This window comes from Proteus sp. G2673 (assembly GCF_009915125.1).
In the GTDB taxonomy this organism is placed as follows: Bacteria; Pseudomonadota; Gammaproteobacteria; order Enterobacterales; family Enterobacteriaceae; genus Proteus; species Proteus penneri.
On the sequence record NZ_JAABLT010000017.1, the window covers coordinates 57,672 to 115,342 of the forward strand.

The following is a 57,671-nucleotide window of genomic DNA, read 5'->3' on the forward strand; positions in this document are numbered from 1 at the left end:
CCTACTCTATGGCGATATGGCTATGGGTGCAGTAATGACAATGGCGATGGTATTAAACCTCTTAATGGCTGCCATGATGGGGGTATTGATCCCAATGACAATGATTAAATTAGGTAAAGATCCCGCCATTGGCTCAAGCGTTATGATAACCGCGATTACCGATACAGGTGGTTTCTTTATCTTCTTAGGTTTAGCAACCATCTTCTTAGTCTAAATAAAACAAGCCTTATAACGCTAACGCCACTGATAATAAAATACAGTGGCGTTTTTTATGTCAATCAAATAGATATTAGACCGTTGTTGAGAGGTAATAATAGATAAGCAACAAAGCGATAACCAATGAAGTAACAAAAGTCTTTTTAACAGAAGTACTTAATAAATAACTGTCATTTGGGTCGGTGTCATTAAGCATAATTTTTAATGCTAAACCACCACCTAATGCGACGATAGAGAGTGATACGAACAGAACAATTGCGGCTAAGAGAACAGCACTCATTGAGATAGAGACCATAAATCCTCCGATATATCAATTGACGTCCTGATGTAATTATAACCAAAAATAGTTTTTTTGATGCCTCTTTTTGTTTTTATTTTCAATTTAGAGAAGAAATTCATGAAAACCACATTATGCATAAAAAAACAAAAATAAAATCACCATCATAATCTTTGTTGAATTTAAATTTTAATAAAAACAAATATAGTAAAATTAAATTTCAATAAATCAAAATTTAACATACAGCAGAATATTCTAATAATTCATTTTCTATCAGATCATATCTTTCATTATTGATACTGTTAGCTTTCTTAATTATCTAATAATAACTTTATTTATGGAAAATAATAAATTAACTTATTCCCTAATTTATTATTCTTATATATAACTAGGGTTGAATAAATATATTCAACATTAAACTTTTTTATTTAAAAATACTGAGTTCTTACTTATTTTTAATCAATATAATAAATTTATTATCTATTGATAAATTTTAATTTAATGATATTTAACTTCAGTAAAATGCAAAATCACAAGTAAATAAAACCACAAGAAATTAAAATGATAGTCAATAATGTTGTTTTAATTTCATCTATTTACATTATAAAGAGCTTCCTGTTATAACTTAAACCATCATCACAATATTATTCTTTCTCGCATAAGTAGCCTTTAAATAACTTTTTTGTTATTTATTTTCACTCTAATTTATTCGCTTATTTAAAAAGAATCTCATTGTGATCTTATTACTTATTATTCTTATCACGATAATTATTATAGGTTGTTATTATGACATCACAATCACACTCCACTCAGCCGTTGAGTCAACCTACGGCAAGACCATTGAACCGCAACGACTATAAAACGTTGGGTTTATCCTCACTAGGAGGAACGTTGGAGTTCTATGATTTCGTGATCTTCGTGTTCTTTACGAAAACATTGAGCCACTTGTTCTTTCCTGGTGATAACGCCTTTATCGCACAAATGCAGACTTTAGGTATTTTTGCAGCTGGCTATCTTGCTCGGCCTTTGGGTGGCATTATTATGGCACACTACGGCGATATTATTGGCCGTAAACGCATGTTTACCTTAAGTATCTTCTTAATGGCGGTACCAACATTAGTTATTGGTTTATTACCCACTTATGCCAGCATTGGTGTTGCAGCGCCATTATTGTTGTTATTAATGCGCATTATGCAAGGTGCTGCTATTGGTGGTGAAATGCCTGGTGCTTGGGTGTTTATCGCAGAGCATACGCCAAAACAACGTTATGGCTTAGGTGTAGGCACATTAACCTCAGGCATTACAGGCGGTATTTTATTAGGTTCAATCGTGGCGATTATCGTTCAGCGTAGCTATAGTGCTCAAGAAGTGAATGATTTTGCATGGCGAATTCCCTTTATCTTAGGGGGGATTTTTGGCTTAATCTCTGTTTACTTACGTCGCTTTTTACAAGAAACGCCTATCTTTAAAGAGATGGCAGAGAAAAAAGCGTTAGCACAAGAAATGCCCGTGGTTTCAGTTATTAAAAATCATAAACAGGCGTGCTTAATTACTGCTGCATTAACATGGTCTTTATCAACAGCCATTGTTGTCACCATATTGATGACACCTAGTGTTATTGTTGAAGGGATTTACAAAATTGATAGAACCACCTCATTGGAAGCGAACTGTGTTGCAACATTAACCTTAACTTTAGGTTGTATCTTCTGGGGCTGGATTGGCGACAAATTGGGAACACGAGTTTCAATGACATTATCATGGGGTGGTTTGATTGTTACAGCATTCCATTTCTATGGCAGTTTAGATGCAACAATGTCTGGTTTTCAGTTAGCATTGAATTATGGATTAATGGGCTTTTTTGTTGGTGCGATTGCAACAACACCAATTGTTAGTACAAGAGCATTTCCACCATCAATTCGTTTTTCAGGCTTGTCTTTTGCTTACAATATGGCTTATGCCGTGTTTGGTGGATTAACCCCAATGTTAACTGGTGCATGGTTAGAAAAGACAGCAATGGCAGGTGCCTATTATGTCGCTGGAGTCTCATTCTTAGCAATTGCTGTCGCATTTTTACCTTTAGCCTATAGAGGTTGGACTGCGGTAAAGCCAACTACCCGTGAAAAAGACGTTGCATTACAAATTGATAAAGTTGTTAGTTAAAACGACTTATTATCAACGTTCTCTGCTCAATACAGCTCCTTGATAGGGGCTGTATTTTTCTATATACAACAAAAAAGGACGCCTTATGGCATCCTTTATTTTTCTTAAATTTTTTGTCTTTTTAATGGCACAACTTATTGTGTCATTTTACTTAGCATAGGTGCCGTGATCAGCATTAGAATTGCGATAACACCTGTTACAATACCGATTTGTAAGAATACACTGCTGTAAATTTCTAATGAAGCGTGAGCACTTTGTACATCTTCTGGTACTGCCATTAAACTCGCAACTTTACCTGCAATAATTGCAGCAGCGGCAGAAGTTAAGAACCAAGCCCCCATAATAAAGCCCATTAAACGCTGTGGTACAAGTTGTGCAACCATGGCAAGTCCAAGCCCTGAAATCATTAACTCGCCAATACTTTGGAAACCATAGCTTGCTACTAACCACCATGAAGACACAATCCCTGCTTCATTTGCCATGCTTGCACCCAGTGGTAGCACTAAGAATGCGGTCGCACTTAAGAACATTCCAACAGTGAACTTATAAGGCATAGGTAATTTATCGCCCATAAAGTTATACACTGCGGCTAGTAATGGACTCGCTAACATGATCCAGAATGGATTAAGTGATTGGAATTGTTCTGGTTGAACACTGAAACCTAACAGAGAATGTTCTACGTTATGAATTGCGAAGAAGTTTAAAGATGTTGGCATTTGATCGTAAAGAACAAAGAATACCACAGCCTCAACCATCAGTAAGAATGCAACAATCATCTTGCGACGCGCCACACCTTTCATCATGAAGGTTTCACGCGCAAAAATGAGGATGATACCTAATGAGATCACAGCTAAAGACCAACTTGCCACTTCATTATTATGTAACAACCAAGTCGATACTGCCGTTAAAGCAACGATACCCACCAGCGTTAATAACAATTTTGAATAATTAAGCGGTTCAAAATCAGGTCTAGAGCCTTTATCTTTGATCCATCCCCGACAAACCATAAAGTTTGCTAAAGTGATCAGCATACCTACAACACTTAATGCAAATGCTACATCCCAACCATAATTAGCTGCTAACCATGGTGTTGCTAACATAGATAAGAACGAACCTACGTTGATAGACATATAGTACATCGTAAATGCACCGTCTAATTGCGGATCGTTTTTCTCATAACAGGTCGCGAGTAATGAAGATGGATTTGCTTTAAATAAACCATTACCTACAGCAATGGTTGCAAGTCCCCAATAAATCACATCTTTATTGTGATCTGAGAAGGCCACCATCGCATAACCAATTGCCAGAACGATAGCACCGAGGATTATAACCCTTTTTGTACCAAGGATTTTATCACCCAGCCATCCACCGATAGCAACAAAACCATAAACTAATGCGGTAAATGCAGCAAAAACAGTGATGGCTTCTGCCTCACCCATGCCCAGCATTTTAACCAGATAAACGGCCATGATCCCTTGCAGACCGTAATAGCCGAAACGTTCCCATAATTCGATTGAGAAGATGAGATAAAACGCACGAGGCTGTTTAAATGCATTCAGGCTCGGTTTTTGTCCATCGTCAGGTGTGTTTGCAGTTGACACTAAAAACCTCTAATTATTCTATACGCCTTTATAGTTAGGCTGATTTTTACAAAATTTTCGTTATTCAAGACAGAGTTAAAGCTCGGTGAATTTCATACTGGATTGTTATTCTTTGAAAAGAGTTCAACGCAGAGAAAAACAAGGTTGGCATTCTATCACTGGAAAGAATAATTATCTAAGAATTATAACTAACTATTGCGTTTTATCATAGTTACAGGCATTTGTACAAAATAGTTATGCGATTAAAAAACCACCAATCAAAATAACGTACTGATTATTAATAAATTATATTCCACTTAATTATCCCTATATAAAGAATTAAGCTACGCTAGTGATTATCGCTAATTTGCTAAATTATCTCTTATTGAATAACAACGATAAAATAATGCCAGTAGCAATTTGTTTTAATTGATTAAAATAACGCCAATAAAACACATTCCTTGACTTAATTTCCATATTTCCTCCATTTTTAACTGTGTAGAAACAGGTAGAATGTCACTATTCCAAAATTTTATTTCAGTATTTCTGATTAGCTAGTTGCCAGTGGGATCACAAAAGTAATGAATAAAAACAAAAATGCTAAAAAAAGAGTTTCTCTCATTATCGCTTTAATCGTCGTAATCGCAGGGGGTTACGCCTATTGGCAATTTAATGCAGCAAAAACAGCGTCACCTGAAAATAAAGTGGCTCAAGCAACTAACTCACAAAGTCGAAGTACATCTGGATCTCGACGCCCTCCTTTACCGCCTGTTCAAGTTGCAACATCAACACAAGAGGATGTACCTCAATTTTTATCGGCCTTAGGTACAGTGAAAGCAACCAATAGCGTCACAGTGACAAGTCGAGTTGAAGGTCAATTAATGGCTTTACATTTCACGGAAGGGCAACACGTTCAACAAGGTGATTTATTAGCAGAAATTGACTCCCGTCCATTTGAAGTACAATTAGCCCAAGCCAAAGGACAACTTGCAAAAGATCAAGCCACATTAGCTAACGCACGTCTTGATTTAGCGCGTTATCAGAAGTTGGCAAAAACTAATTTAGTCTCACAACAAGAGCTAGATAATCAGCAAGCTTTAGTGAAGCAGTCAGAAGCAAGTATCCGTATTGATGAGGCTACGATCAGTAATGCGCAACTGCAATTAACTTACAGTAAAATTACAGCACCTATTTCAGGCCAAGTGGGATTAAAACAAGTTGATGTGGGTAACTATATTTCAGGTGGTTCATCAACACCGATTGTAGTTATTAATCAAATGGATCCTGTTGATGTGCTTTTTACATTGCCAGAACAAGATTTAGCTAAAGTCATTCAAGCACGTAAAAACAGTGCTGATTTGCCTGTCACCGCATTAGACAGAAATAACCAATTTGAATTAGCTCAAGGTAAATTATTTAGCGTTGATAACCAAATTGATGCTACAACTGGCACCATTAAGTTAAAAGCACGTTTTCCACAACAAGAGACAACATTATTTCCTAACCAGTTTGTAAACGTGCGTCTTTATGTCGCTACATTAGAAAAAGCGGTTGTTATTCCGAATGCTGCACTACAAATGGGTAATGAAGGTCACTTTGTTTGGGTTGTAGATAGTGAAAATAAAGTGAGTAAATTACGCGTAGAGATCGCCTTACAAAATGCGGAAAAAGTCGTAATAGCATCTGGTCTATCAGCAGATCAGCGCGTTGTAACCGATGGAGTGGATAGATTAACACAAGGTGCAAAAGTCGAAATCGTGACGCCTACAGCACCAAAGACTAAAGAAAATAACCGTGTTGTTGCGGAGAAAGCATAATGACCGAAAAAACACACGGTACAGGTGGCGGCCCCTCTCGCTTATTTATTCTGCGCCCTGTTGCAACAACCCTTTTTATGGTCGCTATACTCTTAGCTGGAATTGTCGGCTATCGAATGCTACCCGTCTCTGCGTTACCTGAAGTTGATTATCCAACTATTCAGGTCGTTACACTCTATCCTGGAGCAAGCCCTGATGTCATGACATCAGCTGTCACTGCGCCACTTGAGCGTCAATTTGGGCAGATGTCCGGGTTAAAGCAAATGTCATCTCAAAGCTCTGGTGGTGCATCGGTGATCACACTGATGTTCCAATTAACATTACCATTAGATGTTGCAGAGCAAGAAGTACAAGCAGCGATTAATGCAGCCACTAATCTGCTACCATCCGATTTACCTTACCCACCAATTTACAGCAAAGTTAATCCAGCTGATCCGCCTATTTTAACCTTAGCGGTGACTAGCTCGACATTACCGATGACACAATTGCAAGATATGGTTGAAACCCGTATTTCGCAAAAGATTTCACAAGTTAATGGCGTAGGTTTAGTGGCTTTAGCGGGGGGGCAGCGTCCTGCCGTTAGGGTCAAACTCAATGCACAAGCCGCAGCATCTTACGGTTTAGATAGTGAAAAAATTCGTGTGGCAATCAATAATGCGAACGTTAACTCAGCGAAAGGAAGCCTTGATGGCCCTACTCGCTCTGTAACGTTATCGGCTAATGACCAAATGAAATCATTAGAAGATTATCGCCAACTCATCGTTGCCTATAAAAATGATGCGCCTATTCGTTTATCTGATATCGCAACTATCGAACAAGCGCCTGAAAACAACCAATTAGGTGCATGGGCAAATAATGAACAGGCGATTATTATAAATGTGCAACGTCAACCCGGCGTTAACGTTATTGATACCACTGATAATATTCGTAATTTATTACCCGATTTAGTCTCTAATTTACCAAAATCCGTGAATGTTGAGATCTTAACCGATAGAACCACAACGATCCGCGCGTCAGTTAAAGATGTACAGTTTGAGCTTGGTTTAGCTATCGCCCTTGTGGTGATGGTGATTTATCTCTTTTTACGTAATGGTGTCGCAACCTTAATTCCAAGCATTGCTGTACCACTTTCATTAGTCGGTACATTCGCAGTGATGTATTTCTGCGGCTTTTCTGTCAATAATCTCACCTTAATGGCATTAACGATTGCGACAGGCTTTGTTGTCGATGACGCCATTGTTGTGATTGAAAATATCTCTCGCTACCTTGAGCGTGGTGATAAACCATTAACTGCAGCGCTAAAAGGGGCTGGTGAAATTGGTTTTACCATTATTTCGCTTACCTTCTCTCTTATTGCTGTCCTGATCCCTCTGTTATTTATGGGGGATATTGTCGGTCGCTTATTTAGAGAGTTTGCCATCACCCTTGCTGTCGCGATCCTAATCTCTGCGGTGGTTTCGCTCACATTAACGCCAATGATGTGTGCTCGATTGCTAAAACCTGAAAATGAAATCAAACACAATCGTTTTGAAATAGCGTGCGAGCGTTTCTTTGAAAAAATGATTGCCGTGTATGCAGTTTGGCTCAAACGTGTTTTAAACCATCAATGGATAACGCTTGGCGTAGCACTTAGCACATTGGTATTAACTGTTTTGCTGTATATGTTTATTCCTAAAGGTTTTTTCCCATTACAAGATAACGGGCTATTGCAAGGAACCATTGAAACCTCACAATCCATTTCTTATCAAGCAATGGTAGAAAAACAACAACAAGTGGTTGATAAACTCATTGATGATCCCGCTGTTGATAATATTGCCAGTTTTGTCGGCATTGATGGCAGTAACGCAACACTCAATACGGGGCGATTGCAGATCACGCTAAAACCCCTTGATCAGCGTGACGATAGGATAGATGTGATTATTCCTCGTTTACAAGCGCGTATTGCGTCTATTGCAGGAATGACTCTTTATCTGCAACCGACTCAAGATTTAACCATTGATACGCAAGTTTCTCGTACTCAGTATCAATTTACGTTACAAGCAACATCATTAGAGGAGTTGGCTTATTGGGTGCCTAAGCTCTCTCAGGCACTAAAAGAGAGTCCTGAATTAACGGATATCAGCAGTGATTGGCAAGACAACGGCATGATGGCATATATCAAAGTAGATAGAGACTCAGCAAGCCGTTTAGGTATTTCGATGAGTGAAATAGATAACGCACTTTATAATGCTTTTGGTCAGCGTTTAATTTCAACTATCTACACTCAAGCCAATCAGTACCGCGTTGTATTGGAACAAGATATTCGCAATGATGACGGTTTACAGGCGCTCTCAGCCGTACATTTAACTGGCAAAGATGGTGCTATGGTGCCTTTGTTATCTATTGCATCTGTTGAACAACGTCTAGCACCTCTTTCGATTAATCATCAAGAGCAATTTCCTTCAGCAACATTCTCATTTAATGTCGCAGAACAATCCTCTCTTGAAGACGCAGTGAAAGCAGTAAAATTGGCTGAAGAGCAGATTTCTATGCCGAAAGATATTACCACCCAATTCCAAGGTGCAACGTTGGCATTTGAAAGTGCGCTTTCTAGCACTTTATGGCTGATTATCGCGGCTATTGTGGCAATGTATATTGTACTCGGTGTGTTATATGAGAGCTTCATTCACCCTATTACTATTTTATCTACGCTACCTACCGCAGGTGTCGGTGCGTTACTTGCATTAATGGCCGCCGGTAATGAGCTTGATATTATTGCGATTATTGGGATCATCTTACTTATCGGGATCGTAAAGAAAAATGCGATCATGATGATAGACTTTGCCCTTGCCGCCGAACGAGAGCAAGGTTTAACCCCTTACGAGGCTATTTATCAAGCGTGTTTATTACGTTTTCGTCCAATATTAATGACCACAATGGCGGCTCTTTTAGGTGCTTTGCCTTTAATGTTAAGTACCGGTGTGGGTGCAGAATTACGCCAACCATTAGGGGTTTGTATGGTCGGTGGCTTAATTATGAGCCAAATATTAACTCTGTTTACTACGCCTGTAATTTATCTGCTGTTTGATAAATTATCACTCTATGTAAACCGTAATAAACAGGTTGAGAATAATAACGGGGCTGTATCATGAAGTTTTTCGCCCTCTTTATTCAACGACCTGTAGCAACTACGTTGCTTAGCTTGGCGATTTCGCTATGTGGTGCATTAGGTTTTATGTTGCTCCCTGTCGCCCCATTACCCCAAGTTGACTATCCGGTTATTAATATTTACGCCTCCTTACCAGGGGCTTCACCAGAAACCATGGCATCTTCAGTGGCAACACCGCTTGAGCGCTCTTTAGGGCGAATTGCGGGTATTGATGAAATGACATCAAGCAGTTCACTTGGAAGTACCAGCATTACGTTGGTGTTCGATTTAAATAAAGATATCAATACCGCAGCTCGTGATGTGCAAGCGGCATTAAATGCTTCACAAAGCTTATTACCTTCAGGAATGCCAAGCCGCCCGCGTTATTATAAATCGAATCCTTCTGATGCACCGATTATGATCTTAACGCTCACCTCTGACACACAAAATACTGGGGAACTTTACGATCTCGCTTCAACACGGCTAGCACAAAAAATCTCACAGATTGAAGGTGTGAGTGAAGTTTCGGTTGGTGGCGGCTCATTGCCTGCAATACGTGTTGCTCTCAATCCTGATGCGCTATTTAACCAAAATGTCAGCCTTGATGATGTTAGAAAAGCAATTAACCAAGCGAATGTGCGACGACCTCAAGGCTTTGTCAATAATGATGAAAATCGTTGGCAAATTCAAACCAATGACGAGCTAAGCAAAGCGGCTGAATATCGCCCAATCATCGTGCATTACAATCAAGAGGCTGTTGTGCGTTTAGGCGACGTTGCGCAAGTCACTGATTCGGTACAAAACTCACGCGCAGCAGGGATGAGTGGCGGTGAACCGGCTATTTTACTGGTTATTCGCCGTGAAGCGGGTGCCAATATTATTGAAACGGTTAACCGTATTCGTGATGAACTTCCTGAATTACGTGAACTTATTCCTGCCAGTGTTGATTTAAAAGTTGCCCAAGATAGAACGCCCACTATCCGCGCATCCTTAGCAGAAGTTGAACGTGCTTTAGCTATTGCTGTGGCGCTAGTGATCTTAGTCGTATTTTTATTTTTACGTTCAGGTCGTGCCACACTGATCCCTGCGGTTGCGGTACCCGTTTCATTAATTGGTACTTTTTCAGCCATGTATCTTTGTGGCTTTAGTTTAAATAACCTTTCATTAATGGCATTAACCGTAGCCACCGGCTTTGTGGTTGATGATGCCATTGTGGTGCTTGAAAATATCTCTCGTCATATTGAGAATGGTTTAAAACCTAAAGATGCCGCCTTGAAAGGGGTCGGTGAAGTTGGTTTTACAGTTCTTTCGATGAGTATTTCTCTTGTTGCCGTTTTTATTCCATTACTGTTGATGGATGGCCTTGTTGGACGATTATTTAAAGAATTTGCTATAACCTTAACAACCGCTATTGCGATTTCGCTGTTTGTTTCTCTAACGCTCACCCCCATGATGTGCGCGCATTTACTCAAAGGGATGAAACCTAAAGCACAATCGCATTTACGGGGTTTTGGTAAGTTACTTTTCCGTCTCCAACAAGGTTACAGTGTCACATTACAAGCAGCGTTACGCCATCGGCGCTGGGTTATGGCTATTTTTCTCGCCACATTGGGCTTAAATGCTTATTTATACATCAGCGCACCTAAGACGTTTTTCCCTGATCAAGATACAGGTCGTTTAATGGGGTTTGTCCGTGCTGACCAAAGCATTTCATTCCAATCAATGAAAGAAAAAATGACCCGTTTTATGCAAGAAATTAATGCAGATAAAGACGTTGATAGCGTAACGGGTTTTACTGGTGGGGGGCGTATTAACAGTGGATTTATGTTTATTTCCCTCAATCCCCTGTCAGAACGCACTGATAGTGCCAACCAAGTGATCAATCGTTTACGTGCCAAACTTGCTGATGAACCTGGCGCTAACCTCTTTTTAATGCCTGTGCAAGATGTTAGAGCGGGTGGACGTCAAGCGAATGCCAGTTATCAATTCACATTATTAGCTGATGATTTAAGCGAGTTGCGTAAATGGGAGCCCATTGTTCGTAAAGCGTTAGGCGAACTGCCTCAGCTGGTGGACGTTAACTCAGATAAAGAAGATAAAGGCGCCGAAATGGCACTGACGTACGATCGTGATACTATGTCGCAATTAGGTATTAATGTTAGTGATGCCAATAATCTACTGAACAATGCTTTTGGTCAGCGTCAAATCTCCACCATTTATGCGCCATTAAATCAGTATAAAGTGGTTATGGAAGTCTCTGAACAGTATACACAGGATGTTTCTGCGTTAGATAAAATGTATGTGGTCAATAATCAAGGTGAACGTATTCCATTATCGGCATTTGCAAGTTGGTATCCTGCTAATGCACCGTTAAGTGTAAATCACCAAGGGCTATCTGCGGCCTCAACTATTGCTTTTAATATTCCTGAAGGCTATACATTAGCCGATGCCATTAATTCTATTGAACGCACAATGACCGAGTTGGGCGTACCCAATACCGTAAGGGGCACCTTTGCAGGTACTGCACAGATTTTTCAAGAAACCATCAAATCACAGCTTATTCTTATCTTAGCGGCGATTGTAACGGTCTATTTAGTATTAGGTGTGTTATATGAAAGTTATATTCATCCGCTGACCATTTTATCTACTCTTCCTTCTGCGGGTGTTGGTGCGTTATTAGCGTTGCAGCTTTTTGATACACCTTTTAGCTTAATTGCGCTTATTGGCATTATGTTGCTGATTGGTATTGTGAAGAAAAACGCCATTATTATGGTGGATTTTGCGATTACAGCACAGCGTGAAGGCAAGTTGTCAGCTAAAGAGGCGATTATTCAAGCCAGCCTATTACGTTTTCGCCCTATTCTTATGACAACACTCGCCGCATTATTTGGTGCATTACCACTAATGTTAGGTAGTGGAGATGGCGCAGAGTTAAGACAACCTTTAGGGATAACAATTGTCGGCGGTTTATTAATGAGCCAGCTACTGACCCTCTATACAACTCCGGTTATTTATCTATTTTTTGATGGATTGCGTGAACGTTGGCAACAACGGCGTTTCAGCAAGAAAGAGGCTAAAGCATGAAACTGAGAAGCAAGCTGTTCTTGGTAATTTTCGCTACCTGTATGGTTGTGGTTCTTGCCATGCATATTGGTATTCGAGGTAGCTTTCAACAAGGATTTATTGGCTATATCAAGAAAAACAGTGAACAGCGTGCAACTCTTTTAGCTGAAGCCTTAACAGATCAATATGCTTTAACCGGCGACTGGCGTTTTCTTAATAGAGATGATCGTTCTCTTTATCAAATATTACGCAGTATCGACCAAATAAGCCAAAGCAGTGAAGGCCCTCCACCCAAAGGCTGGCGCACACAGTTTTGGATCGTTGATAAAAATATGAAGCGCTTATTTGGTCATGACAATCAGTTTCCTGAAGAAACGTTCAAAAAACCAATTACGGCTCATGATGAAATTGTGGGTTGGGTGATTGTCAGTGCCGCTGATAAGATCAGTAGTGAAGCGGATATCAGTTTTGATAAACAACAACTGCGTACCAGTTGGATCATTGCCGGTTTAGCGGTTCTTTTAGCTTTACTTATTACACTGATCCTTTCTCGCAATATGATACGCCCCGTTAAACGACTGGTCGAAGCAACACATAAATTAGCAGCAGGTGACTTCTCTGTTCGAGTTACGCCCACAAGTAAAGATGAAATCAGCCAACTCGCCACAGACTTTAACCAACTCGCCAGCACACTAGAGAAAAATGAGCAAATTCGTCGCGATTATATGGCAGATATCTCACATGAATTGCGAACCCCTCTTGCCATATTAAAAGGCGAACTCGAAGCGTTACAAGATGGCGTAAGAAAGCCCACGGCAGAGACATTAAACTCACTTTTATTCGAAGTAACAAACCTGACAAAACTGGTGAATGATCTCCATCAACTCTCATTATCAGATAGAGGCTCTTTAACTTATCGTAAAGATTTTATTGATATTAATGAGGTGATTTTGTTGGCTGTGGCTTCTTATCGTCACACCTATCAAACTAAAGATATTGCTTTATACACTGAATTAGATGATGTCTCTCCATTAATTGTACAAGCCGATCCTGACCGACTTATTCAGCTTTTTCATAATCTATTAGAAAATAGTGTGCGCTATACCTATGCTGGTGGGCAATTACATATCAAGACAAGAAAAGAGAACAACTGCGTATTGATAACTTTGGAAGATAGCGCACCTGGATTAGATAGATCACAGTATCAAGCCGTTTTCCAACGCTTTTATCGAGCAGAAAGCTCACGAAATCGTGCCAGTGGAGGCTCCGGATTAGGTCTTGCGATTTGCGAAAATATCGTTGAAGCTCATAATGGTAAAATAAGTGCTATGCCTTCATCTTTAGGTGGCATGAAAATTCTTATAGAATTACCCGCATATTCTGATGATCTTTAAGCCTAATAACCATTGAGCCAATAAATGACCCTATCTGAATCCCCCTATTCAATCCTGATTGTTGAAGATGAGCCTAAACTTGCCCAATTGCTTATTGATTATCTTCAATCATCAGGTTATCAAACTTATTGGTTAGCAGATGGTGCTGAAGTTTGCCATTGTGTAAAACAGCAACATTACGATTTAATACTATTAGATCTGATGTTGCCCGTTAAAGATGGCATCACTGTCTGTAAAGAGTTACGTCAGTTTTCCGATATTCCCATCATTATGGTCACAGCGAAAACAGAGGAAGTAGATAGATTACTCGGGCTTGAGATTGGTGCTGATGACTATATTTGCAAACCCTATAGCCCAAGAGAAGTGGTCGCCAGAGTCAAAACTTTATTACGCCGTTTTTATCGACCACAAGATATTGTTCAAAACGATAAATTAGTTGTCATTGATGAGCAGGCTTATCAAATCCAATACAACAATAAAATTCTTGATTTAACGACTGCTGAATTTCGTTTACTTAAAGCGTTAGCCACTCAACCCGGAAAAATATTGACGCGTGACCAACTTATGGATCACCTTTATGATGACTACCGTATTGTGACGGACAGAACCATTGATAGTCACATTAAAAACTTACGACGTAAACTAGAGCAACTTAACGATCAAATTGAATTTATTCGTTCAATTTATGGTCAAGGCTATCGTTGGGAAACCCAAGCTTACCGTTTTCGATGATATTTTTTCAGGAATACATTGAACCTCGCTACACTTAAGCGCTAGAATCCCCTCCTTTATGATATACCCCTACCCAATGTGTGGGGGACTGACTTGAAATCAGAACCAGGAAATTAACCATGTTTACACCCGAATTGCTCTCTCCTGCTGGCTCATTAAAAAATATGCGCTATGCCTTTGCTTATGGCGCAGACGCCGTTTATGCAGGTCAGCCACGTTATAGCTTACGTGTGCGTAATAATGAGTTTAACCACGAAAACCTAGCCAAAGGTATTCAAGAAGCCCATGAATTAGGTAAACGCTTCTATGTTGTGGTTAATATCGCACCTCATAATGCTAAATTAAAAACCTTTATCCGTGACTTAAAACCTGTCATTGATATGGGCCCTGATGCGCTGATTATGTCTGATCCGGGTTTGATCATGATGGTACGTGAGGCCTTCCCTGAAATGGATATCCACCTTTCAGTACAAGCCAATGCCGTAAACTGGGCAACCGTAAAATTCTGGCGCCAAATGGGATTAACTCGCGTGATCCTTTCACGTGAACTTTCTATTGATGAAATTGCTGAAATTCGTAAGCAAGTTCCTGATATGGAATTAGAAGTTTTTGTTCACGGTGCATTATGTATGGCTTACTCAGGCCGTTGCCTGCTATCTGGTTATATCAATAAGCGTGACCCAAACCAAGGTACATGTACTAACGCTTGCCGTTGGGAATATAAAGTCGAAGAAGGCAAAGAAGACGATGTGGGCAATATCGTTGAAAAATACACGCCAATCCCAGTTAAAAACATTGAGCCTACTTTAGGCGTTGGCGCGCCAACAGATAAAGTCTACTTAATTGAAGAAGCAAAACGCCCTGGTGAATATATGACTGCGTTCGAAGATGAACACGGTACTTATATCATGAACTCTAAAGACTTACGTGCGATTGAACACGTTGAGCAATTAACACAAATGGGTGTGCACTCTCTGAAAATTGAAGGTCGTACTAAATCCTTCTATTACTGTGCCCGTACAGCGCAAATGTATCGTCGTGCAATTGATGATGCTGTTGCAGGCAAACCCTTTGATCCAACGTTGCTAACGACATTAGAAGGCTTAGCACACCGCGGTTATACCGAAGGTTTCTTACGTCGTCATACCCATGATGCGTACCAAACTTATGAATATGGTTACTCTGTCTCTGACACCCAACAATTTGTCGGTGAATTCACTGGTAAACGCGTAAACGGTTTAGCGGAAGTTGATGTTAAAAATAAATTTGTTTTAGGTGATAGCCTAGAATTAATGACACCAACTGGAAATATTCAGTTCACGTTAGAATCACTGTTTAACAAAAAACAGCAACCAACTGATGTTGCTCCGGGTAATGGTCACATGGTTTATTTGTCTGTTCCTGAAGATGTTGATTTAGATTTCGCACTGCTGATCCGCAATCTACAAGGTACAACAACACGTCAACCGCATAAAATTGATGCGGTAGAAGTGAAGTAAAGCGTCATAATCTGATTTAAAGTGGTCAATTTCAAATACAGATCACATCAATAATGATTTGTTTGCCGTATCATCAGTTCCGAAAAATAAAGAACTAGAATGAATACAGTAAGACTAGGAACCACCTCCTTGGCAAATCCAATCTCCCTTGGATTTGCCTTTTCTTTTTTCACTTCCCGTTATCAATTATCTTTTCGTAAAACACATTCCTTTTTCGTTATCCTTTGTAAAAAAAATAGTAATTTTCTCGATATCCATTACCTTTAAAAGAGTGATTCAATTAAAGGAACTCATCAATGAGTAAAATTAGTTTACTAATCATTAATGGAAAAAGCGCGAACAACGGTGCATTGAGAAAAGCAGTCTACCAATTACGTAACGAAGGTTTTAACCTCCAAGTAAGAGTAACTTGGGAATCCAGTGATATACGTCGTTTTGTACAAGAAGCGATAGATATACAGGCAGAAACGGTGATTGCAGCAGGAGGCGATGGAACAATTAATAGCGTTGTATCTGAACTAATTCATCTCTCCCCCTCATCGTTACCAACACTTGGCATTATTCCATTAGGTACAGCAAATGATTTTGCCACCAGCGCACAAATCCCTCGTGATATGGAGAATGCCCTTAACTTAGCCGTTAAAGGACGAGCAGTGCCCATTGATGTTATCAATGTAAATAAGACCCATTATTTTATTAATATGGCTTCTGGTGGTTTTGGTACCAAAATTACCACTGAAACGCCAGAAGCCTTAAAATCGGCATTAGGAGGGGCAGCTTATTTTATTAATGGTCTTTTAAGTATTGATTCTTTGAAAGCAGATTACTGTACTATTGAAGCAGAAAACTTTCACTGGAAAGGTGAATCCCTCATTCTCGGTATTGGTAATGGTCGCCAAGCCGGTGGCGGGCAACAACTCTGCCCTGATGCATTAATTAATGACAATAAGCTTAATATCACTATTGTTGAAGCGCACGAATTACTCCCTTCTCTTTTCAATAGCCTGTTTGATCGGAAAAAAAATGACAAGATAATCGAACGTGAAAGTCGCTGGGTAAACATTAGTGCTTCTCATGAAATGATATTTAATTTAGATGGAGAACCCCTTTTAGGAAATAAATTTGAATTTATTGTGTTACCTGAAGCGATCCACTGCCGGTTACCGCCTCAATGTGACTTGTTATCTTAATGTAGATAAATGACAATCACTCTCATCTCATCATGAACTGGAGTATGTAATGACTGATATAGTAAGTTTGTTAGGTGCTGATGCGAAATCATTATTGGAACATCGTTGCCAAACCATCCCGAGCGAAAATCTCTACCTGCCAGGTTCTGACTTTGTTGATCGCGTTATGATTGATAACAATCGCCCTAATAGCGTGTTACGTTCAATGCAAACCCTGTTTAATCACGGGCGTTTAGCGGGAACGGGTTATCTGTCCATTCTACCTGTTGACCAAGGGGTTGAACATTCTGCTGCAGCCTCTTTTGCCGCAAACCCACTCTATTTTGATCCGAAAAATATTGTTGAGTTAGCTATTGAAGCGGGTTGTAACTGTGTTGCCTCTACTTATGGTGTTCTTGCTTCTGTTTCTCGTCGCTATGCACACAAAATCCCTTTTCTTGTGAAATTAAACCACAATGAAACCCTAAGCTACCCAGCGCAATATGACCAAACACTGTACGCCAGTGTAGAACAAGCCTTTGAAATGGGTGCTGTTGCAGTGGGTGCAACCATCTACTTTGGTTCACAAGAAAGCCGTCGCCAAATAGAAGAAATTTCAATGGCCTTTGAGCGTGCACATGAATTGGGGATGGTCACTGTATTATGGGCTTATTTACGCAACCCAGCCTTTAAAAAAGATGGCGTAGATTACCATGCAAGTGCAGATTTAACCGGTCAAGCAAACCATTTAGCCGCAACAATTGGTGCTGATATTGTTAAACAAAAAATGGCTGAAAATAACGGTGGCTTTAAAGCAATTGGTTTTGGTCATACTGATGAGCGTGTTTACACCAAACTCACTACTGAAAACCCAATTGATTTAGTTCGTTACCAATTAGCAAACTGCTATATGGGACGTGCGGGATTAATTAACTCTGGTGGTGCTTCAGGTAATAATGATCTTGAAGATGCTGTTCGTACCGCCGTTATTAATAAACGAGCGGGTGGTATGGGCTTGATCTTAGGGCGTAAAGCGTTCAAAAAATCAATGAAAGATGGCGTGGCTCTAATTAATGCCGTACAAGATGTTTATCTAAATAAATCTGTCACTATTGCTTAATTATCTGATTTTACGATCAGTTAAAGCCCCTTTTATAGGGGCTTTTTAGTATTACCACCAGCGATGAAAATGGTGTACAGGACCGAAACCTTGTCCAACCTCTAAACTATCTGCATGTTCTAACGCTTGTTGTAGATAGGCTTTTGCTTGCTCAACACAAATCTGCCAATTAACAACTTGGGGACGAATAGCGGCTAAAGCGGCTGAAAGTGTGCATCCTGTACCATGAGTATTTTTCGTATTCACACGTTTTGAGGTAAATCGCCACTCGCCATCTTGAGTAAATAACCAATCGGGACTTTCATCTTCAGTTAAATGTCCTCCTTTCATTAACACGGCTTTGCATCCTTGCTTTAGTAATGCATAACCTTGTTGCTTCATTGTTATTTCATCTTGAGCAACTTCACAACCTAGCAAGGCAGCTGCTTCAGGTAAATTAGGTGTGATCAAATCAACCAACGGTAAAAGCTGACTGACCATTTTATTAACCGCATCAGGCTGTAATAGAGGATCACCACTTTTTGCAATCATAACCGTGTCAAGAACAACAAAAGGAATAGCATATTGCTGAATTTTGTCGCAAACCACATCAATAATTGAAGCATTAGAGAGCATACCTATTTTGGCGCTATCAATTCGAACATCAGACAAGACAGCATCTAATTGAGCTGCAACAAAATCAGGGGATAAATCATAGACACTACGGACACCACAGGTATTTTGAGCAACAAGTGCTGTCATTACTGTTGTGCCATAAACACCCAGTGCGGAAAATGTTTTCAGATCAGCCTGAATACCTGCACCACCACTAGGATCGGTGCCTGCGATAGACAATGCATTGAATCTCACTGATTAACTCCTCCTTTCACCAGTTACAGAAAAGTCGGGCTCTGTTAATCAGCAGAGTTACCTTGACTTCCCTACGCTGGCATTATCCAGATCAGGTTATACGGGTTCATCTCAGCCATAAGGCGCCCCGAGCCAAAGCCTGTAAATTCAGGCGATAAGAAGTATCGCATGCTCAAGATAAAGATGCTAGCTTGATAACAGACCTCTATTGACTAACTTTCTATTTTTGAGATTTGTTATTCAGTAAGATAAATCAGTGAAGGTTGTATATAATAAATACTAAGCCGATGGCTTATATTGCGCGAAACATCAATTTAAGGAATATATTTTAGCTATCTTTAAATAAGAAGAATAAAATAAATTATTTTGCTCGTTTTAACGACAATAGATATATTATCTGCTAAATGAGGTATTTATAATGCATTTCTGGACAATCACACAATGCGGAGGGGCTAAATGAAAAATGAACCATCGCAACAGAATAATGGACAATCAATGCCTTATCTTATTCCTGATGCAGACTTTAATGTAAAATTGAAAATTCACTCTAGAAATATTGATCATACAAAAGAATTCCTTGAAAAAGGTGTTGAAGACTTTGTATTACCAGAATATAGCATCCCCAATGGGTATCGTTTTGTTAAGTCTTTAAAACGAAATCAATATCGTTTAATTTCAACTACCAATGCACCTGAAACAGTTTATCTTGTAGAGCTTATTTTTCGCAAAGATATTATATTTAGCAAAACAACATGTACTCAAGTTAAAGTGTGGCGAACTGTTTCTGAAGAACATGATATTGCGACAAGATATCTCCCTAGATACTTCTTCAGCTATTTACTTAAAACATACAGTATTGTTGTTTCTGATGAAGAACAAACAGGTGCAGGTAAGCGTTTTTGGGAAACAATGATTGATTGGGCTTTTACTGTTCACCTTAATGTTTATATTTCAGATGGAACAGAAGAAAACCGCCCTCTAACCGTTGTGAAAGATACGGATGATCTTTATGAAAACTGGGATGCTTTCTGCTGGGGGAAAGATCGAGATACTCATACTCATCGGCTCCTTGTAATTAGCAAAGAAAAATTATCTCAATAATAAGTAATCTATTTCCTGAAAACGTGTGAATAAACATTATTCACACGTTTTTAATTTAGGATAATCTGCACAAAAAACCGACACTTCACTAAATAAAACCCACGTAACTTAAACAATTTATAAACCAACACAGAACTTTTCTTTTTTTTATTTAACTCTTCTTATTTGTTACTTTATTATTCAGCTGGAAATTAATCTCTTTTTCTAAGCTAATGTTGTTAATATTAATTTTATTTCAATATGTTAATTGAGTCATAAGAATAAATATTTAGTGTTTTTTTTCTGTTGAAAGTAACCAAACCTAAATTAAATCTTACAAGGCTTATTTATCAGCTATTTATTTAAAATCTAATAAAATTTAATTTTCATTAGAAACAATATTTTATCATAAAAAAATAACATTATTTAATATCAGACAAAATTACGTTCATAAGTACAATAAGCCTATTGTTTTATTCTTAACCGATTCTACCCCCTTAAGATTTTATTTAAGAAGTAAAGTTTCAGATACCTCTTATCTTAAATACTTGTCGATTAAATAACACTATTAGTAATGTTTATTTGTCATCACCAGAATCACTGTTTATGCCGTACTCGGAGTTATATTATGTCATCGTCCTATTTTCACCCTAGCGTATTAGCTACAACGCTGTTTTCACTTGCGTTAACAACTTCCGCTTTCGCTTCTGAAAATAATACAGATACCAATCAGACTATTATGACAGAAAACCAACAAGTCACCAGCAACCCTCCTCAATCTAATAATGAAGAGAACTACTGGGAAAAATTCAAACGTAATGTTAATCAAACTTGGGATAATGACCAATATAATTACTATTTACCTGTATGGACTTGGCATAACCGATTTACTTACGATAAAGAAAAAACTGATCGCTATAACGAAACACCTTGGGGCTTTGGCATGGGTAAATATCGTTATGACAATGATGGTGATTGGCACTCCCTTTATGCGATGGCATTTATGGACTCAAATAACCGCGTACAACCTATTATAGGCTATGGTTTTGAGAAAATGTGGTATCCCGGTGATAAAGACGGTTTCCGTATGGGCGCAGGATTTACACTGAGTATTACAGCACGCCATGAATATAACTATATTCCTATGCCACTTCCTTTGCCGTTAGTGTCTGTCGGTTATGGGCACCTTTCACTACAAGCGACCTATGTACCTGGTACTTATAACAATGGTAACGTGTTATTTGCTTGGTTACGTTGGCAGTGATCTATAAAAATACCAAAAGATATACTTAATAATATTTTGATAATATCCTGAGTATATCTTTATGTTAATACTGGTAGTTATAGCGCCATGCGTGAGTCAACGCGGTACTAAATTCTAATTGACTCACTCTTTCTAATGCTGTTGTGAGTAGTTCTTCCCACTCACTCTCAGAAAACTCATCAAATAAGCTATACATCATATCTATTTCATTTTGTTCACTTTCAATACTTCTTCTACGACTATTAAACAAAACCGAGTCATCATTTAAATTAAAGACGCGAATAGATTCTTCTGCTTTAACTAAATCTTTATCTTTTAGGTTATCTTTAGGTCGAACTTTGCCTGTTGTTAAAAATAGAAAAAAATCATTTGGATTATCTTCATCTGGCTTGATTAAGCTTTCAACATCATAGCTGCCAGCGCCATTATCTTTATATATTCCACACCTATTCCAACCACCTTTTTGGCTTGAGTCACCGCAAGAACCGAAAAGATTACTCCATACAAAAGTAAGATTTGTATGCAAGTCACGTGTTCTAAAATGTTCAATATGCTTTCGCTTTAAAGAACATTCACAATAAGCACAAAAGCCTTTTTGCATTACATCAAGTGATGCCCAGATGGTCTCTTTATTCACTTCATTCCAATTATCTCGGCCTCCAACAAAGTTTTCAAGACATTCAAGTGTCGTTTCATTCCGTCGTAAAAACTTCATCCTTAATTCCCCTTGCCAAGGTTTTTATTTAATACTCTTTGTTTCATTTTTCTAATACGAATTAAACTATCGCATTTTTTTAATTCAACACTATTTTCACCAAAATGATCCTTGATTTTCTCATATAAATCTTTGGCAAATTTATTATCCTCAAAACCATTTTTCTCAATTAACTCATCAAATTCACTGACCCAATGAGATTGGGGTATTTGAGGTGGCGTAGCAAATACGCCCATAATTTGTTCAAGAATATCGGAATTAATAACACCTTGAGTTTGAAACTCAGGCTTAATTAACGTTTTATTTCCCGAAAACATTCGAATACATCGTTTATCAACAGTAGAGAGAACGACTGGGCTATGAGTCGTAATAATAAATTGTATGTTAGGAAATGTGCTTCTTAGATTTTGTATAACACTTTGCTGCCATTTAGGATGTAAATGCAGTTCGATTTCATCGATAAGAATAATGCCTTGACCCTCTAGCGGATTTGCTAGCAAAGGATTTAGCATTACCATTCGTCTTGCGATATCAGCAACCAATACAAGAAAAATACGTTGTCCATCAGAAAGTTGTTCGATGGTAACATCTTCATTATCATTGGTAATCTTTATTAAATCACTCCCAGAAAGAGTTTCAACCCAGAGATTACTGATACTAGGTACGGTATTGCAAATGGCTTTCACCACCATTTCTTTTTGCGTAATATTTAACTTTTTGATTTCATCCCGTGATTGTAATAATAGGTATTGAAGCTGCTCTTCTGCTTTTTCTAAAAGAGGTCGAAGTGAACTAAGCCCACTTTCAATTGAAAGGCGTAAATCCGTAACATGTTGGGTCAGCTCATCAATCGATGACGCTGAATGGTCAGCTGTCTTTTTATGTAATGTAATAAACCATTCTATAAAATGATCAATACGCCCACCACCCGCTAAAGCATGATTATAAGCATCAAATCGCGCTTCTCTTTGTCCTGAACTATCCTTTGGTAATCGACCTAGCGGCTGAGAGCGTTCAACGGAGAAAAATTGAAAGTTAGGCAAATTTACTGTTTTTTTATCATTAATTACACGCCAAATATCAGCAACTGCTTTTATCGCTTTGACTTCTCCCTCACGTCTTTCTGCCTTCCCCAAAGCTGAGCGAGAAAGTCGTGCAGAAATATTTTTCAAGCCCTGACCAAAATAGAATTGAGTAATAACATCAGTATATTTCTTATTCGAATCATTCTTAATATCTGTTATTTCACTAAAACGCTGACCAGGACTATCCTCTTTTAAAATATTTGCACTAAACCAACTTAATGTTTTAGCGATGGCTAGTAATATACTACTTTTACCTTGGCCATTATTACCAATAATCACTGTTAAATCCGATTCAAATTGAATATCTAAATATGAAAAACAGCGAAAATCATCAAGTGTTATAGATCGAAGATAAAATTTATTTTTAGGTGTAAATCCTACTGATTTATTTTCATTACTGTCCTGTAAGTAATGCCAACAATCATTAAACCATCGTTCTGCTTGTTCTCTTTTTTCATCAGAAGGACTTTGAACACATTCTAAATAAAGGGCAAAAGATGCAAGCAAATTTCCGCTTTTTGCATTTCTCTTTCTATCTCTCATCTTAAAGTGTTTTCCCTGTTAGTTTCTTAATCAACTCTGATGTATATTTTTTTTCTAATCTAACAATAAATTCAGGCTCAATATGCAATGAAAAAGCCAATAATCCACACAAATAGTTTTTATCTTCATCATCAAGTACATTATATTTGTATTGATTAATCATATGCTTTATAAATCTTTTCTTTTCTCTACCTAATGAAAGTTGTCCTTCATTATTAAGCGTGATACCCGTTACATGTCGATTATGAGCTTTCGATGAATACACGGTTTTAGCATGGTTAATTTTTAGTATACCATTGAATAACTCTTGAAGTAGGGAATGAATAATTGAAGGAAATTTGGGCAATAAATTTTTAATATTTGTTGAAAATGTCAGATCATCTGCATACCGAGTATATATTACACCATATTCTTCACATATTTGGCTCAACCTTCTATCAAATTCATATAAACAAAAATTTGAAATAACAGGTGATGAAGGTGCTCCAACACTGAGCATTAATGTATTTTTACTACGTTTAATAGGTTGCCAGAACAATATTTTTTCAACATAACTTTTCTCTACATCAGTAAACTGGGGGATAGATGAAGTACAAGAAGTTAAGCTGTGCCAGAAAAATGCGGGAGTGATTGAATTAAAGAAATTCTCAAAATCCATTTTTAATAAATATGATTGATTCACATGAGCAAGCGCATTGTCACGGATACTTTTTCCTTTTCTATAAGCAAGAGCGGCCTTATGAGTGGGTAAAGGATAAAATTCTATAAAATAACGCTGATATTCTTTAAGTTTTTTTGATGGTTGAGCGATAATTCTAAATCCCGTAGTACGCTTGGGAATGCGATAAACCTTATATTTACGGGGTCCATTTTGCAAAAATTTTTTTATATCTGACTCATCTTGTTGTAACGAATCAGCTAATTGTTTAATCATCTGCATAATTTCACCTGTAAGAAAACGGGAGTACGGATGTACTCCCGAATTTTACTCTTTACTAGAAGAAGCGAAAGTATCGCAACCTGAAGGAGCTCGCGAGATCAGGTTGCGATACTTTCGCAACCCTAAATGTGAGCAATAAATTAGTGTCTGGCTAATCACCCGACAAGACATAATATGTCCTACGCTAAAGAGTTTATTAAGCTTATCGCACTATATAAATTTCCACAACACACCAACTTACCATCAACTCAGTTTTTAAATATCTTGACTGGCTTGAGCATTATCCGGTGTTTTCTTCATACGGGAAATCTTAAAACCAACCCATAAGAATGCGATCCAGAATGGCATTAAAATTACCGAAATATTCACTTGTGGCATAAATAAGATAATCACTAAAATCATGCATAAGAAAGCAAGACAAATGTAGTTACCATAAGGATACCAAAGTGCTTTAAAGAAAGGCTCTATACCCTCTTTCGTTTTTGCTGCTCTAAATTTTAAATTCGCTAAACAGATCATAATCCAATTAAGTACTAATGTGGTTACAACCAATGCCATTAATAATTCTAACGCTTGATCAGGTAATAAGTAATTAACTAAAATACCTAATGAGGTCGCAATAGCTGACAATAGTAACGACACTACTGGTACACCACGTTTATTAATGCGAGAAAGTGCATGTGGGGCATTTCCTTGTTTTGCCAAGCCATAAAGCATACGACTATTAGAGTAAACACCACTGTTATAAACTGACAGTGCAGCCGTTAATACCACAGCATTTAAAATATTTGCGATTAAGAAATTATCCAAGTTATGGAAAATCAGGACGAATGGGCTTTCACCTTTCACAACTTGCGTCCAAGGATAGAGTGAAAGTAACACTAACAACGAACCGATATAGAAAATTAAAATACGATAAACAACTTGGTTAGTTGCTTTTGGGATGCTGACTTTTGGATTTTCAGCTTCAGCCGCAGTGATCCCCACCAGCTCAAGTCCCCCAAAAGAGAACATCACAATGGCTAATGCAGACATAAAGCCCGTAAAACCATGAGGGAAAAAACCTAGCTCCCATAAATTGCTAACTGAAGCTTGGGGACCACCATTACCACTTACCAGTAAATAGCTCCCAAATAAAATCATACCAACGATCGCCAACACTTTAATAATGGCAAACCAGAATTCTGTTTCACCATACATTTTAACGTTAATCAAATTGATTAAGTTAATTGCCACGAAGAAGATAGCAACGGAAACCCAAACAGGGATATCTGGTAACCAGTAGTTAATATATTTACCTGCAGCGGTTAATTCTGCCATACCGACAAGAATAAACATCACCCAATAGTTCCAGCCAGATAAAAAGCCAGCAAATGGGCTCCAATATTTATTAGCAAAGTGACTAAACGAGCCCGCAACTGGCTCTTCGGCAACCATTTCGCCTAATTGGCGCATGATCATAAACGCAATAAAACCACCAATAGCATATCCTAATATTACTGATGGGCCTGTCATATTAATAGTTTGCGCTATACCAAGAAACAGACCAGCGCCGACAGCACCACCCAGCGCAATTAGCTGGATATGTCGATTTTTCAGACCGCGCTTAAGTTCTGTCTGTTGCGACTCTCTCGCCATACATCCTCTTCTCTTTATTATTTTATCAACTTAACATGTAAACTAATATTTACGATTTTATTCATTTCGAGCCACCATTAAAACACTATTCTGACTTGAATAACAAATACATTTTATGCTAGGCGAAAAATAATAAGAAAAGCTATCTTTTAGTTAGTGATGTTTTGAGGGAAATAATGAGGTAAAGCGACAAAGGCCTTGTTGGAAATCCTCTCCTCGATCGCAAAAATTATCTAAAGCCACCAGATAGAGGCCAAAGGTAATGACCAATGCAATAATTAAGCTAATAATTATTTTCTTTGCGTTCAATTTAAAATCCTTTAAATACATTTTGTTAGTATGACTTATCACATTATAAGTATTCGCTTAAATACGATAACAAGAAAAGGAGTTGTTGTTATAAAATTCGCAATCAATTATCTCTATAAGTAAATTTAGCATAACTTTCATTATGAAAGGTAAATGCTTCCTCGACAGACTTCAGATAATGTGCATTATTTCGCTCTAAACTGTATGTAAAATGACCTTATATTATTAAGTACACATTTTGCCAACGATTAGAGATAGCTATCCATTAATATGGATTTCTCTGTCTGCCATTTTTTGTATAAGATTAGGGAGTTAATTTTGATTTTTACCTTAACTTCATTGATAGAATGGAACTGTAATGCCACAAGATAATCATCTCGCATTAGTGTGCGCGCTAAGTAAATGGATTGAGGAGCATTTAGGCCGTGTTATCCATCTTGAAGAGTTGGCGGCTTATTCTGGATATTCTCTTTGGCACATGCAGAAAATCTTTAAAGAAGTCACAGGCACCTCTTTAGGAAAGTATATCCGTCAGCGTAGATTAGCCGGTGCTATTCATTTATTACGTACCAGTGAACGTTCTATCTTCGATATCGCTCTTGATTTCGGTTTTGGTTCGCAATCTCACTTTACTTATATGTTCCGTAAAGAGTATGGCATCACGCCTTTCGACTTTCGGCAAAATCAAGAGATCGTTTTAGAAACCAAACAGCCATTACATTTACAATCACCTTGTTGTGATTAACCCTTCTATTTATGTGACATTATACAGATAGCCTTTAATGTCACATAAATAATACTCAAGCTATGTGATGATAGACCGCTTCGTCCTTCCTTTATCATGACTGTTTTTTTAATATGGGGATGCTAATGAGTATTAAGCTTATCGCTATTGATTTAGATGGAACCTTGCTTAACAAACAACACGAAATTACGCCAGAAGTAAAACAAGCCGTTCAGAGAGCAAAAGAAGCGGGTGTTAAGATTGTATTGGCTTCAGGGCGTGCCTTTAATGGCATCTATCCTTATTTAAAAACACTCGGTCTTGATACATCTAACTGTTACTGTATCAGCAATAATGGTAGCCAAATCCATCAAGCAGATAATGGTGAAGTTATTATTCAAGATCTGCTCAATTTTGAAGATTACCTCTATTTTGAAAACCTCGCTCGCGAGATTGGTGTCCATTTTCACGTTATCAGCGATAATAAGATTTATACCACTAATCGTCATATTAGCCATTTCACCTGCCAAGAAGCCTTTTTATCTTGGACTCCACTTTATTATCGTCCACTGAATGAAATGCAAACTGATATGTATTTTAGTAAGTTTATGATTGTTGATGCACCAGCCGTTTTGGATAATGCGATTCAATATCTTCCTGCTAATATTTATGAACAATACAGCATATTACGCAGTGCACCTTATTTTATTGAAGTGTTGAACACCCATGTCAATAAAGGAAGTGCTGTTCAAAAAGTCGCTGAACATTTAAAGATTACACCAGAAAAAATCATGTGTATTGGTGATCAAGGTAATGATTTGGCAATGCTAAAATATGCAGGCTTAGGTGTTGCAATGGGAAATGCCCCTGAAGAAGTGAAAAAAGTCGCTAAATTCGTCACACTTTCTAATGAAGAGCACGGTGTTGCAGTCGCTATCAATAAATTTATTTAAACACGATTTTTTTTGTGTTTTATCGCGAATGTCTACAAAATTATATAGCTATTGTGATCCTTAGCAGAGGATCACACTGCTTTTCGACCAAAAATATAGCCTTTTATTATTCTATAATTGCTGTTAAATGAGCGTTAAATCTGCCTTTCTTCTTACATATCCTTCAGAATTTGTTACTATCAATTCACTTTTCGTTATTCAAATTGCATTTTCACAACATATTAAGCTGTTAATTAGGCTAGATGTAGAATAACAAATATAAATCATTTATATATTTTCTTCACAGACAGGTAGTTTAAGTTATGCTTTCTACAAAAGATATGCTCGTTCTTGGAATGATGGTTTTTGCACTCTTTCTTGGTGCTGGCAATATTATTTTCCCCCCTATGGCGGGTTTTCAATCGGGAAACCTCTGGTTTAGTACATCTTTAGGTTTCCTAGTTACTGGTGTCTTACTCCCATTTCTAACCTTAGTTATCGTTGCAATTCGTGGACGTGGTGAGCGCCTTTCTATTGATTTACCTTCATGGGTTGCCGTCATTTTCTGGGTAGCACTGTATCTTATCGTAGGTTCTACTTTTGCGATGCCTCGTGTTACCAATACTGCTTATGAAATGGGTTTCTTACCTTTAGGGCTCGTTGAAAAAAATACGGCAACACACCTCACTTTCGCTCTTGTGTTTAACATCACCAGTATGTTCTTCATGTTAAAACAAGGCACGATGATAAGCGCCATTGGTAAATTTATGACACCCGCGCTTTTAATTCTACTTGTTGTTGTTGGTATTGCTGTTGTGGCTAAACCGATTTCCCCAATTGGTGAACCGACAGGTCTTTATGCGGTAAATGGCTTCTTCTCTGGCTTTATTGATGGCTACCAAACCATGGATGTCCTTTCAGCCATGGCATTTGGCGGTATCGTGGCTCGTGCTTTATATACCAAAGGCATTACTGAACCACGCCAGATCGGTTTTATTACCGTAAAAGCGGGTATGATTTCAGTCTTACTGTTAGCCGCACTTTATCTGTGCCTTTTCTACTTAGGTGCAACAAGCTACTCTGTGTCTGTTTTTGCTGATCCTGCACTCAATGCGACTAACGGTGGTCAAATTTTCTCACGATATGTCGATGCGCTATTTGGTTCTGTCGGTACTTGGTTAATGGGCGGGATTGTTTTATTAGCGAGTATGACAACACTTGTTGGTGTAACAAGTGCTGCTGCTGACTACTTTGCGACATTCCATCACCGTTTAGGCTATCGCTTTTGGGTTGTGGTATTTACATTAATGACCACAATCGTATCAACGTTTGGCCTTGATACATTATTAAGAGTAACTATTCCTGCATTATTAATGATTTATCCAACTGCAGTTACATTAGTATTACTGCAATTTATTCGTAATAAATTAAAAGCGCCTCGCTTCACCTATCGCTTTACAATTGCCATCATTGTTTTAATGAGTCTTTTCGATACATTGAAGCAACTGAAGTGGTTGAATGCTGATTTGCTGCAATTATTTAGTTATATCCCGCTGTCTGATTATGGCTTAGGTTGGGTATTACCCGGTATTATTGCATTCGTTATTTCATTAATCATCAGTCTCAACTTTAAAGAAACTGAATCTGAAATTACCACTCCTAACATCATAAAATAAATAACTTGCCCCAAGGCGGATATCCACTTTGGGGCAAATTATTAAATAATTGAATGTTCTGTGACCTAAATAACTGGCTGTATCCATTTCGTACGATATTTATCAATTAATGCCATTAAAATAGCTTCTGATTGTGCATCCGGAATACCTTTAATATCACTTGCTCTAAAATGCATCTGAAATGCGCTTACCACTTTCTGTGTCTCGGGATCTAATACTCCACTCGTAGGAGTTTGATAGCCATATTTCGCCAAAAGTGTTTGGAAGTTAGCAATATCAACAGGCTCAGAGATTTCTCTTCCTGCTAAATAAAAAGCAACTGTTTCTTCATCAGGCCAAGCTCCTATTCCCTGTTTTGCTAACTCAGCCCATGGGAAAAGAGGTCCGGGATCGACCTTTCTTTGAGGAGCTATATCACTATGCCCTAAAACATTTTGAGGCTCAATGCCATAGCGTTGAATAATATCTTTCATCATTAATGTGATCGTCAAAACTTGCTCAGGAGTATAAGAAAACCAATACCTTAATATTCCCTCATCTTTATAACCCAAATTTGTAATTTCAATACCAATAGAGCCGTCGTTAAGACCTGCACTATTTCCCCATTGGCTTAGTCCCGCATGCCATGCTCTTTTATTTTCATTGACCAAAGATAAAACAATAGGTTTATTATTGATAAATTTAGGCTTTGTTGGTATTAGGTAATGACTACTTACTGTTCCTCCTGTAAGGGTTTTTAATGAAACAGCATCATTTGCTGCCGTATAATGCATAATTAAATATTTGACACGATTATCTTGTCCTGGATTATTAGCAATAATCTCAGCAACATAATTTCCTCGATCGATTAATTTGGGCTGTGTTGAACAACCTAAAAGTAAAAATACACCCAATAATAAACTTATATTGTATCGGCTAAAAATCATTATTCATCCTGAATTAAGTTGATATCATTAGCTAAATAGTAATCAAAAAACCCATATTAGAAAATATGGGTCTTGAGTTTTGTTCTTTTTTTATTATTGCTAGCTTTAATTATTACTCACTTTTTCACATCGAATTAAAGGTTCATCTGAAACAATATTCTTATCCCAAATTCCTTCTTCAATATCATCTTGTAACTCTGGATATTGTCGAATATCAAACGTAGGCAATAAACCTGCTTGTCGTTGCTGGTTATAATCTTTAACTAATTTTAAGGCGACACCAGAAAGTAAAATGATTGCGATTAAATTAGTCATTGCCATTAATCCCATTGAGAGATCGGCCATTTTCCAAACAAGAGGCATATCCGCTAAAGCGCCAAACATCACCATGGCTAACGCTGCTGAACGTAACAGAAATAGCCCTGTTGTGTGATTACGTCCAAGGAAAATCATATTACTCTCAGCATAAGCATAATTAGCAATAATGGAGGTAAAAGCGAAGAAGAAAATTGCAATCGCGATAAAGGTACTCCCCCAACCCCCTACACTAGATGACAAAGCCAATTGCGTTAATTGAATACCGTTAATACCTTCTGGATAACTATCTAATACCCCCGATGATAAAATGATCACCGCAGTGGCACTACAAATAACCAAGGTATCCATAAAAACACCTAACATTTGAATATAACCTTGGGATGCAGGATGTGGTGGATAAGGTGTTGCTGAAGCCGCAGCATTAGGTGCTGATCCCATACCTGCTTCATTAGAAAAGAGGCCACGCTGAATACCTTGTGTCATCGCTTGACTAATACCATAAGCAATTGCACCTGCAGCCGCTTCTTGTAATCCAAACGCACTTTTAAAAATTAAAATAAAAACTTCGGGTAAGCGCTCAATATGATCTGCAACAACCCAAAATGCTAATAATAAATAAGCTGTTGCCATAATAGGAACAACTAACTCAGCAACACGAGCAACCCAACGCAGGCCACCAAAAATAATAAATCCGCTCGTTAATACTAAAAAGAGCCCCACATAAAATGGATCAAAATTAAAAGCAGAAGCTGTAGCTTGAGCAATCGAATTCGCTTGGACAGCATTAAAAACCAAGCCAAAAGCGATAATCAAGAAAATGGCGAAAAGAACCCCCATCCAGCGCATTTTCAGTCCTTTCGTCATATAATAAGCAGGACCACCTCGGTAATTACCATCATCATCTTTGGTTTTATAAAGTTGTGCTAATGTACTTTCTATTAATGATGTTGCCATACCAATTAAAGCAACTACCCACATCCAAAAAATAGCGCCAGGCCCCCCCGCTGTTAAAGCAATCGCAACTCCTGTCAAGTTACCAGTACCTACACGCGCAGCTAAACTGGTGCATAATGCCTGGAAGGAAGAGATCCCTGATTTATCTGACTTATGGCTATTTTTCAAAATAGAGAACATATGACTAAAATGTCGGATTTGTATAAATCCGGTACGGATAGTAAAGTAAATACCTACTCCGAGAAGTAAGTAGATAAGAACATATCCCCATAAAATGTTATTCGCAAAGTTTATTAGCCCTGTCAAATTAATCCCCTTATATAATAACGTATATAACCTATCCTTACATCGCTATTGAAATAAAAAAGTAAGCAGATACCGTGTAATTGAGTCAATTACTGATCCGAATCTGTCTTAAAGTAATATCAAAAATTACTGTGTTAAAAGCGAACTAAATGTAACACAATATTGTGTCATATGTATATTTTTTGTTTATTTTTTTACATGTCATTATTTTAATTTAATTATCTCATTAACGAAAACAAACAATATTGAAAAATAAAAAAACAATATATATCATTAAGATAAACAATCATTTCTTTATTTTATTAACTCAAAAAGTAAATTGGGCACATTAGTCATCAAGTTAATCAGTCATTTTAGAAAAAGAATAAATAGATTAAAAAAACATCAGTTAATAATCTTTTCTATTTATATAAAGTAAGATTTAAATGAACTATTAAAGTCATTAGTTAATGATGTTTTTTAATATTCGATTTAACATTTAAGAATTAAAGATTTTCATAACTATTAACAATAAATATTTTATATTGCCATATCAATAAAACACTTTAATATTAATAAGATATTAAGGTAAGATAAAAAATGAACTTTACATTCTTATTTTATCATACTTCTCTAATGTATTAATTCTAAAATGGTTTGTTATCTTTCATTTTTAAGAATACTGCTGATTTGTTTCTCTTCCCTTTTTTATTCACTTACTATTCATTATATAGCTCTATTTTTTGAAAATTAATTAAAGATTTAATAATACTTTATTTCATATTAATAAAAAAATGTAGAATCACGTAAATTTACCTATTAACCATTTAGTTAATTTTATTTATACTATGTTTTTCCCTGGTGTTGTATTAATTTTAGCCCTGTTTCCCCAACAGGGCATTTTTTTATCTCAATATTTCAGTGTATTATCATAACTCATTGTCAAATAATACAAAATTAAAACATATGAAATATCTAATTGATAAATTAACATTATTTAATTTATTTATTTTCAATGCAAAATTCCCATCCATTTTCATTGATCTAAATCAAATTAAATATTCATATTATTTACTCTTTTCATAGATAAACTGCTTTTTCTCTATTTAAAAATCCATTTGATCAGGGGTGAACGTGCGTATTTTATCATTAGCCTTATTTGAATTACTATAAAGTGGTATAACAATTAATGAGGAATAAAATTTTGTTGTTATATTTAATTGTCTTGATTAAAAATCACCCCAAATAAAACACGTCATTTTTACTACACATTAATGACTAATATCTTTATTTACTTGCATTAATAAGCACGCTATTTTACCTTACTTATATTGTTATAGAGGGAAAGATAATGAGTTATAACCTTTCAGAATTAACACAAGAAGAAAAAGATAAGCTAAATGTAAGCTTAGCCGCTTCAGGCGTCGCTTTTAAAGAACGCTATAACATGCCCGTTGTAGCAGATGCCGTTTTAAGAGAACAACCTCAAGCTTTTCAAGCCTTCTTTCAAGAGAGGCTGGTATTTTATCGTGCAAGAAGCCAACACTATTCTCGTTTACCTTATGAACCATCGGTAAAAAAATAGTCAAATACTTCTCGTTATTTTGATAATGGTAAAAAAAGAGATAAACCAAGGTTTATCTCTTTTTTCAATAGATTAATAACAACTCACTATCACCTATTCATTATTTAGGGGAAACATAAGTAATAGTATTATCATCACAATTGACTTGAACATTGTAACGAAGATCTGTTCTCGCCCCTCTTACATTCAATACCATCTGATAGTTATTATTCATCTTGATAATTTCATTAGCATTAATACTTGCAACGGGTTTTGGCCCTAATGCCTTTTTATCATCTTGCCAACGAGGTAAGCGATTTTGTAAATAATCATTTTTTACTCTTGTAACAAGTTGATTATTATCTAAATTAACGCAACTCGAAAAAGGAGCAGAACGTACAATATCTTTATTAACATTTTCGATACTTTCTGCAGATGCTCCAAAAGAAATAGCAAGCAAAAAACCTGCTCCAAGTATCCCTGTTTGACCAATAAACTTGCTTAATTTCATATAACCCCCCGAAAATATCCCTTAAAACAGGATGTGTATTCATTAAGCATAGCACATGGTTAATCACACAATTGTGACATTTGTTAAAAAATTGTTTTATTCATTCTCTTCATCAAATACGATAGAAACTGATTCACGGGTTGTATGCTTCTCTCTTAATTCTTGAGCAACCAACTGAATTGCTTCTCCGCTACTCATACCCTCAGCCATTAGAGATTGAATTTTTTCCACTGCTTTTTGCTGCTCTTCATGTGTTAATGTAGGCATTCCTAGAAACATAATGTTACTCTTATCTTTATTAACGTCATTAACGTCTATTTTGTATTTACATGAATGTAATCTTTTTGATTACAATTTATTGTACGAATGATACAACATACTTTGTTTACATGGTCATAAGATGGATATGCAATTACAACAACGCGAATTAACTTATACCCCTGATCTGGCACTGCGGGTATTTTCTCCTATTGCGTCATTGCCTTGGTCTAGTTTACTTCATTCTGGTTTTGCCGAACATCCTCATAATCGTTTTGATATTGTTGTCTCCGATCCTGCTGTGACTTTAGAAACTCGCAAACAAACGACAACGATTAAAGAAAAAAACGGCACGGTAAAACGTTCTAAAAAAGATCCCTTCACTCTCATTCAATCTGCGTTAGAACAATTCGATTTTCACCCAGAACATAATGAGTCATTGCCTTTTTTGGGAGGTGCTTTAGGTATCTGGAGTTATGATTTAGGTCGTCATCTTGAGAACTTACCTGAAATCGCGAAAAATGAACTTAATTTTGCAGATATGGCAATTGGTATTTATGATTGGGCTCTTATTGTCGATCACCACTTAAAAAAAGCCACTTTAATTAGTTATCACAATATTGATGAGCGCTTACAGTGGTTAGAAAGCCAAACTTCCACATCTTTTGATTCGCAATTCACCTTAACAACAGATTGGCAATCAAACATCAGTAATGATGAATATAACGAAAAAATTGCTAAAATTCATCAATACTTACTTTCGGGTGACTGCTATCAAGTTAATTTAGCTCAACGTTTTTGTGCAAACTATACTGGTAGTGAATGGAATGCATTCTTAACATTAAATCGAGCTAATAAAGCACCATTCTCTTCTTTTATGTGCTTACCCAACAATTTTGTAATTAGTGTTTCACCTGAGCGTTTTATTCATTTAGTTGATAATAAAATAGAAACTCGCCCAATAAAGGGAACTCTACCTCGTAAGGCATTACCAGAAGAAGATAATGAACAAGCACAATTATTAGCAAACTCGCGAAAAGATCGCGCAGAAAACTTAATGATTGTAGACTTAATGCGTAATGATATTGGCAAAGTTGCAGTAACAGGTTCAGTAAAAGTACCAGAGTTATTTGTTGTTGAGCGTTTCCCAGCAGTACATCATTTAGTCAGTACAATTACAGCACAACTACCTTCTCATTTAACAGCAACTGATTTATTAAGAGCAGCTTTTCCTGGTGGTTCTATCACTGGAGCCCCAAAAATCAGAGCAATGGAGATCATTGAAGAACTTGAACCTCATCGTCGCCATGGATACTGTGGTGCAATTGGCTATATCAGTTTTTGTGGCACAATGGACACCAATATCAGCATTCGGACTTTATTAACTGAAAAAAATAAAATTTACTGCTGGGCTGGTGGTGGTATTGTTGCTGATAGCGTTGCTGAAAAAGAGTACCAAGAAACATTCGATAAACTTGGGCAAATATTAACGGTTTTAAGAGAGTCTGCTATTGATGACACCCATTGATACTTTTATCAATCGTTTTCAACTTACATTACCTGATGATAAGGTAAATCAGTCTCTTCATACCCAAAAATCGGCAGCCGTTTTGCTGCCGATTATCAATAAACCTAATCCAACATTATTATTAACAGAGCGTGCATCAACATTACGCTCTCATGCAGGACAAGTTGCCTTACCTGGCGGTAAACGCGATCCTGAAGATAGCAACCTTATTGCAACTGCACTAAGAGAAGCGCATGAAGAAGTGGCTATTCCACCCAATGCCGTATCCGTTATTGGTCAATTAGCCCCTTTGCAAAGTTCTAGCGGATATTTAGTCACTCCTATTGTGGGTGTTATTCCTGCAGGTTTACCTTTACGTAATAATCCAGCTGAAGTCGCCTCTATCTTTGAAATGCCACTAAGCCATGTACTTAATGCTCAACATTATCAACAATTAAATTTCCATCGTGCTGGTGAAAATCATCGCATCTACTTTTATCCCTATAATGGACATCTTGTTTGGGGATTAACCGCCGCTATTTTACATAGACTCGCTCTACATATCACTTAACTCGCTATTTTATATTCAGCTTGTGCTTTTTATCAACGCCTTCACAACTCTACTTAGCTATTTTAAAAAAATGTTGTAAACTACATCATTAACGGGACGATATAACTGTAAAAACGATCCCTTTACTATAAATAACTATATTTTATTCTTTTTAACCCTCTCTCTTATTATTAAGGAGTCTGACGTGATTAGCGTTTTCGACATGTTTAAAGTGGGCATCGGACCATCTAGCTCTCACACCGTAGGGCCAATGAAAGCGGGTAAAGAATTTGTCGATGATTTAGTCAGCCAGGAATTGATTGCGTCTGTCACTCGCGTAGCTGTTGATGTTTACGGCTCCTTGTCTTTGACAGGCAAAGGTCACCATACTGATATCGCAATTATTATGGGGTTAGCAGGTAATTCACCCGCTACTGTCGATATTGACAGCATTCCCGGTTTTATTCGTGAAGTTGAAGAAACAGGCAAGCTATCATTAGCAAATGGCTTAAAAGTAGTTGATTTTCCAGCAGAAAGTATGCATTTCAGCAATGACAATCTGTCATTACATGAAAATGGTATGACAATCCATGCTTTTGTTGACGACAAAGAAGTCTATAGAAAAACGTACTACTCTATTGGTGGTGGTTTTATCGTTGATGAAGAAAACTTTGGTAAATCAACATTAAATAGCAAGCCAGTCTCATATCCTTATGCTAGCGCAGAAGAGTTATTAAGGCACTGTAAAGAAACGGGTTTATCCATTTCCAGCTTAATGATGAAAAATGAGCTGGATCTACATACTCAAGCAGAAATTAATGCTTATTTCGCTGATGTTTATAAAACCATGCAAGAATGTATTGAGCACGGTTTAAATACAGAAGGCGTATTACCGGGGCCATTACGTGTACCTCGTCGTGCAGCTGCATTAAATCGCTTATTAACATCGAGCAACAGCCTGTCAAACGATCCAATGAAAGTGGTTGATCTGATTAATATGTTTGCACTGGCAGTTAATGAAGAAAACGCAGCAGGTGGACGCGTTGTAACAGCACCAACAAATGGCGCATGTGGCATCGTTCCTGCTGTATTAGCTTACTACGATCGTTGCATCGAACCTGTTACACAAGAAACCTACCTACGTTATTTCTTGGCATCAGGCGCAATTGGTATTCTTTACAAAATGAATGCTTCAATTTCAGGCGCTGAAGTCGGTTGCCAAGGCGAAGTTGGTGTAGCTTGTTCAATGGCGGCTGCGGGTCTTGCTGAATTATTAGGTGGAAGCCCTGAGCAAGTCTGTATTGCTGCTGAAATCGGTATGGAACATAACCTTGGTTTAACTTGTGACCCAGTTGCAGGCCAAGTTCAAGTTCCTTGTATTGAACGTAATGCTATTGCTTCAGTTAAAGCCGTTAATGCCGCACGTATGGCAATTCGTCGTACCAGTGAACCTCGTGTTTCTCTCGATAAAGTCATTGAAACCATGTATGAAACAGGTAAAGACATGAATGCTAAATACCGCGAAACATCTCGCGGTGGTCTTGCAATCAAAGTGCAGTGTGACTAATAACACTATTTACACGAAAAACCATTCATTTTGAATGGTTTTTTTATTTTAGTGACTTTATTTTTAATCATCGTCTCCCCCTTAAATAACTAAAAATAATAATCATAAAGTACACATTTAAAATTAAGTAATATATCTTTTTATAATTTAAATATTTCTTATTTTTCCATATTAAATGTAAGTATTAAATATACACATTAAATATAGGCTCATTTAATATTCATTTAATTTTGTAGAAAATAAAGCGCATAATTTTCAGGTGTATTCATTTCTATAAAAAATTAATTTCTTATTATAAAAATAATTAAAACCCATTGTTTATTATATGGTTAATCATTCATCATATTGAAATTTATCATTTTTTTAACATTAAATGATTATTTATAATATATTTAAAGTCGCCACACTTAATAATGATAATTATTATCAATATCATTTTTAAAATATAATAAATAATTTGTTGCCTTTCGAAAATAATATGTTATCTTCTGCACCAAGTCATTGGGGAGTAGCCTGTCTTAAAATAAAAAACATTATTTTAAGAAGTCTGTATCAACATACTCGCTTATTTTTATTTAGCGTGGTACAGATGCCGTAATACGGTTGGCAAGACCATAGACACATGATTGTACTTCTTTGGTTGGGGGTCAATTGTGTGTATATGGAAATACCCCAACCGAGGCTTTATTATGAGTTTCTACGCTACTATCATTCTCGCCCTAGCCCTTTCTATGGACGCATTTGCTGTCGCTGTCTGTAAAGGTGCCACATTACACAAACCCCGTTTTCGCGAAGCGCTCCGCACTGGATTTATATTTGGTATTATTGAAGCCAGCACACCCGTTATTGGTTGGGCATTAGGTTTATATACTAGCCAATATATTATTCAATGGGATCACTGGGTTGCCTTTGGATTACTGTTTGTTCTAGGCAGCCGGATGATTTACCAGAGCTTAAAACGTGGTGATGACTGTCCTTGTGAAGAAGATGCTCCACAACGTCACGGCTCACTATCTTTAATCGCAACAGGTATTGCAACAAGTCTTGATGCAATGGCAATTGGCGTCGGTTTAGCGTTCCTTCAAGTCAATATTGTTCATACCGCAATGACAATTGGTATGATGACCATGATCATGGCAACTCTGGGTATGTTAATTGGCCGTTATATTGGGCCAGTACTTGGAAAAAAAGCAGAAATTATTGGCGGGATTGTATTAATTGCTATCGGCTTTAATATTGTATTTGAACACTTAGAATTATTTATGTACGCTAAATAATCGCTAATAAATCATATTAAAAAGCTTAGGTTTGAAATATCACGACCTAAGCTTTTTTATTAACTTAACAAAATACTTTTATTTCACGTTATTAAGCATGACGTTGATAGACACGAATTAAAAAGTCTGTTTCACATTCAAAGTCTTTACTTTCCGCTAATGCCTGTTTTACTTCTTCACTTGCACGCCATGCAAACGGTGTCATTTGTAATAAATCAAAAGCCTGCTTACCGTTTAAATTCATCATATAAGCAACTTGATGTTCAGACACTTTATTAAATCCATCGAATTGTTCTTCTTTTAATGGATGAAGATGTACTTCTGAATAAATCAGTGATTTTAACTGATAGAGATGACGCGGCGCTGGCGTAACAGTAATAATATAACCATTGTGCACAATAACTCTTGCTAATTCATCACTATTACAAGGGGCGTAAATACGCACAACCGCATTTAAAGAAGCATCACAAAAAGGTAAACGTTGACTTGAGGCTACACAAAAATGAATTGATGAATAACGTTTAGCTGCATATTTAATCGCAACCTTTGAAACATCTAAGCCATACACTTGTGGGTTATGTAATTTTAAGTTTTGATAAAACTGATGAGTATAATAACCTTCACCACACCCAATATCCAATATAACACTGTTATCTTCAGGCAATAATCTTTGTATTAATTCAGCCACTTTATCTCGCATTGGCTGGTAAAAACCTGCATCTAAAAACGTACGGCGTGCGTTTATCATTTCAGCACTATCACCGGGCTCTTTTGAGCGTTTAAATTGCACTGGCAATAAATTGACATACCCTTCTTTAGCACAATCAAATTGATGATTATTTTCACAGATCCAACTGTGGGCTTGAAGAGAGAGAGCCTGATAACATAATGGACATTGATAAGACATAGTAATATTTTTGTATAACTCAGAGTAGAATAGGGAGAGATAATAACATACCTCTCCTAATCTTGCGGAAAACCTGACTATTTATTTTTAATTTTAAGTCATGCTTTTTATACTAAGTAGCTTAATAATTACAACTTATAGACGGTTCAAGTACGTTTTAGTTTTTCAGTATTCGCGATAAATAACGCAATAACTAACAACAATATTGCACCTGATTGTATTAGCGTATCAACCGAATTTTTATGCTCTACAATAATTAAACGCACTATTGCCGTTATTCCAATATAAATAAAATATCTAAGGGGGAAATGGCCGCCAGATAAAAAATACTTAACAATAAGCGCAATAAACTCAAAATAAAGAAAGTAGATCAAAATACCTTCTAATAATTGATAAGACGACTCTTCTGCGCCTAAATTAAATAATAATGAAGCAATTACATACGTTTCTTTGATAAGAAAACTGACTAATACAATCGCTAAAATAAGTAATCCAATATTAAGCACCCACTGTAATATAGTGGCAATGCATTTCAGTAATTCTTCGCTTGATTTTTTCATATAAACTATAACCTAGTGGGATCATTCCGTGATATGTAAAAATAATAAAAGGTCAATTAGACAATTTTAATGGATTTACACATTCATCACACCATTTTTTTATCTTTTAGAGCCAAAAAACCAAGAATAATGATGCGGTAATCGCAATATTTACTTTAAAATTTCAACTTGTAAGCTGATTTACCTATACTTAACTTCAGGGCTAATATATTAAAAAGGCACACTATGGCTAACAAATACCTCGTTGCAATTGATTTATTAGAAGATAGCAGAATTCAGCGCATGATCGAAGATATTCACTTCCTAGCTAGAAAACCAGAAAATTATTTCCATTTCATTACAGTGATGCCCAACTTGCGCTCTTTAGAAACTTATGGGCTTAATTGTGATAGCCCGTCTGTTATTGAAAAAAAGCAACAAGCTTTAGTTTTATTAACAGAAAAATTAGAACAATGTGTGACACAGCAATTTAACTTACCCAAAGAACAATACCAATGCCATGCCGTTATTGGTACACCTAATTATAATATTCTAGAATTAGCAGAAAAAATTGATGCGGATACCATTATTATAGGTTCAAGCTCACGTAACCAACGCAATATATTACTGGGTTCGACAGCGGATTATATTGTAAACAACACGTCACGTTCAGTAATGGTTATTCGTAAGTAAAATAACTAATAGACTTTCCTTTTGGCAATAAAATTAGGTTATTTATTGCCAATAAATATTCTGCTATTCTTTTCGTTATAAATAGCACTAAATGCACCTTAATTTTTTCGTTTTAAATAGTTAACTTGCTAGAATACAGATCAAAAAACAAAAAATTCATCTCTTTTTTATCGCAATTTCTGCTTTTACCCTAAATTTAATTTCAATAAATTTTTTCATTCTCTATCTTCTAATATCTTAAATGAGATACTTATGAATCAAGATCTAAAACAGAAAATCTGTACATTTGAAGAAGGCTCTCCTGATGAAAATCCATGGGTAAATGGAAAGCCAACACCTTGTGTAATAAAGATTGAGCCATATAATAAATTATGGGTAATATTATATAATCAACAAAAAGAAAACATTATCCAAAAATTAAAAGGTAAATGTTTAGCTATTGAGCATATTGGGTCAACAGCAGTACCTGAATTAAGTGCAAAACCGATCATTGATATTGACTTAATTGTTGCTGATCCTGCCGATGAACCAAGCTATATTCCTGAGTTAAATCAGTTAGGCTATAAACTTACAGTAAGAGAGCCTTCGTGGTATCAACATCGTATGCTAAAACTAGAAACACCTAATGTGAATCTACATGTCTTTGCACCTAATTGCCCAGAACACCTTAGACATATTTTATTTAGAGATTGGTTAATTAACCATAAAGAAGATAGAGAATTATATATAGATGCAAAACTCAGCGCCAAAGAAGATGTTGAAAATGTACATCAATATAATCAGAAAAAAGATCACATTGTAAAAGCCATTTATCAGCGAATTTTTAATTCACTTTGAGTAACTTATCCTCCTTTTTATTTCGTATCCTCATACTATTTCTAAAATGAGGATAAAAATTTTACTATTAATTTTTATTCAAAAGATAACGATTGTCCTGTATTGAAATCTTTAGCGTTAAGATATTTTCGCCCTAATACCCCCGTACAATGACATCCATACACATCAATATTTTTATCTATAGCTTTTTTAGCACGTTGTAATGCTGATGGTGTTGCACAACGCAAATGTAGGCCCCCCACAATTGCTTGAATTTGATGATTTCCTGTTATTTTTTTCGCATGTTCAACTATAGATTCAATACCCGAATGGCTACAACCAGTAATAATTACTAGACCTTTTTTTCCTTGCCAAACAAGAAAACTATCATCAAGAACGAAATCATCTTCTTCTCCTGATCCATGAATAATAACACCATAGCGTTTATTCACCTGACGTTGCGTCACTTGTCCCGAATAGATAAAATTTTCCTCAATAGCTAAGGGTGCTTGTGTTAATTCAAAAGAAAACTGTGCTTCGAGTTTTGCACGATCAAATAAAGGCGCTAACCGTTTAAATTTAATATTTTTATTACCTAGAAAAAAGGCTGAATAGCGAACAGAAAATAAATGAGGATGAGCGATAATACGCGGTTTATGAGTAAAAAAATTTGCTTGCAAGTGTGTAAGCCCACCAAAATGATCATAATGTCCATGGGACACAACAATCGTTTTCAATGTGGTTAAATCAATACCCATTTTTTTTGCATTTGAAATAAAGGTAAGGTCTTTTCCAGTATCAAAGAGAATTTTCGCTTGGCACTCATCATCTTCTAACAATAATGATAAGCCAGAATAGTGATTAAGCGCTGGATTGACTGATTTATTTTCTAGTAATGCAGTGATGGTTAACATGAGTTTTGATGAGTATCGTTATTAGAAGATGGCTTATAGTAATTAAAAAAAGGAAGTGTTCCAAATATAAAAACCATTAATTTGTGTGACCCTCACTATTTCGTTACACAACCGCTGTTATATTAAAATCAAATATAACAGCGGTATAGTTATAAATTGCAGTGAATCTTATGCAACTATACAGTCAGCTAAGTCTTATCTCACCACCATAACAGAGCGTTTAGCGTAGCGTGTAATATCAGCAGCGGTTGAACCGATATGATAAGAATCATCTTCTGGATTATGGGAGCCAATTACGATTAAATCTGCGTTTACTTCATCTGCAACCTGCAATATGGCATCACGTGGTGTTCCTATGCAAATATGTGTTTGCATTCTATCGTCCGGCAAATCAAAACGCTCAATTATTTTTGTAAGCTCTTTTTCTGCTGACGCTTTTAAGCATCCTTGATCTAATTGATCACCATTCATAACAAGTCGATAATAAGAAGATTGTGGAAGTTTTGGGAGTACATACAAAAAATGAACATAAGGATCTTCATTTTTTGCAATATCTTCCACTAACGGAATTGCTTTGTTCATCAGGTTATCTTCATCAATATCAATGGGAACCAAAATATTCTTATACATACCGCCTCCTTTTATTTTAATTGTAGGATAGTGTATTTTTAAAAAATTACCGGATGTAGTTAACATATTTTAAAAATATTTTATTGCAAAAAAATAATATCTAATTTTCATTCAAAACAATAGCAAAAACAAAATCAATAAAAAATGAAAATAAATATAAAATTTATTTTTAATAATTTTTTATTTTAATAAACTATTAATTATTTTGTTAGCAATAGCATTTTATTTTTGATAAAAAAGCCTTATTAAATAAGGCTTTTTACTTTTACTCTATTGCTATAATATTACTTTTGAGTGAGATTTTTCTGTTTGTTCTTTTTAACATATTGATATCCTATTGCTAGTGCAATAAACCACAATGGTGTCACACTTAACGCTTGGCGAGTATCATGTTCGAAAGCTAATAACACTGTCATAAAAGCAAAGAAAGCAAGGCATAGCCATGACATCAGAATACCTAATGGCATTTTATAAATAGATTTTTCATGTAACTGTGGCCGTTTTTTACGATACGCTAAATAAGAGCATAAAATCATACTCCAAATAAACATAAATAATAACGCCGACACTGTTGTTACCAAGGTAAATACATGCATAACATCGGGAATAAAGTAGATTAATATAATTCCACATGACAGACATAAACTAGTAAATAACAGCCCATTGGCAGGTACAGCCCGTTTAGATAATTGGCTAAACTGCTTTGGTGCTTCGCCCTCTTTTGATAAACCGAATAACATACGACTTGTGGAAAATATTCCACTATTAGCAGAAGAGGCTGCAGCCGTTAATACGACAAAGTTTACTAAACTTGCCGCTGCGGGTATCCCTATCATGACAAATAGCTCAACAAATGGGCTTTTATCAGCCAAAATTGAGCGCCATGGTGTCACCGACATAATAATTGCTAAGGCCAATACGTAAAAAGTAATAATACGAATAGGAATAGCATTAATCGCTTTCGGCAATGATTTTTCTGGATTACGTGTTTCAGCCGCAGCGGTTCCTACTAATTCTATTCCGACAAAAGCAAAAATAGCGATTTGGAAGCCCGCAAAAAAACCACTTAGCCCTTTAGGAAACATTCCCCCATCATTCCAAATATTCTCTAATGCCGCGGTATGTCCCGCGGGAGATTCAAATCCAATACTGATAAGAACAATCCCTACAATGATCAAAGAAACAATCGCTGTTATTTTTATCATGGAGAACCAAAATTCCATTTCACCAAACAGTTTTACTGTCGCTAAGTTCAAAATAAGCAGTGTCAGCACACAAATAAAGGATGTTCCCCATTCAGGAAAATTAGGCGCCCAATAACTAATATAAGACGTTATGGCAACAATATCGGCAATACCTGTAATAACCCAACAAAACCAATAAGTCCAACCGACAAAAAAACCAGCCCACGGTCCTAATAAATCACCAGCAAAATCACTAAATGACTTATATTCTAAATTTGATAATAACAGCTCTCCCATAGCTCTCATCACAAAGAACAAGACAAAGCCAATTATCATATACACAAAAATAATTGATGGCCCAGCTAACGAAATGGTTTTCCCTGATCCCATAAATAGACCAGTACCGATAGCTCCACCAATAGCAATTAATTGAATATGACGATTTGTTAATCCGCGCTGTAGAGTGGCATTTTTCACTCTAACAGGAGGAGAAATTTCTGTTTGATCTTCCATACAATACCTGAAGTGTTTTCATATTTTTGATGTTGTTTTCACCGCTATTTTATTTTTTGACGCGGTAATATGTTTGCGAAATTATTGTGACACAAATCTCAGTATAAGTAATGAAAAGATCACTTTTAGTAAAATGAATGATGCTTTGATAACCAGATAAGATCCTTTCTTTAATTTAATCGGCGATATTTTATCCATTTGAAAAAAAATCGAAATAAGCACTTGACCATCACATTTTAGAGGAGAATAATCAGCGCATCGGGTTGTTAGCTCAGTCGGTAGAGCAGTTGACTCTTAATCAATTGGTCGGGAGTTCGAGCCTCCCACAACCCACCAATTTTAAGCTGATAAATCAGACAGTTACGCCACTTAGAAATAAGTGGCTTTTTTGTATCTGGAAGAAAGTGGCGACAAAATGGCGCATTTATCTTAAGCCGAAAACTTAAAATAATACGCCAATTAATAAAAACAGCATCTACTTATATTTCATCCCATTCTTATAATTAATGGAATTAATTAAAATAGAGAATTACTCTAACTTAATCAGACAATTTAATACAAACCACTAGAAAGTCTATTTTATCTCTTTTTTATCTTCAAATTCCCCACCAGAATCATCAATTAAAACATAGTTAATGGTATTTATTTTACTATCCTCTAGATTGATTTTCTGTTTGGAAAATGGCGCTATCATAGGAATAAGAATATTAGGATTATTTTCGCCAAATGCGGATTTAATGGTGACATAAAAAGGTGTCGGATTTTCAATTGTTAACTGTTTATCTGATTTTGTAAAAATAAGAGCTCGACTAACATCAGAAATCACCATTATTAAATCATCAGGGCGATAGAATACTTTTACTTGTAATCTGACGACAACATTAATTAAACCTTCATCATATTTTTTGTTCGCTGGCTTAGGCATGATTTCATATAAATTAAGCCAGTAAAGTGTCTCTTTCGCTTTATCTGTATTAGTAAATTTATTAATCACTCGTACCCGTTGTGATTCACTCGGTTTTAATTGTAATACTGGTGGTAATGATAAAGCGGAAACATCAGTTATGGTTTCTGGGGTATTTTCTGGGTTACCATCATCTACCCATGTTTGAACCACCACAGGAAGTTCACCATCATTTTTTATATTTAAGGATGCTTCTCTATCTGAGTGATAAAGGATCACTCTAGAACCCTCTAAGGCTAAATTCGCTTTGGCGATAAACGAAAAACACAGTAACAAAATAAAAATACCGCTCTTTTTCATATTTATTGCACCTGTATAATCACTTGTAATGTCGCATTAAATTTACCAGCAGTTATTTTCTCTCTCGGTAACGCTTCTAATGAGGCATATAATGTTTTAGTTAAATCGGTAATACCATTATTAAATGAGACTGAACTAGCATCATCATAAATAGGATACCAACCATAACTATCACCTTGCCCTTCATTCGCTAATGTTGATAATAAGTTTAATGGCACACCTGATGGACGATATATTCTTACACCAACCCCTTTTGCCATACTTGAGTCAGTACCATAACCATCTGTCACTAAATGAGTAATTGCGGCACCATTAGGTACTGTTAATCCTAATTCAATTGCTTTGTTAACATTTGCAGGTCTAGGTAAAAATCCCATTGCGGTTTGTCCCGCTCCAGTCCCACTGGAAATATTACTCAAACCATCGCTAGCGGGCGGTGCTGATTGACAATAAAAATCAATCGTAATAGGTAAAGTGACTTTTTTGCCACTTGCTAACTCATTAATAGTAACCAATGGAAATAAAACATAAGGCGTAACGTTTCGCACAAAACAAGTAGACGCATTACGTATATAAATTCGGCGAGACATATTTACAGCAGCAGGCCAATAAGCATAAAAACCATGATAATTTGTAGCGTGATCTGCACCATCTTTTAATAAATAAGAGAAATTAGAGCTTTGAAAAGCGATATAACCTGCCGGTTGATTAATAAAAGTAATTAACCCACTACTTGATTGTGCTGGTGGCATATCACTTGTTCTTTCATAGTTAATCTTAAATAACTCCACTTCCATATTAGAGAAATTTTTTGCTTTTACTAAGATCCATCCTTGGCTATCTCTTTCTAAATTATCTAAAGCACGAGATTTCCAATAGCGACTATAATATTCGCCTGTAATGGTATTTTTAATGCGAATACCCAATCCTCTTGCCAGACTAATATAGGTATCATTTAAACCTAATGTTGGATTAACTAGATTTCTACCACCATAATTATAGTCACCATTAGTTGAGTAAAACTCTCTTAATTTACCCTCTTCATCGGCTGTGCAACGAAATAATATCTGTTCTGGATCATAAACCTCATAACCCGCCTCAAAAAAAGAGACAAAACCACTCGCCACTAATGTACCCGGAATTTGAAACTGATCATTATTAACATTAATAACTTTAGGGGTACTTCCCATTGATCCCGAATCATCTCTCGCACCTTGCCAACTTTTCGCTGAACCTTTGCCCGGCTCGGTATAATACACACTATTAGGATTAGTCGTCGTAGTTGTTATTTTATAACATGTTGCCAAGGCTAAAGAAGGGAATAGCATCAAGGCTAATAAAATAGAGGAGTAATGAGAAAATAAACAGTGATTTAATTTCATAAGCATTGACCTGATAATAAAATGAGTTTATCTGCTTCTTTTTCTTCTGGTATTGAGTAATCAATTTGGCAACTATCTTCATCTTTACCGACAGTCAGTGTCCCTTTCCTATTTTCAACCCTGACATAAATCTGGTTACTTTGCCCTACCATACCAACAATGTGCTTATCTTTATCGAAAACATTTTCGCCTAATGTCAATTCACTTTCTGGCTTAATCGAAATCAATACAGGATATCCGACTTGGGTTTTAAAAACGATTTTGGTGCTTGAACCTGAATACGGTGCTATTTGCTTCGTACTTTCCAATAGCTCAATATTATTATTTCTAATATTTTTCCCATCCAAGCTAACATTGTTATATTGATAAGGGACAAGAGAAGGCACAATAGCATAACCAAAAGGATCAATGCGGGCGCCCATACCATTACTCACACTCGCACCACTTGCACCTTTTGCTTCCACTAAAGCAAAAGAATCACTAATACGAGGACCTAATGTTATCCCTCCACTGTGTGCAACTAACGCACCTTGAATACCTACGCTACCTTGCGTGTAATGTTTACCATTAGAGATACTGCCTGATAGCGTGGTAAAAGGAAGCTGTTTAATTAAATGTAAACCACTGCCTATCGCTCTATTTTGTGTGTCATAATCCGCATTTACACTATAAGAAAGCGTTTTATCTTCACCTAAAAGTCCTGATAAATTCGTTTGATAACTCGAATCATCGCTAGAATGACTAGAAGATAGTGATAGCATGGGTGAATAATCAGAGCGTCCTAATGGCATAGAAACAGATAACATAACCATATCCTCAGATATCGGATCGGTTGTTATTGGTGTAAAAGTATTATTTGCCGTCATTTGTCCCGTTTTTTGGCGACTATAAGCAAGGCTATAAGCAATATCTTTATAGGTATTTGAATAACCGATTTGATACTGGGCATCATGTCCTTTATTACCATAATAGTTACTGATAGAGCCCGAAATATAAAGCTGCCCCCACTTATCAAGAGACTGATTAACACTAAGTGTAAACTGGCTTTCTTGGTTATAGCTGCTGGAATTCCATTCCATGTCATTACTTGCACTTTTTCTCAACCCCAATACATCATTATATTCGCGAAAATTCTCTGTTGAATATTTATAACCTGCGAGTGTAATAACAGTATTTGTTGGGCTAAAAGTACGGCTATAACTAATGCCTAATCGTCCACCTTGATAATTTTTACCGTCCACTTCAGCGTTTGAAAATGCTGAATTAAAACCGATTGCACCTAATTTTGTAGCAATAACAGAGCCGACAAATATGGCTTGATATTGGTGTCCTACACGTACCCCCGTATTTAGCGTTACCATATTGTTCACACCATATTGCAAAGCAATATCTGAAAAATAGCTATTTTCTGCAGCAAAGTTATTCACTTCACCCGCAGTAAAGTTATATTTAAGGCGCCCAGCTCTTACAGATTCAGGTAATGCGGTAAATGGCACTGTAAAAGAAGAAATTTTGCCATTACTTTCGTAAATTTCGACAAACAAATCTCCTTCATAACTAGTTGGATAAAGATCATTTATTTCAAATTGCCCAGGTGACACAGTCGTTTGATAAATTTCAGTACCATTTTGTTTTATCACTATACGGGCGGTTGTCGTCGCAATACCACGAATAACAGGTGCATAACCTTTTTGAGAATCTGGCAACATTCTTTCATCAGACATTAATTGAATACCTTTAAATGCCAGACTTGAAAATTGTGCGCCTGTTGTATAAATATCACCGACAACTAACATCGACTTTAATGTCAGTAACGGTTTTTGTAGATAAGTTCTAATCCAATTAAATTCACTATTACTTCCCGACTTTGATGAATTATAAGAGTAAGACGCTTGTTGACGAAATTGCCAGGTTCCTAAATTTATGCCCATGTTGACACTACCAAAACCATAGTCTGAGCTTTGTCCGTTCGATTTATTCTTATAGTAATTACCAGAATAATTAGAGAACAACATGGTATTGCCCGCATCTAAATCATCTTCATTGACATAACCTTGTGGCCTTCGTTTTAATAAGATTTGAGGCACTGCAATCATGATTCTAAAATTAGAAGCATCAAATGAATCTATAATATTTTTATTAATTTGGTTTAATACTAAACATTGATTATTATCTTGACTAAGTTCATCATCCAGCAAGATCCCCATATCATCAATCTGTTGTTGATTAAAACAAGGCGTCACTTTACCGTTATCATTTAATTGAAAATGCACTATTTTTCTTTCAAAAAAGCGATTATTAATGTAGATATCAACATCATAATTGCCAGGCTCCACATAATTACTATCATGAAGCTGATTAATGTTGATATTACTTTTGCTACCTAGTAATAAAGAAGGATCAAATTCATAATCATCGGCCAATGCAGAAGGCATTGATTGAATAAATAGAGAAAATGAGCCGATTAAGAATACGACTTTTATTCTCTTATTTAATTGTGCTGTGTTTTTTTCTATAGATTTCATTTCAATTCCATTTTTTTAATGAATTAAATCTGTCGCACTATTTTGCCCACCTAGATCATTAATGTATTTATAGGTCATTTTATCGGGTGAAAATGAAATCGTTCTGCCATTTTTAGCGACTAATACTTCCGTTGATAACGGAGAAACCATAGTTGGTTTAAATATAAATTTTTGACCCGAAGTATTCGTGGCCTCAAGTTGCGCAAATGACACAAAAAAAGGTGAATCGTTTTTAACTTTTATAGTTCCATTATTCTCTTTTGAGAATGATATTTGTTTCTCGATATTATTTAGCTGTGAGACAATCTCAGTTGGACGATAAAATATTTTTAATCGATGATGCACAATAACCGTAAAGCTATTTCCTTCTTTTATATCTTTATTCAAATCTTTAGGTGGAATTTGTGCCACATTTAAAAAGAAAATAGATTCTTTATCTTGTGGTAGACCTTCGCCAGTATAAATTAATCGCGCGTCTCTCCCTGTTTTAGGATCGATACGAAAAACGGGGGGTTGAATAACAAAAGGGGCATCTGCATTATCTGGGGTTGAATTAGGATTATTTTTATCTGCCCAGATTTGCATAATGTAAGGAATTTCATCGTTATTCATAAACTTTAAAACTTCAAAACGTGAATCCGATGAATAAACAATACGTGTTTTTAGCATGGTGACACTAGAATACGACGCAGTGCTATAACTTAAGAAAAATACGATAATTAGCATTATTATTTTTTTCATTACTTATCTCCCTCTTATATAAATAAAAAATGCCTCCTTTATATAAAGGAGACATATAAACATTATTGATAAGAGATAGAGTACTGCACACTACCCTCTACTTTACCTGCTGTTGCAACATCATCTGCATAATAACGTACAGCATAATCATAAGATGCTGATTTTTCGTTTGCTTTTAACACTAAGCCTTCGTTACCTACACCAGTTAAATCAATTTTTGTACCGGTTTTCGCAGGGTCAATAATTTCTAAACTAACATTGTTATTTGCTGCTGTATTACCAATACGACCTTCTGTTGTCAGATTATTAGCAATAAATATAGTTTTAATATTTGTATCTGTTGGTTTAGAACCAGTACAACCACTCACTGCAATAGTAAATGGTGTCTGACCTGCTGTTTTACCCGCAGTATCTAATGCGGTTACGGGCACGGTTGGTAATAAAACAACAGGAAGTGCTGAATTACCATTAACCGTTACAGTACAAGTTTCATCAGAAACTTCGCCTTGAAAACGGATAGTGTTATCAGAAGCCGCATAAACTGTAGATGAAAAAATACCTGCGATCATCGCAGTAAGAAGCATTTTATTCATAATAAAGCTCTCTCTTGTTATATATTTAAATAAGTTGTTTTTGGGGTTAAATAAACGAAAAGGCTCACACGAAATAAAATGTTATCAATAACATTATTTCATGTTTATTACGTACTAATATTTAAGTATTTGCAATTATCATCTCATTTACTCGTAAAACGCAACTACATTTAACACGTATAAAGCGTAATATTTATATATTTTTCGATTTTAAGCATATTCTTATAGTCTAAATATGACTATTTCGCATTTTTAACAAAAAAACATCTATTTATTAGGATTAATATTAAAAAAAATATTAACTTACTTAAAATTGATATTTATCATTTTTAATAAAAAAAGTTCAATAAATTCATTATTTTTTAAAATTTAAAATAAAATCATCCGTATTATTTTAGCATTATCTATATCACCTGTTTCTTTCAGTAATATTTAAATTAGATTAATAAATTAACATTTATTTAATTGATAAAGTTTATTTACAACAAATGCATTCGCTATATTATAATTAATATAACCACAGATTGTTTAACTTATATTTATTAACCTATTAATGAAAAACAAGGGAAGCATTTTAAATAATAGTATCTTTCACTTAATTATTATATTTTTATATAACTATATATATTTATTTAATCTAAACGTAAAACATTCTCAAACTTATTCAGGTTCTCTTTACTAAAAATAATAGAAATAAAAAGTATGTTGCTTACTTTTTTTAATGATATTTCATAATCTCCTACTGGGAGAAAAATAATTTCTCCTGCGCGATATTTTGGATCATCTGGCTCTAAATCACCGCCAGTTGTATCCTCTCCAGCACCAATAAAAACTTTACCTGATGGACAGTTTATATTTATTCTTACATCTGGATCTTCAATTTTATCGCATAGATTAATAGTGTAAAAACCATCATTACCTAAACCAATAAATACAATATTGCCTTTATTCATCTCATCTAACTCATCATCAGGTATGCTCCACCAATCTGCTGTATCTGATTTTCTATGTTGGATCGCTTGTAAATCAAAAATAGCCAGAGTTGCCGTATCAGTCATAAAAGAAAATGCGTTTGACATATTAATGCTCCAAAAAACAGTTTTGATCGTACCAAAATATTTCCCTTCCCTTATATATTGGATAATTATATAGGATTTTATCTATACTATTTGGCAAACCAATTACTTATACTAGACTTATATTTTATGCACTACTTATACTCTAAATAATTTGCAACAACTTGAAGATATGCAAACAAATACTCTAAATAATCCAAGTTATAGCTAGGCGACAATGCTGTGGCTTGAAATATGACGTATATATACATGGACGATCTTATGAAATTACAACGACTCCTTATCCCTCTTTCCCTTTATGCGATTTCCTCATCGCCAGCAATCGCTGCTTCTGCTCAATGTACAAATACTGAAAAGCAAACCAATATTGCCAATAGTGACATTATATTGCTCAGCTCTTATAACGGCCCAGTTAAATCCGTCACGATGACCAGCACGATACCCCATGACGGACGTTTTAAAGCACTAAAAGGTGAAATCCACTTTGATGAATGTGGAAAGTTATTGAAAAATAGCACATCAATGCAAGAGTACTTTGAAGGCAATGTAGAAACTAATTTAATAAGAACATTGCCTAATAACCCTTCTGTTATCCGATATCAATTTCAGATAAAGAATGCCTATGGCTCACACTCTATCTACATGCAAGAAACCTATCATCAAGATAAACAGAACCGGTTTAACAAAAGAGTAATCCAATATTACGGAAATGATGGCACTTTATTAGATACAGTCACTAGCCAATTCGACTATAAAGATGGACGCATTATTAAAGAAACAAGCGAATCGTCTGATCCTACAACTAAGCCTATCACAACAGAGTACACCTATAGCCCCCAAGGAAAACTACAATCCGTAATAGAGGACGGCAAAATAAATGTAGAATACCAGTATGATCTAGACGGAAAAGTTGTTACTCAATCAAACTATATCAAAGGCATTAATGGAGAAGATAAAGCCTTTATCACCACCTGCCTTGAATGGGACAAATTTGCTAACTGTTCAAAAGAGGAACTTGAAAGTACGATTACATTTAATGATAAAGTCATTAATTTCAGTAAAGCCATGCTTCATAACGAGTTTATTTATTACGAATAATGTTTACATTATATCTTTTGTATCTAATTTAAATTAACAATAAAGGCCACCTCATTAAATAAGGTAGCCTTTGATTTATCTAATTTTATTATGTATTACGATATTGAGTCTCAGCTTCTTCAAAGCGTTGTTGATTCTCTTTGTTTGGTTCTTTTCCCATTAAACTAATGACAACAATAGCAATAGAAGCAAAAATAAAGCCGGGAATAATTTCATATAACCCAAACCATTTATATTGCATCCACACTAACACGGTTAAAGCCCCTATCAACATTCCGGCAAATGCACCATTACGAGTCATACGTTTCCACATTACAGAAATGAGGATCACAGGACCAAAAGCGGCACCAAAACCTGCCCACGCATTACTTACTAGATCAAGCACCTTATTGTTTGGGTCACGCGCTAAGAAAATTGCGATGATCGCAACTAGTAACACCATGCCACGCCCTACCCAAACTAGCTCTTTTTGGCTCGCACTTTTACGAATAAATGGTTTGTATAAATCTTCAGTTAATGCACTTGCGCAGACTAATAATTGACAGCTTAATGTACTCATAACCGCTGCTAGAATTGCAGACAAAAGAATACCAGCAATCCATGGATTAAAGAGCAGCGAAGCCAGCTCCATAAAAATACGTTCATTTTTAGCTGTTACAGCACCCGCTTGTGCTGGATTCATTTCAAAGTAAGCAATACCAAAGAATCCAACCGCAACCGTGCCGCCCAAACAGAGGATCATCCACGTCATACCGATACGACGTGCTTTACGAATTGTTTGATTTGAATCTGCTGCCATAAAACGCGCTAAGATATGAGGTTGCCCAAAGTAACCTAATCCCCACGCCAATAAAGAGATAATGGCAATAAAATCAAGACCTTTGAACATATCAAGATAAGACGGATCTTTTGCTTTAATAATGGCAATAGAAGTATCAATGCCGCCGACTGAGAAAATTACAATAATAGGTGTCAGGATCAGAGCAAAAATCATTAACGTTGCTTGGACTGTATCTGTCCAACTTACTGCAAGAAAGCCACCTAAAAAGGTATATGCGATAGTTGCAATCGCACCATAAATCATAGCTTCGTGGTAAGGGATATGGAACGTAGATTCAAACAGCATTCCACCAGCAACCACGCCTGAAGCACAATAGATAGTAAAGAAGGTAAGAATAACTAACGCTGAAATAATACGTAGCATTTTACTTTTATCATCAAAACGTGATGTCAAATAATCGGGTAACGTCAATGCATTATTGTTTTTTTCAGTTTGCAAACGCAAACGCCCCGCAACTAAACGCCAGTTTAGCCATGCTCCTAAACAGAGGCCAATAGCTATCCAACTTTCTGAAATACCAGCGAAAAATACTACGCCAGGTAATCCCATTAATAACCAACCACTCATATCTGAAGCACCCGCTGACAGCGCAGTGACTACACTGCCCAATCGCCGACCGCCAAGAATATAATCATCAAAGTTTTTTGTTGAACGATAAGCAAGGTAGCCAATAAAAAGCATACCCAAGATATAGATCGTAAATGTAATTAGCATTGGCGAAGTTAGAGCCATAATTGCAGTTCTCCATAAATCTGTTTCCGATCATCGGTATGCTTTTGACTTGTACAGGAACGTTGCACTTAGTTGCACATTAATGATCTTTTCAGTTTTTAATTAAAATAATTTCTTACAGCAACAGATAAAGCATTCACATCAATCCTAGAATAGGTTAACTGCATTTAACAAGAAATTAACGTTTAAATGTTTAAATTTTGTTTATGACCTCACACTATTTGTCTTAATTCGAGGGTTCATTATAAATACAAACATCAATAAAATAAATATAATTTATTGATTTATATGCAAATATATAGAAATGGACAAATTAAACTATTTTTAATTATGTACAAAACCTGACTACTTTCACATTATTTATAAATAAATTGTTAACAATGTTGCACAAAGTTGCAACATGAATGATATTAATAAAAATAACGGGTAACTGTACTTGTGAATTAGAAATAGAATATGAGGAGCACTGCATGAGTAGCACAACAATGGGTGTTAGACTTGACGAAGAAACCCGCAATAGATTAAAAAAAGCTGCGCAGAAATTAGATAGAACATCACATTGGTTAATTAAACAGGCTATTTTCAATTATCTAGAACAAGTTGAAAATGATCAGATTAATATTGGTCACTCCGTATTTGCAGAGCAAGATCTTGATGAAAGCACTGAAATACCAACCGCTCATTATCAGCCCTTTTTAGAGTTTGCTGAACATATTCACCCGCAGTCTGTTTTACGCTCAGCAATTACTTCTGCATATCGCACACCTGAAACACAAGCTGTACCTATGCTATTGCAGCAAGCGACATTACCTGAAAATGAGGCTCAAGCAACACACAAATTAGCCTATTCCATTGCCGAAAAACTACGTAACCAGAAAAATGGTGTTGGACGCTCCGGGTTGGTTCAAGGTCTATTACAGGAATTTTCACTTTCTTCACAAGAAGGTGTTGCCCTAATGTGTTTAGCTGAAGCTTTATTACGTATTCCAGATAAAGCCACGCGTGATGCCCTTATTCGTGACAAAATTAGTCATGGTAATTGGCGCTCACACTTAGGACAAAGTCAATCGATGTTTGTGAATGCAGCGACATGGGGCTTATTATTCACGGGTAAATTAGTTTCTACTCATAATGAAGAAAAACTCTCTAACTCTTTAAATCGCATCTTGACCAAAAGTGGTGAGCCATTAGTGCGCAAAGGCGTTGATATGGCCATGCGTTTAATGGGTGAGCAATTTGTGACAGGTGAAACTATTTCTCAAGCACTTGCAAATGCACGCAAACTTGAAGAAAAAGGCTTTAGCTACTCTTATGACATGTTAGGAGAAGCAGCATTAACAGAAAAAGACGCGCAAGATTATTTAGTTTCTTATCAGCAAGCCATCCACGCAATTGGTAAAGCATCTAATGGCAGAGGTATTTATGAAGGCCCTGGAATATCTATCAAGCTTTCAGCATTACATCCTCGTTATAGCCGTGCTCAATATGAGCGAGTGATGTCAGAGCTTTACCCTCGCCTACTCTCATTAACATTACAAGCAAAGCAATACGACATCGGGATTAATATTGATGCAGAAGAAGCGGATAGACTAGAAAT

48 protein-coding genes, 1 tRNA gene and 2 riboswitches (2 of these 51 cut by a window edge) are annotated in these 57,671 nt (G+C 36.2%); of the genes, 25 read left to right on the plus strand and 24 right to left on the minus strand.

The annotated features are described in order from the left end of the window. Nucleotides 1–214, plus strand: partial view of a magnesium transporter gene (mgtE, locus tag GWI59_RS08295; RefSeq protein ID WP_006533059.1) — the final stretch only. Its footprint begins 1,250 nt before the window's first position; 214 of the gene's 1,464 nt are visible here — the last part of the coding sequence; its start codon lies beyond the left edge, outside the window; the stop codon is at nt 212–214. A gap of 75 nt (nt 215–289) precedes the next feature. Here the strand turns inward: mgtE and GWI59_RS08300 are convergent, their stop codons facing one another. Then, on the minus strand, nt 290–511 hold the full coding sequence (locus tag GWI59_RS08300; RefSeq protein WP_006533060.1) for a hypothetical protein: 222 nt from the start codon (nt 509–511) through the stop codon (nt 290–292). A 768-nt stretch (nt 512–1,279) separates the two neighbouring features. On the opposite strand from GWI59_RS08300, the gene GWI59_RS08305 reads away from it, so the two are divergent. Further along, the gene (locus GWI59_RS08305; protein WP_109847316.1) at nt 1,280–2,653 is read left to right on the plus strand and encodes an MFS transporter; all 1,374 of its coding nucleotides are present in this window, start codon (nt 1,280–1,282) and stop codon (nt 2,651–2,653) included. A 134-nt stretch (nt 2,654–2,787) separates the two neighbouring features. On the opposite strand, the gene dtpA is transcribed toward GWI59_RS08305, so the two are convergent. Continuing rightward, nucleotides 2,788–4,254, minus strand: a complete 1,467-nt coding sequence (dtpA, locus tag GWI59_RS08310) for a dipeptide/tripeptide permease DtpA (protein ID WP_006533065.1) — start codon at nt 4,252–4,254, stop codon at nt 2,788–2,790. Nucleotides 4,255–4,814: 560 nt separating this feature from the next. Here dtpA and GWI59_RS08315 point away from each other — a divergent pair. The 8 genes from GWI59_RS08315 to fbaB all read left to right on the plus strand — a co-directional run bounded on the left by GWI59_RS08315 (nt 4,815) and on the right by fbaB (nt 18,154). Further along, complete coding sequence (locus tag GWI59_RS08315) at nt 4,815–6,050, plus strand: MdtA/MuxA family multidrug efflux RND transporter periplasmic adaptor subunit (protein ID WP_161724452.1); 1,236 nt, start codon at nt 4,815–4,817, stop codon at nt 6,048–6,050. Continuing rightward, a complete protein-coding gene (locus tag GWI59_RS08320) occupies nt 6,050–9,181 on the plus strand; it encodes an MdtB/MuxB family multidrug efflux RND transporter permease subunit (RefSeq protein WP_161724454.1) in 3,132 nt (1,043 codons plus the stop codon). Before GWI59_RS08315 ends, GWI59_RS08320 begins: the two co-directional genes overlap by 1 nt. Continuing rightward, entirely contained in the window at nt 9,178–12,261 is a 3,084-nt protein-coding gene (gene mdtC, locus GWI59_RS08325; RefSeq protein ID WP_109847314.1) for a multidrug efflux RND transporter permease subunit MdtC, read from the plus strand. The genes GWI59_RS08320 and mdtC overlap by 4 nt, the downstream gene beginning before the upstream one ends. Then, entirely contained in the window at nt 12,258–13,634 is a 1,377-nt protein-coding gene (baeS, locus tag GWI59_RS08330) for a two-component system sensor histidine kinase BaeS (RefSeq protein WP_161724456.1), read from the plus strand. The genes mdtC and baeS overlap by 4 nt, the downstream gene beginning before the upstream one ends. A gap of 24 nt (nt 13,635–13,658) precedes the next feature. Beyond that, nucleotides 13,659–14,366 (plus strand): two-component system response regulator BaeR, encoded by a 708-nt coding sequence (gene baeR / locus GWI59_RS08335; RefSeq protein WP_006533073.1) that lies wholly within the window; start codon nt 13,659–13,661, stop codon nt 14,364–14,366. 119 nt (nt 14,367–14,485) lie between these two features. Continuing rightward, on the plus strand, nt 14,486–15,865 hold the full coding sequence (gene trhP, locus GWI59_RS08340) for a prephenate-dependent tRNA uridine(34) hydroxylase TrhP (RefSeq protein ID WP_161671021.1): 1,380 nt from the start codon (nt 14,486–14,488) through the stop codon (nt 15,863–15,865). Nucleotides 15,866–16,161: 296 nt separating this feature from the next. Further along, entirely contained in the window at nt 16,162–17,055 is an 894-nt protein-coding gene (yegS, locus tag GWI59_RS08345; protein WP_072064215.1) for a lipid kinase YegS, read from the plus strand. Between the two features lie 49 nt (nt 17,056–17,104). Then, nucleotides 17,105–18,154: a class I fructose-bisphosphate aldolase gene (gene fbaB / locus GWI59_RS08350; protein ID WP_006533078.1), complete on the plus strand. Its 1,050-nt coding sequence runs from the start codon at nt 17,105–17,107 to the stop codon at nt 18,152–18,154. Nucleotides 18,155–18,205: 51 nt separating this feature from the next. Here the strand turns inward: fbaB and thiD are convergent, their stop codons facing one another. After that, the gene (gene thiD, locus GWI59_RS08355) at nt 18,206–19,003 is read right to left on the minus strand and encodes a bifunctional hydroxymethylpyrimidine kinase/phosphomethylpyrimidine kinase (protein WP_115065451.1); all 798 of its coding nucleotides are present in this window, start codon (nt 19,001–19,003) and stop codon (nt 18,206–18,208) included. A 51-nt stretch (nt 19,004–19,054) separates the two neighbouring features. After that, nucleotides 19,055–19,143: riboswitch (TPP riboswitch) on the minus strand. Between the two features lie 316 nt (nt 19,144–19,459). Here thiD and GWI59_RS08360 point away from each other — a divergent pair. Both GWI59_RS08360 and pagP read left to right on the plus strand, forming a co-directional pair. Continuing rightward, nucleotides 19,460–20,104, plus strand: coding sequence for a hypothetical protein (locus GWI59_RS08360; protein WP_006533081.1), 645 nt, complete (start codon nt 19,460–19,462; stop codon nt 20,102–20,104). A 607-nt stretch (nt 20,105–20,711) separates the two neighbouring features. Next, on the plus strand, nt 20,712–21,347 hold the full coding sequence (gene pagP, locus GWI59_RS08365; protein ID WP_006533082.1) for a lipid IV(A) palmitoyltransferase PagP: 636 nt from the start codon (nt 20,712–20,714) through the stop codon (nt 21,345–21,347). Nucleotides 21,348–21,411: 64 nt separating this feature from the next. On the opposite strand, the gene ptuB is transcribed toward pagP, so the two are convergent. From ptuB to mgrB, 5 genes are all read right to left on the minus strand, one after another. Further along, a complete protein-coding gene (gene ptuB / locus GWI59_RS08370) occupies nt 21,412–22,062 on the minus strand; it encodes a retron Ec78 anti-phage system effector HNH endonuclease PtuB (RefSeq protein WP_072064217.1) in 651 nt (216 codons plus the stop codon). Between the two features lie 2 nt (nt 22,063–22,064). Further along, nucleotides 22,065–23,690 carry a retron Ec78 anti-phage system effector ATPase PtuA gene (gene ptuA / locus GWI59_RS08375; protein ID WP_161724459.1) on the minus strand — a complete coding sequence of 542 codons (1,626 nt, stop codon included), beginning with the start codon at nt 23,688–23,690 and terminating at the stop codon, nt 22,065–22,067. Nucleotide 23,691: 1 nt separating this feature from the next. After that, entirely contained in the window at nt 23,692–24,630 is a 939-nt protein-coding gene (locus GWI59_RS08380; RefSeq protein WP_072064219.1) for a retron St85 family RNA-directed DNA polymerase, read from the minus strand. 255 nt (nt 24,631–24,885) lie between these two features. Then, entirely contained in the window at nt 24,886–26,268 is a 1,383-nt protein-coding gene (locus GWI59_RS08385) for an amino acid permease (protein WP_006533083.1), read from the minus strand. Nucleotides 26,269–26,421: 153 nt separating this feature from the next. Continuing rightward, a complete protein-coding gene (mgrB, locus tag GWI59_RS17540; protein ID WP_237585292.1) occupies nt 26,422–26,598 on the minus strand; it encodes a PhoP/PhoQ regulator MgrB in 177 nt (58 codons plus the stop codon). A gap of 337 nt (nt 26,599–26,935) precedes the next feature. On the opposite strand from mgrB, the gene GWI59_RS08395 reads away from it, so the two are divergent. The 3 genes from GWI59_RS08395 to brnQ all read left to right on the plus strand — a co-directional run bounded on the left by GWI59_RS08395 (nt 26,936) and on the right by brnQ (nt 29,909). Then, on the plus strand, nt 26,936–27,322 hold the full coding sequence (locus GWI59_RS08395) for a helix-turn-helix domain-containing protein (RefSeq protein WP_006533085.1): 387 nt from the start codon (nt 26,936–26,938) through the stop codon (nt 27,320–27,322). A gap of 125 nt (nt 27,323–27,447) precedes the next feature. After that, the gene (yidA, locus tag GWI59_RS08400) at nt 27,448–28,254 is read left to right on the plus strand and encodes a sugar-phosphatase (protein ID WP_072064220.1); all 807 of its coding nucleotides are present in this window, start codon (nt 27,448–27,450) and stop codon (nt 28,252–28,254) included. Nucleotides 28,255–28,556: 302 nt separating this feature from the next. After that, entirely contained in the window at nt 28,557–29,909 is a 1,353-nt protein-coding gene (brnQ, locus tag GWI59_RS08405; protein ID WP_109847311.1) for a branched-chain amino acid transport system II carrier protein, read from the plus strand. 65 nt (nt 29,910–29,974) lie between these two features. On the opposite strand, the gene GWI59_RS08410 is transcribed toward brnQ, so the two are convergent. Then, the gene (locus GWI59_RS08410; RefSeq protein WP_072064222.1) at nt 29,975–30,835 is read right to left on the minus strand and encodes a peptidoglycan recognition protein family protein; all 861 of its coding nucleotides are present in this window, start codon (nt 30,833–30,835) and stop codon (nt 29,975–29,977) included. A gap of 105 nt (nt 30,836–30,940) precedes the next feature. Continuing rightward, nucleotides 30,941–32,413, minus strand: a complete 1,473-nt coding sequence (locus GWI59_RS08415; RefSeq protein WP_109847310.1) for an alanine/glycine:cation symporter family protein — start codon at nt 32,411–32,413, stop codon at nt 30,941–30,943. 1,330 nt (nt 32,414–33,743) lie between these two features. Between GWI59_RS08415 and GWI59_RS08420 the strand changes: the two genes are divergently transcribed. Then, the gene (locus GWI59_RS08420; protein WP_006533094.1) at nt 33,744–33,977 is read left to right on the plus strand and encodes a DNA polymerase III subunit theta; all 234 of its coding nucleotides are present in this window, start codon (nt 33,744–33,746) and stop codon (nt 33,975–33,977) included. Nucleotides 33,978–34,077: 100 nt separating this feature from the next. On the opposite strand, the gene yebF is transcribed toward GWI59_RS08420, so the two are convergent. Then, nucleotides 34,078–34,467, minus strand: coding sequence for a protein YebF (gene yebF, locus GWI59_RS08425; protein WP_072064224.1), 390 nt, complete (start codon nt 34,465–34,467; stop codon nt 34,078–34,080). Between the two features lie 96 nt (nt 34,468–34,563). Continuing rightward, nucleotides 34,564–34,746 (minus strand): YoaH family protein, encoded by a 183-nt coding sequence (locus tag GWI59_RS08430; RefSeq protein WP_109847309.1) that lies wholly within the window; start codon nt 34,744–34,746, stop codon nt 34,564–34,566. A gap of 121 nt (nt 34,747–34,867) precedes the next feature. Between GWI59_RS08430 and pabB the strand changes: the two genes are divergently transcribed. From pabB to mntP, 4 genes are all read left to right on the plus strand, one after another. Continuing rightward, nucleotides 34,868–36,253: an aminodeoxychorismate synthase component 1 gene (gene pabB / locus GWI59_RS08435; RefSeq protein ID WP_161669672.1), complete on the plus strand. Its 1,386-nt coding sequence runs from the start codon at nt 34,868–34,870 to the stop codon at nt 36,251–36,253. Then, a complete protein-coding gene (locus GWI59_RS08440) occupies nt 36,240–36,803 on the plus strand; it encodes a CoA pyrophosphatase (protein ID WP_006533100.1) in 564 nt (187 codons plus the stop codon). The genes pabB and GWI59_RS08440 overlap by 14 nt, the downstream gene beginning before the upstream one ends. Before the next feature lie 184 nt (nt 36,804–36,987). Beyond that, nucleotides 36,988–38,349 (plus strand): L-serine ammonia-lyase, encoded by a 1,362-nt coding sequence (locus GWI59_RS08445; protein ID WP_161724461.1) that lies wholly within the window; start codon nt 36,988–36,990, stop codon nt 38,347–38,349. Nucleotides 38,350–38,840: 491 nt separating this feature from the next. Further along, nucleotides 38,841–38,954, plus strand: a riboswitch (yybP-ykoY riboswitch). Between the two features lie 84 nt (nt 38,955–39,038). After that, nucleotides 39,039–39,626 (plus strand): manganese efflux pump MntP, encoded by a 588-nt coding sequence (gene mntP / locus GWI59_RS08450; protein WP_006533102.1) that lies wholly within the window; start codon nt 39,039–39,041, stop codon nt 39,624–39,626. A gap of 91 nt (nt 39,627–39,717) precedes the next feature. Here the strand turns inward: mntP and rlmA are convergent, their stop codons facing one another. Both rlmA and psiE read right to left on the minus strand, forming a co-directional pair. After that, nucleotides 39,718–40,533: a 23S rRNA (guanine(745)-N(1))-methyltransferase gene (gene rlmA, locus GWI59_RS08455; protein ID WP_006533103.1), complete on the minus strand. Its 816-nt coding sequence runs from the start codon at nt 40,531–40,533 to the stop codon at nt 39,718–39,720. 146 nt (nt 40,534–40,679) lie between these two features. Further along, on the minus strand, nt 40,680–41,093 hold the full coding sequence (gene psiE, locus GWI59_RS08460; protein ID WP_109395708.1) for a phosphate-starvation-inducible protein PsiE: 414 nt from the start codon (nt 41,091–41,093) through the stop codon (nt 40,680–40,682). Between the two features lie 225 nt (nt 41,094–41,318). On the opposite strand from psiE, the gene GWI59_RS08465 reads away from it, so the two are divergent. Both GWI59_RS08465 and GWI59_RS08470 read left to right on the plus strand, forming a co-directional pair. Further along, nucleotides 41,319–41,765, plus strand: a complete 447-nt coding sequence (locus tag GWI59_RS08465; protein WP_006533105.1) for a universal stress protein — start codon at nt 41,319–41,321, stop codon at nt 41,763–41,765. A 252-nt stretch (nt 41,766–42,017) separates the two neighbouring features. Continuing rightward, entirely contained in the window at nt 42,018–42,602 is a 585-nt protein-coding gene (locus GWI59_RS08470) for a GrpB family protein (protein ID WP_161724464.1), read from the plus strand. Nucleotides 42,603–42,676: 74 nt separating this feature from the next. Here the strand turns inward: GWI59_RS08470 and GWI59_RS08475 are convergent, their stop codons facing one another. The 3 genes from GWI59_RS08475 to cycA form a co-directional block, all read right to left on the minus strand. Then, a complete protein-coding gene (locus GWI59_RS08475) occupies nt 42,677–43,495 on the minus strand; it encodes an MBL fold metallo-hydrolase (RefSeq protein WP_006533107.1) in 819 nt (272 codons plus the stop codon). A gap of 195 nt (nt 43,496–43,690) precedes the next feature. Next, complete coding sequence (locus GWI59_RS08480) at nt 43,691–44,125, minus strand: universal stress protein (RefSeq protein WP_072063016.1); 435 nt, start codon at nt 44,123–44,125, stop codon at nt 43,691–43,693. A 284-nt stretch (nt 44,126–44,409) separates the two neighbouring features. Beyond that, nucleotides 44,410–45,822: a D-serine/D-alanine/glycine transporter gene (gene cycA / locus GWI59_RS08485; protein WP_109847306.1), complete on the minus strand. Its 1,413-nt coding sequence runs from the start codon at nt 45,820–45,822 to the stop codon at nt 44,410–44,412. Nucleotides 45,823–46,082: 260 nt separating this feature from the next. On the opposite strand from cycA, the gene GWI59_RS08490 reads away from it, so the two are divergent. Continuing rightward, nucleotides 46,083–46,158: transfer RNA gene (locus GWI59_RS08490), tRNA-Lys, on the plus strand. Nucleotides 46,159–46,396: 238 nt separating this feature from the next. Here the strand turns inward: GWI59_RS08490 and GWI59_RS08495 are convergent. From GWI59_RS08495 to GWI59_RS08520, 6 genes are all read right to left on the minus strand, one after another. After that, the gene (locus GWI59_RS08495; RefSeq protein WP_161671014.1) at nt 46,397–47,086 is read right to left on the minus strand and encodes a fimbrial biogenesis chaperone; all 690 of its coding nucleotides are present in this window, start codon (nt 47,084–47,086) and stop codon (nt 46,397–46,399) included. Between the two features lie 2 nt (nt 47,087–47,088). Further along, nucleotides 47,089–48,468 (minus strand): fimbrial protein, encoded by a 1,380-nt coding sequence (locus tag GWI59_RS08500; protein WP_115065455.1) that lies wholly within the window; start codon nt 48,466–48,468, stop codon nt 47,089–47,091. Next, nucleotides 48,465–50,993, minus strand: coding sequence for a fimbria/pilus outer membrane usher protein (locus GWI59_RS08505; protein WP_006533114.1), 2,529 nt, complete (start codon nt 50,991–50,993; stop codon nt 48,465–48,467). The genes GWI59_RS08500 and GWI59_RS08505 overlap by 4 nt, the downstream gene beginning before the upstream one ends. A gap of 15 nt (nt 50,994–51,008) precedes the next feature. Further along, nucleotides 51,009–51,734, minus strand: a complete 726-nt coding sequence (locus GWI59_RS08510; protein ID WP_109847302.1) for a fimbrial biogenesis chaperone — start codon at nt 51,732–51,734, stop codon at nt 51,009–51,011. 62 nt (nt 51,735–51,796) lie between these two features. Then, on the minus strand, nt 51,797–52,327 hold the full coding sequence (locus GWI59_RS08515) for a fimbrial protein (protein ID WP_109847301.1): 531 nt from the start codon (nt 52,325–52,327) through the stop codon (nt 51,797–51,799). 632 nt (nt 52,328–52,959) lie between these two features. After that, on the minus strand, nt 52,960–53,406 hold the full coding sequence (locus GWI59_RS08520; protein ID WP_161724467.1) for a DUF6386 family protein: 447 nt from the start codon (nt 53,404–53,406) through the stop codon (nt 52,960–52,962). Between the two features lie 258 nt (nt 53,407–53,664). Between GWI59_RS08520 and GWI59_RS08525 the strand changes: the two genes are divergently transcribed. Next, nucleotides 53,665–54,501: a hypothetical protein gene (locus GWI59_RS08525; protein ID WP_161724470.1), complete on the plus strand. Its 837-nt coding sequence runs from the start codon at nt 53,665–53,667 to the stop codon at nt 54,499–54,501. An 88-nt stretch (nt 54,502–54,589) separates the two neighbouring features. Here GWI59_RS08525 and putP read toward each other — a convergent pair whose 3' ends face one another. After that, entirely contained in the window at nt 54,590–56,074 is a 1,485-nt protein-coding gene (gene putP, locus GWI59_RS08530) for a sodium/proline symporter PutP (protein ID WP_109400884.1), read from the minus strand. Between the two features lie 470 nt (nt 56,075–56,544). Here putP and putA point away from each other — a divergent pair, with 470 nt between their 5' ends. Then, a protein-coding gene (gene putA / locus GWI59_RS08535; protein ID WP_161724473.1) for a trifunctional transcriptional regulator/proline dehydrogenase/L-glutamate gamma-semialdehyde dehydrogenase crosses the window boundary here: on the plus strand, nt 56,545–57,671 show its 5' portion. 2,836 nt of this gene lie beyond the right edge of the window; only the first 1,127 of its 3,963 coding nucleotides appear in the window; the start codon lies at nt 56,545–56,547; its stop codon lies beyond the right edge, outside the window.

Excerpts from the sequence above, each read along its gene's own strand:
- GWI59_RS08300 (WP_006533060.1), bottom strand. The coding sequence starts at position 511 with ATGGTCTCTATCTCAATGAGTGCTGTTCTCTTAGCCGCAATTGTTCTG.
- GWI59_RS08305 (WP_109847316.1), top strand. The coding sequence starts at position 1,280 with ATGACATCACAATCACACTCCACTCAGCCGTTGAGTCAACCTACGGCA.
- GWI59_RS08315 (WP_161724452.1), top strand. The coding sequence starts at position 4,815 with ATGAATAAAAACAAAAATGCTAAAAAAAGAGTTTCTCTCATTATCGCT.
- GWI59_RS08320 (WP_161724454.1), top strand. The coding sequence starts at position 6,050 with ATGACCGAAAAAACACACGGTACAGGTGGCGGCCCCTCTCGCTTATTT.
- mdtC (WP_109847314.1), top strand. The coding sequence starts at position 9,178 with ATGAAGTTTTTCGCCCTCTTTATTCAACGACCTGTAGCAACTACGTTG.
- baeS (WP_161724456.1), top strand. The coding sequence starts at position 12,258 with ATGAAACTGAGAAGCAAGCTGTTCTTGGTAATTTTCGCTACCTGTATG.
- baeR (WP_006533073.1), top strand. The coding sequence starts at position 13,659 with ATGACCCTATCTGAATCCCCCTATTCAATCCTGATTGTTGAAGATGAG.
- trhP (WP_161671021.1), top strand. The coding sequence starts at position 14,486 with ATGTTTACACCCGAATTGCTCTCTCCTGCTGGCTCATTAAAAAATATG.
- yegS (WP_072064215.1), top strand. The coding sequence starts at position 16,162 with ATGAGTAAAATTAGTTTACTAATCATTAATGGAAAAAGCGCGAACAAC.
- fbaB (WP_006533078.1), top strand. The coding sequence starts at position 17,105 with ATGACTGATATAGTAAGTTTGTTAGGTGCTGATGCGAAATCATTATTG.
- GWI59_RS08360 (WP_006533081.1), top strand. The coding sequence starts at position 19,460 with ATGAAAAATGAACCATCGCAACAGAATAATGGACAATCAATGCCTTAT.
- pagP (WP_006533082.1), top strand. The coding sequence starts at position 20,712 with ATGTCATCGTCCTATTTTCACCCTAGCGTATTAGCTACAACGCTGTTT.
- ptuB (WP_072064217.1), bottom strand. The coding sequence starts at position 22,062 with ATGAAGTTTTTACGACGGAATGAAACGACACTTGAATGTCTTGAAAAC.
- ptuA (WP_161724459.1), bottom strand. The coding sequence starts at position 23,690 with ATGAGAGATAGAAAGAGAAATGCAAAAAGCGGAAATTTGCTTGCATCT.
- GWI59_RS08380 (WP_072064219.1), bottom strand. The coding sequence starts at position 24,630 with ATGCAGATGATTAAACAATTAGCTGATTCGTTACAACAAGATGAGTCA.
- GWI59_RS08385 (WP_006533083.1), bottom strand. The coding sequence starts at position 26,268 with ATGGCGAGAGAGTCGCAACAGACAGAACTTAAGCGCGGTCTGAAAAAT.
- mgrB (WP_237585292.1), bottom strand. The coding sequence starts at position 26,598 with ATGTATTTAAAGGATTTTAAATTGAACGCAAAGAAAATAATTATTAGC.
- GWI59_RS08395 (WP_006533085.1), top strand. The coding sequence starts at position 26,936 with ATGCCACAAGATAATCATCTCGCATTAGTGTGCGCGCTAAGTAAATGG.
- yidA (WP_072064220.1), top strand. The coding sequence starts at position 27,448 with ATGAGTATTAAGCTTATCGCTATTGATTTAGATGGAACCTTGCTTAAC.
- brnQ (WP_109847311.1), top strand. The coding sequence starts at position 28,557 with ATGCTTTCTACAAAAGATATGCTCGTTCTTGGAATGATGGTTTTTGCA.
- GWI59_RS08410 (WP_072064222.1), bottom strand. The coding sequence starts at position 30,835 with ATGATTTTTAGCCGATACAATATAAGTTTATTATTGGGTGTATTTTTA.
- GWI59_RS08420 (WP_006533094.1), top strand. The coding sequence starts at position 33,744 with ATGAGTTATAACCTTTCAGAATTAACACAAGAAGAAAAAGATAAGCTA.
- yebF (WP_072064224.1), bottom strand. The coding sequence starts at position 34,467 with ATGAAATTAAGCAAGTTTATTGGTCAAACAGGGATACTTGGAGCAGGT.
- GWI59_RS08430 (WP_109847309.1), bottom strand. The coding sequence starts at position 34,746 with ATGTTTCTAGGAATGCCTACATTAACACATGAAGAGCAGCAAAAAGCA.
- pabB (WP_161669672.1), top strand. The coding sequence starts at position 34,868 with ATGGATATGCAATTACAACAACGCGAATTAACTTATACCCCTGATCTG.
- GWI59_RS08440 (WP_006533100.1), top strand. The coding sequence starts at position 36,240 with ATGACACCCATTGATACTTTTATCAATCGTTTTCAACTTACATTACCT.
- mntP (WP_006533102.1), top strand. The coding sequence starts at position 39,039 with ATGAGTTTCTACGCTACTATCATTCTCGCCCTAGCCCTTTCTATGGAC.
- rlmA (WP_006533103.1), bottom strand. The coding sequence starts at position 40,533 with ATGTCTTATCAATGTCCATTATGTTATCAGGCTCTCTCTCTTCAAGCC.
- psiE (WP_109395708.1), bottom strand. The coding sequence starts at position 41,093 with ATGAAAAAATCAAGCGAAGAATTACTGAAATGCATTGCCACTATATTA.
- GWI59_RS08465 (WP_006533105.1), top strand. The coding sequence starts at position 41,319 with ATGGCTAACAAATACCTCGTTGCAATTGATTTATTAGAAGATAGCAGA.
- GWI59_RS08470 (WP_161724464.1), top strand. The coding sequence starts at position 42,018 with ATGAATCAAGATCTAAAACAGAAAATCTGTACATTTGAAGAAGGCTCT.
- GWI59_RS08475 (WP_006533107.1), bottom strand. The coding sequence starts at position 43,495 with ATGTTAACCATCACTGCATTACTAGAAAATAAATCAGTCAATCCAGCG.
- GWI59_RS08480 (WP_072063016.1), bottom strand. The coding sequence starts at position 44,125 with ATGTATAAGAATATTTTGGTTCCCATTGATATTGATGAAGATAACCTG.
- cycA (WP_109847306.1), bottom strand. The coding sequence starts at position 45,822 with ATGGAAGATCAAACAGAAATTTCTCCTCCTGTTAGAGTGAAAAATGCC.
- GWI59_RS08495 (WP_161671014.1), bottom strand. The coding sequence starts at position 47,086 with ATGAAAAAGAGCGGTATTTTTATTTTGTTACTGTGTTTTTCGTTTATC.
- GWI59_RS08500 (WP_115065455.1), bottom strand. The coding sequence starts at position 48,468 with ATGAAATTAAATCACTGTTTATTTTCTCATTACTCCTCTATTTTATTA.
- GWI59_RS08505 (WP_006533114.1), bottom strand. The coding sequence starts at position 50,993 with ATGAAATCTATAGAAAAAAACACAGCACAATTAAATAAGAGAATAAAA.
- GWI59_RS08510 (WP_109847302.1), bottom strand. The coding sequence starts at position 51,734 with ATGAAAAAAATAATAATGCTAATTATCGTATTTTTCTTAAGTTATAGC.
- GWI59_RS08515 (WP_109847301.1), bottom strand. The coding sequence starts at position 52,327 with ATGAATAAAATGCTTCTTACTGCGATGATCGCAGGTATTTTTTCATCT.
- GWI59_RS08520 (WP_161724467.1), bottom strand. The coding sequence starts at position 53,406 with ATGTCAAACGCATTTTCTTTTATGACTGATACGGCAACTCTGGCTATT.
- GWI59_RS08525 (WP_161724470.1), top strand. The coding sequence starts at position 53,665 with ATGAAATTACAACGACTCCTTATCCCTCTTTCCCTTTATGCGATTTCC.
- putP (WP_109400884.1), bottom strand. The coding sequence starts at position 56,074 with ATGGCTCTAACTTCGCCAATGCTAATTACATTTACGATCTATATCTTG.